49 protein-coding genes and 2 pseudogenes (1 of these 51 running past the window's edge) are annotated in these 57,671 nt (G+C 72.2%); 13 read left to right on the top strand and 38 right to left on the bottom strand.

The window, feature by feature from the left end; all coding sequences use genetic code 11:
- The coding region (locus tag CITRI_RS0103635; protein WP_029139019.1) for an alpha/beta fold hydrolase at positions 1-455 on the top strand (455 nt) is incomplete at its 5' end.
- A gap of 20 nt (positions 456-475) precedes the next feature.
- On the opposite strand, the gene CITRI_RS0103640 is transcribed toward CITRI_RS0103635, so the two are convergent.
- From CITRI_RS0103640 to pyrR, 13 genes are all read right to left on the bottom strand, one after another.
- Complete coding sequence (locus CITRI_RS0103640; RefSeq protein WP_010143252.1) at positions 476-2,743, bottom strand: primosomal protein N'; 2,268 nt, start codon at positions 2,741-2,743, stop codon at positions 476-478.
- Positions 2,740-3,990 (bottom strand): methionine adenosyltransferase, encoded by a 1,251-nt coding sequence (gene metK, locus CITRI_RS0103645; RefSeq protein ID WP_050813583.1) that lies wholly within the window; start codon positions 3,988-3,990, stop codon positions 2,740-2,742. The genes CITRI_RS0103640 and metK overlap by 4 nt, the downstream gene beginning before the upstream one ends.
- Positions 3,991-4,065: 75 nt before the next feature.
- Positions 4,066-5,289, bottom strand: coding sequence for a bifunctional phosphopantothenoylcysteine decarboxylase/phosphopantothenate--cysteine ligase CoaBC (gene coaBC / locus CITRI_RS0103650; protein WP_010143254.1), 1,224 nt, complete (start codon positions 5,287-5,289; stop codon positions 4,066-4,068).
- A 7-nt stretch (positions 5,290-5,296) separates the two neighbouring features.
- Positions 5,297-5,794: a DNA-directed RNA polymerase subunit omega gene (gene rpoZ, locus CITRI_RS20475; protein WP_010143255.1), complete on the bottom strand. Its 498-nt coding sequence runs from the start codon at positions 5,792-5,794 to the stop codon at positions 5,297-5,299.
- A 76-nt stretch (positions 5,795-5,870) separates the two neighbouring features.
- The gene (gmk, locus tag CITRI_RS0103660) at positions 5,871-6,473 is read right to left on the bottom strand and encodes a guanylate kinase (RefSeq protein ID WP_050813584.1); all 603 of its coding nucleotides are present in this window, start codon (positions 6,471-6,473) and stop codon (positions 5,871-5,873) included.
- A 140-nt stretch (positions 6,474-6,613) separates the two neighbouring features.
- Positions 6,614-6,928 (bottom strand): integration host factor, actinobacterial type, encoded by a 315-nt coding sequence (gene mihF, locus CITRI_RS0103665; RefSeq protein WP_010143257.1) that lies wholly within the window; start codon positions 6,926-6,928, stop codon positions 6,614-6,616.
- Between the two features lie 202 nt (positions 6,929-7,130).
- Positions 7,131-8,051 carry an orotidine-5'-phosphate decarboxylase gene (pyrF, locus tag CITRI_RS0103670; RefSeq protein ID WP_010143259.1) on the bottom strand — a complete coding sequence of 307 codons (921 nt, stop codon included), beginning with the start codon at positions 8,049-8,051 and terminating at the stop codon, positions 7,131-7,133.
- The gene (carB, locus tag CITRI_RS0103675; protein ID WP_010143261.1) at positions 8,048-11,359 is read right to left on the bottom strand and encodes a carbamoyl-phosphate synthase large subunit; all 3,312 of its coding nucleotides are present in this window, start codon (positions 11,357-11,359) and stop codon (positions 8,048-8,050) included. The genes pyrF and carB overlap by 4 nt, the downstream gene beginning before the upstream one ends.
- A 6-nt stretch (positions 11,360-11,365) precedes the next feature.
- Positions 11,366-12,562: a glutamine-hydrolyzing carbamoyl-phosphate synthase small subunit gene (gene carA / locus CITRI_RS0103680; RefSeq protein ID WP_010143263.1), complete on the bottom strand. Its 1,197-nt coding sequence runs from the start codon at positions 12,560-12,562 to the stop codon at positions 11,366-11,368.
- Positions 12,563-12,606: 44 nt separating this feature from the next.
- Positions 12,607-13,143 carry a hypothetical protein gene (locus tag CITRI_RS0103685; RefSeq protein ID WP_010143264.1) on the bottom strand — a complete coding sequence of 179 codons (537 nt, stop codon included), beginning with the start codon at positions 13,141-13,143 and terminating at the stop codon, positions 12,607-12,609.
- 18 nt (positions 13,144-13,161) lie between these two features.
- Positions 13,162-14,508, bottom strand: a complete 1,347-nt coding sequence (locus CITRI_RS0103690) for a dihydroorotase (protein WP_010143265.1) — start codon at positions 14,506-14,508, stop codon at positions 13,162-13,164.
- Positions 14,505-15,518: an aspartate carbamoyltransferase catalytic subunit gene (locus CITRI_RS0103695; RefSeq protein ID WP_010143266.1), complete on the bottom strand. Its 1,014-nt coding sequence runs from the start codon at positions 15,516-15,518 to the stop codon at positions 14,505-14,507. The genes CITRI_RS0103690 and CITRI_RS0103695 overlap by 4 nt, the downstream gene beginning before the upstream one ends.
- A complete protein-coding gene (gene pyrR / locus CITRI_RS0103700) occupies positions 15,515-16,132 on the bottom strand; it encodes a bifunctional pyr operon transcriptional regulator/uracil phosphoribosyltransferase PyrR (protein WP_010143267.1) in 618 nt (205 codons plus the stop codon). Before pyrR ends, CITRI_RS0103695 begins: the two co-directional genes overlap by 4 nt.
- A 151-nt stretch (positions 16,133-16,283) precedes the next feature.
- Here pyrR and CITRI_RS19580 point away from each other — a divergent pair, with 151 nt between their 5' ends.
- Positions 16,284-16,724 (top strand): hypothetical protein, encoded by a 441-nt coding sequence (locus CITRI_RS19580; RefSeq protein WP_157998897.1) that lies wholly within the window; start codon positions 16,284-16,286, stop codon positions 16,722-16,724.
- The gene (locus tag CITRI_RS16180) at positions 16,607-17,506 is read left to right on the top strand and encodes a PrsW family intramembrane metalloprotease (protein ID WP_157998898.1); all 900 of its coding nucleotides are present in this window, start codon (positions 16,607-16,609) and stop codon (positions 17,504-17,506) included. Before CITRI_RS19580 ends, CITRI_RS16180 begins: the two co-directional genes overlap by 118 nt.
- Here CITRI_RS16180 and nusB read toward each other — a convergent pair.
- From nusB to CITRI_RS0103770, 13 genes and pseudogenes are all read right to left on the bottom strand, one after another.
- On the bottom strand, positions 17,484-17,894 hold the full coding sequence (gene nusB / locus CITRI_RS0103710) for a transcription antitermination factor NusB (RefSeq protein WP_010143269.1): 411 nt from the start codon (positions 17,892-17,894) through the stop codon (positions 17,484-17,486). The genes CITRI_RS16180 and nusB overlap by 23 nt on opposite strands.
- A 7-nt stretch (positions 17,895-17,901) precedes the next feature.
- Entirely contained in the window at positions 17,902-18,465 is a 564-nt protein-coding gene (gene efp, locus CITRI_RS0103715; protein ID WP_010143271.1) for an elongation factor P, read from the bottom strand.
- A 66-nt stretch (positions 18,466-18,531) separates the two neighbouring features.
- On the bottom strand, positions 18,532-19,683 hold the full coding sequence (gene aroB / locus CITRI_RS0103720; protein ID WP_010143273.1) for a 3-dehydroquinate synthase: 1,152 nt from the start codon (positions 19,681-19,683) through the stop codon (positions 18,532-18,534).
- Positions 19,680-20,192, bottom strand: a complete 513-nt coding sequence (locus CITRI_RS16185; protein WP_010143274.1) for a shikimate kinase — start codon at positions 20,190-20,192, stop codon at positions 19,680-19,682. Before CITRI_RS16185 ends, aroB begins: the two co-directional genes overlap by 4 nt.
- 68 nt (positions 20,193-20,260) lie before the next feature.
- Positions 20,261-21,501: pseudogene (aroC, locus tag CITRI_RS16190) on the bottom strand (chorismate synthase).
- Between the two features lie 49 nt (positions 21,502-21,550).
- Positions 21,551-22,480, bottom strand: coding sequence for a shikimate dehydrogenase (locus CITRI_RS0103735; protein ID WP_010143276.1), 930 nt, complete (start codon positions 22,478-22,480; stop codon positions 21,551-21,553).
- Positions 22,473-23,881 (bottom strand): annotated as a pseudogene (mltG, locus tag CITRI_RS20100) (endolytic transglycosylase MltG). Before mltG ends, CITRI_RS0103735 begins: the two are co-directional and overlap by 8 nt.
- The gene (gene ruvX / locus CITRI_RS0103745; RefSeq protein WP_010143278.1) at positions 23,832-24,389 is read right to left on the bottom strand and encodes a Holliday junction resolvase RuvX; all 558 of its coding nucleotides are present in this window, start codon (positions 24,387-24,389) and stop codon (positions 23,832-23,834) included. Before ruvX ends, mltG begins: the two are co-directional and overlap by 50 nt.
- Positions 24,386-27,112, bottom strand: coding sequence for an alanine--tRNA ligase (alaS, locus tag CITRI_RS0103750; RefSeq protein WP_010143279.1), 2,727 nt, complete (start codon positions 27,110-27,112; stop codon positions 24,386-24,388). Before alaS ends, ruvX begins: the two co-directional genes overlap by 4 nt.
- Entirely contained in the window at positions 27,109-27,504 is a 396-nt protein-coding gene (locus CITRI_RS0103755) for a hypothetical protein (RefSeq protein WP_010143280.1), read from the bottom strand. The genes alaS and CITRI_RS0103755 overlap by 4 nt, the downstream gene beginning before the upstream one ends.
- Before the next feature lie 161 nt (positions 27,505-27,665).
- Positions 27,666-28,292 (bottom strand): 30S ribosomal protein S4, encoded by a 627-nt coding sequence (rpsD, locus tag CITRI_RS0103760; protein ID WP_010143281.1) that lies wholly within the window; start codon positions 28,290-28,292, stop codon positions 27,666-27,668.
- A 346-nt stretch (positions 28,293-28,638) separates the two neighbouring features.
- A complete protein-coding gene (locus CITRI_RS0103765; RefSeq protein WP_010143282.1) occupies positions 28,639-29,148 on the bottom strand; it encodes a general stress protein in 510 nt (169 codons plus the stop codon).
- 127 nt (positions 29,149-29,275) lie between these two features.
- On the bottom strand, positions 29,276-30,718 hold the full coding sequence (locus CITRI_RS0103770) for a replication-associated recombination protein A (protein WP_010143283.1): 1,443 nt from the start codon (positions 30,716-30,718) through the stop codon (positions 29,276-29,278).
- Positions 30,719-30,749: 31 nt separating this feature from the next.
- Between CITRI_RS0103770 and dtd the strand changes: the two genes are divergently transcribed.
- On the top strand, positions 30,750-31,202 hold the full coding sequence (gene dtd / locus CITRI_RS0103775; RefSeq protein WP_010143284.1) for a D-aminoacyl-tRNA deacylase: 453 nt from the start codon (positions 30,750-30,752) through the stop codon (positions 31,200-31,202).
- Between the two features lie 34 nt (positions 31,203-31,236).
- Here the strand turns inward: dtd and CITRI_RS0103780 are convergent, their stop codons facing one another.
- A complete protein-coding gene (locus CITRI_RS0103780; RefSeq protein ID WP_141565937.1) occupies positions 31,237-31,461 on the bottom strand; it encodes a hypothetical protein in 225 nt (74 codons plus the stop codon).
- Positions 31,458-33,290, bottom strand: a complete 1,833-nt coding sequence (gene aspS, locus CITRI_RS0103785) for an aspartate--tRNA ligase (protein WP_010143286.1) — start codon at positions 33,288-33,290, stop codon at positions 31,458-31,460. The genes CITRI_RS0103780 and aspS overlap by 4 nt, the downstream gene beginning before the upstream one ends.
- Before the next feature lie 168 nt (positions 33,291-33,458).
- On the opposite strand from aspS, the gene CITRI_RS0103790 reads away from it, so the two are divergent.
- A complete protein-coding gene (locus tag CITRI_RS0103790; RefSeq protein ID WP_010143287.1) occupies positions 33,459-34,763 on the top strand; it encodes an APC family permease in 1,305 nt (434 codons plus the stop codon).
- On the opposite strand, the gene hisS is transcribed toward CITRI_RS0103790, so the two are convergent.
- Complete coding sequence (gene hisS / locus CITRI_RS0103795) at positions 34,750-36,102, bottom strand: histidine--tRNA ligase (RefSeq protein ID WP_010143288.1); 1,353 nt, start codon at positions 36,100-36,102, stop codon at positions 34,750-34,752. The genes CITRI_RS0103790 and hisS overlap by 14 nt on opposite strands.
- 257 nt (positions 36,103-36,359) lie before the next feature.
- On the opposite strand from hisS, the gene CITRI_RS0103800 reads away from it, so the two are divergent.
- Positions 36,360-38,048 carry a DUF349 domain-containing protein gene (locus CITRI_RS0103800; protein ID WP_010143289.1) on the top strand — a complete coding sequence of 563 codons (1,689 nt, stop codon included), beginning with the start codon at positions 36,360-36,362 and terminating at the stop codon, positions 38,046-38,048.
- Positions 38,049-38,142: 94 nt separating this feature from the next.
- Positions 38,143-38,838 carry a hypothetical protein gene (locus CITRI_RS18310; protein WP_050813579.1) on the top strand — a complete coding sequence of 232 codons (696 nt, stop codon included), beginning with the start codon at positions 38,143-38,145 and terminating at the stop codon, positions 38,836-38,838.
- Here CITRI_RS18310 and CITRI_RS0103810 read toward each other — a convergent pair.
- The 8 genes from CITRI_RS0103810 to CITRI_RS0103845 form a co-directional block, all read right to left on the bottom strand.
- The gene (locus CITRI_RS0103810) at positions 38,793-41,204 is read right to left on the bottom strand and encodes a bifunctional (p)ppGpp synthetase/guanosine-3',5'-bis(diphosphate) 3'-pyrophosphohydrolase (RefSeq protein WP_010143293.1); all 2,412 of its coding nucleotides are present in this window, start codon (positions 41,202-41,204) and stop codon (positions 38,793-38,795) included. The two genes, CITRI_RS18310 and CITRI_RS0103810, sit on opposite strands and share 46 nt — an antisense overlap.
- Positions 41,205-41,315: 111 nt before the next feature.
- Positions 41,316-42,332 carry a protein translocase subunit SecF gene (gene secF / locus CITRI_RS0103815; protein ID WP_010143294.1) on the bottom strand — a complete coding sequence of 339 codons (1,017 nt, stop codon included), beginning with the start codon at positions 42,330-42,332 and terminating at the stop codon, positions 41,316-41,318.
- The gene (secD, locus tag CITRI_RS0103820) at positions 42,329-44,095 is read right to left on the bottom strand and encodes a protein translocase subunit SecD (RefSeq protein ID WP_010143295.1); all 1,767 of its coding nucleotides are present in this window, start codon (positions 44,093-44,095) and stop codon (positions 42,329-42,331) included. Before secD ends, secF begins: the two co-directional genes overlap by 4 nt.
- Positions 44,096-44,160: 65 nt before the next feature.
- The gene (gene yajC / locus CITRI_RS16205) at positions 44,161-44,667 is read right to left on the bottom strand and encodes a preprotein translocase subunit YajC (protein WP_010143296.1); all 507 of its coding nucleotides are present in this window, start codon (positions 44,665-44,667) and stop codon (positions 44,161-44,163) included.
- Between the two features lie 88 nt (positions 44,668-44,755).
- Positions 44,756-45,856, bottom strand: coding sequence for a Holliday junction branch migration DNA helicase RuvB (gene ruvB, locus CITRI_RS16210; RefSeq protein ID WP_083843291.1), 1,101 nt, complete (start codon positions 45,854-45,856; stop codon positions 44,756-44,758).
- Between the two features lie 67 nt (positions 45,857-45,923).
- Complete coding sequence (ruvA, locus tag CITRI_RS0103835) at positions 45,924-46,565, bottom strand: Holliday junction branch migration protein RuvA (RefSeq protein ID WP_010143298.1); 642 nt, start codon at positions 46,563-46,565, stop codon at positions 45,924-45,926.
- A 90-nt stretch (positions 46,566-46,655) separates the two neighbouring features.
- Positions 46,656-47,360: a crossover junction endodeoxyribonuclease RuvC gene (gene ruvC / locus CITRI_RS0103840; protein ID WP_010143299.1), complete on the bottom strand. Its 705-nt coding sequence runs from the start codon at positions 47,358-47,360 to the stop codon at positions 46,656-46,658.
- Positions 47,361-47,367: 7 nt separating this feature from the next.
- The gene (locus CITRI_RS0103845) at positions 47,368-48,123 is read right to left on the bottom strand and encodes a YebC/PmpR family DNA-binding transcriptional regulator (protein ID WP_010143300.1); all 756 of its coding nucleotides are present in this window, start codon (positions 48,121-48,123) and stop codon (positions 47,368-47,370) included.
- A 162-nt stretch (positions 48,124-48,285) separates the two neighbouring features.
- On the opposite strand from CITRI_RS0103845, the gene CITRI_RS0103850 reads away from it, so the two are divergent.
- A complete protein-coding gene (locus CITRI_RS0103850; protein WP_029139024.1) occupies positions 48,286-50,331 on the top strand; it encodes a M3 family metallopeptidase in 2,046 nt (681 codons plus the stop codon).
- Positions 50,332-50,358: 27 nt separating this feature from the next.
- Here the strand turns inward: CITRI_RS0103850 and CITRI_RS0103855 are convergent, their stop codons facing one another.
- On the bottom strand, positions 50,359-51,768 hold the full coding sequence (locus CITRI_RS0103855; protein ID WP_010143302.1) for a S9 family peptidase: 1,410 nt from the start codon (positions 51,766-51,768) through the stop codon (positions 50,359-50,361).
- Positions 51,769-51,872: 104 nt separating this feature from the next.
- On the opposite strand from CITRI_RS0103855, the gene msrB reads away from it, so the two are divergent.
- The 5 genes from msrB to CITRI_RS0103880 form a co-directional block, all read left to right on the top strand.
- On the top strand, positions 51,873-52,367 hold the full coding sequence (msrB, locus tag CITRI_RS0103860) for a peptide-methionine (R)-S-oxide reductase MsrB (RefSeq protein ID WP_010143303.1): 495 nt from the start codon (positions 51,873-51,875) through the stop codon (positions 52,365-52,367).
- Positions 52,364-53,434, top strand: coding sequence for a low specificity L-threonine aldolase (locus tag CITRI_RS0103865; RefSeq protein ID WP_010143304.1), 1,071 nt, complete (start codon positions 52,364-52,366; stop codon positions 53,432-53,434). Before msrB ends, CITRI_RS0103865 begins: the two co-directional genes overlap by 4 nt.
- 57 nt (positions 53,435-53,491) lie before the next feature.
- A complete protein-coding gene (locus CITRI_RS0103870) occupies positions 53,492-54,094 on the top strand; it encodes a DUF3000 domain-containing protein (protein WP_010143305.1) in 603 nt (200 codons plus the stop codon).
- 124 nt (positions 54,095-54,218) lie between these two features.
- Positions 54,219-55,376 (top strand): ribonuclease D, encoded by a 1,158-nt coding sequence (locus CITRI_RS0103875; protein ID WP_010143306.1) that lies wholly within the window; start codon positions 54,219-54,221, stop codon positions 55,374-55,376.
- Positions 55,377-55,500: 124 nt separating this feature from the next.
- Positions 55,501-57,671 carry the 5' portion of a 3-hydroxyacyl-CoA dehydrogenase NAD-binding domain-containing protein gene (locus tag CITRI_RS0103880; protein WP_010143308.1) on the top strand. It continues 49 nt past the right edge of the window, so the window shows 2,171 of its 2,220 coding nt (coding positions 1-2,171); the start codon lies at positions 55,501-55,503; its stop codon lies beyond the right edge, outside the window.

The raw sequence follows: 57,671 nt of genomic DNA on the forward strand, positions 1-57,671 counted from the left end.
CCCTGGCGCGTCTGGCCCAGGGCTACTACGCGGCGTCCGCTGCCCTGCCCGAGTCGTTAGGCATGGCCCTGCTGTCCTCCCCGGTGGTCGTCTGGTTCACGGGAACGGTGATGGCCAAGACGCAGGACCGTCATACGCTCGCGTACCTCCACGACCAGCATCAGAGGTACTTCTCCGCGTTCGACCACCGCCGCGTGCTGGTCGAGTCGTATCGAGCCTCGATCAGGGGAACGGTCCTGGACGTCGCCGACCGCTTGGCGTTGCCCGTCCTCCTCGTGGCGGGCGCCCAGGACGAGCTGGGCTCCGTGGCGGGCCAGGAACGCCTGGCCCGTCGGATCCGCGAGGTCTCTCCCCGGGTCCGCCTGGAGGTGTTCGACGGCGTCGGGCACCTCATCCACTATGAACGGGCCCCGGAGACGGCCGGGGTGATGCGCGACTTCCTGCGGACCGACTGATCACCACTGCACGGGAGGGGTTACGGCAGGTCCACCGGGTCGATCCGCAACCGCACCGGCTCGGTCAACCGCCGGGCGCTGGCCGCCGCCCGCGCGGCGCGCAACGACTCGACGACCCGCCGGGCCGCGGAATAGGGGAAGAACAGCAGTGCCCGGTGCCGGACCGGACCGGCAGATCCGTCCGCGTGCCCGAATCCCGCGTCGTCGCCCACCGGGACCGGTCCCACCCAGGGCAGGGGGGACGGCCCACCGAGGGGGCCCACGAGGTCCATGAACGCGGCCACGGCGTCGGCCGGTCCGGACACCTCGGCCATCCGCACGGCCGGTGGCAGCCCGAGCTCACGGCGCTCGGCCAGTTGGCGCGAGGCATACCCGGCGGCGTCCATGCGCACCAGGGCTCCCACCACGTCCTCCTGCGACGCGGTGACCACGGCCACGCCCCCGTCCTGGCGCGGCCGGACCAGGGCGGCCGCCGCGAACCACCGCGACAGCACCTGCCCCGGGGTGCGCAGCCCCTCGCGTTGGAGCTGGTTGTCACCGTCGAGCAGCAGCGCCGCCGCATAACCGCCCTCGGCCACGGGTTCCGCGCCGATGGTGGCGACCACCAGCGCCGGGGTCCCGTCCACGGTCGAGAGGATGTGGTCCCCGGAGGAGGACAGGATCGGCGTGTCCGGGAAGGCCCGTCCGAGCTCGTCGGCGGTGCGATCCACGCCCCGGGAACCGGCCCGCAGGCGGTGACTGCCGCACTCGGGGCACTTGTACTGTCGCTCGCGCCGCCCACACCACCGGCACGCGGTCTCGTTGCGGGCGGAGGCGGTCCGGTCCGGGTACCCCAGCGGGCCCGTGCAGTGCCGGCAGCGGGCGGGTGTCCCGCAGTCCTGGCAGCTCAGGGCGGGAATGAACCCGCTGCGGCCGACCTGCACGAGCACGGGGCCGGGCTCGGCGTGCCGGCCCTCCAGTCCCTCCCGTGCGGCCTTCCAGGCGGCCTGCGGCAGTCGTGCGCGCGCCAGCACCGGATCGCGCTCCGACTCCCAGGAGTCCGCGGTGGCCACGACCCGCGGCGTCGCGGCGTGCACCGTCTGGCGGTCCACGCCCAGCTCCCCCAGCCACCCGGACTCGACCAGCCGCTGGACCTCGGGGGTGCGCGACGTGGAGGCCAACAGCAGTCCGGCACCGGCCAGCTCGGAACGCAGCAGGGCCACCTCCCGGACGTGCTGGTACGGCGCTCGCGGTTCGGCGTGCAGGGCATCGTCGTCGTTCCAGACGGCCACCAGGCCGAGGTCCGGCACGGGTGCCCAGATCGCGGACCGCGTGCCCACCGCGATCCGCCGCTGGCCGCGCCGCAACTGCAGGAAGGCCCGGTAGCGGGGGGTGGGGCCGTCGTCGGCGGTCAGCCGCGCGTACGCGCCGGCGCCCACGCGACGGTCCAGTGCCCGGCAGAGCCGGTCCAGGTCGCGCTGGTCCGGAACCACAATGACGGCGGCCCGGCCGGCCTCGGCGGTCCGCGCGGCCGCGTCGGCCAGCAGGGTGGCGGAGTCCCAGCTGCCGTGGGCGCTCGGCACGGTCACCGCCGCCCGGGGCCCCTCTCCCGCCGTGACCTGCCGGAAGAACGAGGTGGCGCCGTCCAGGCGGGTCCAGTCGAAGCGGCTGCCGGCATCGGGCCGGAACCCGGGCTCGGCGGCAGCCGGCACGGTCGAGACGTGGTCCGGGGTGGGGCCCGGGGCGGGTGCCTCGACAACCGGCCCGACGGGCGATCCGGCCTCCGGACCGCTCCCGGTGCCGTCCGCACCGGTGTCCTCAACCGCGGCACCCGGGTGGTCGGGCCCTGCTGTCCCCAAGGCCTCCGGGGCCTCGGCCTCGGCGTCCATCTGCTTCTCCACCCGGGCCACGCGGGGCGGCACGGCCACGCGGAGGACGTCCGCCACGTTCCCGGCGTACCGCGCGGCGACGGCGCGGGCCAGGTCCAGGACCTCCGGCGCGAGGACCTGCTCGCGGGAGACCACCGAGCGCAGGGGCAGCAGCTTGGCCCCGGTCGAGGGCTCGGAACCCCGCGCGACGAGCCAGCCCAGCACGTCCTGGTGGCCGAAGGGCACCCGCACCCGCACGCCCGGCCGGGCCTCGCCGTCGAGCGCATGGGGCACCAGGTAGTCGAACTCCCGGTCCAGGTGGGGAACCCCGGAGTCCAGCAGGACCCGGGCCACGGGGTCGTCCGGCCAGCCCCCGGCGACCTCGGGCAGACCGGTCACCGGTGCGGGCACCGGGATGTGGAAGAGGGGCTCCTCGGTCACCAGCCGACGGCGGCGCGCAGGGCGTCGACGCGGTCCAGCCGCTCCCAGGTGAAGTCCGGGTCCTCACGGCCGAAGTGACCGTGGGCGGCGGTCTTCCGGTAGATCGGCCGCAGCAGGTTCAGGTCCCGGATGATGGCCAGCGGACGCAGGTCGAACACCTCGTTGACCGCCTTGATGATGGCGGCCTCGTCGACCTTCGCGGTGCCGAAGGTGTCCACGTACAGGCCCACGGGGCGGGCCTTGCCGATGGCGTAGGCGACCTGGAACTCGGCGCGGTCCGCCAGCCCGGCGGCGACCACGTTCTTCGCCACCCAGCGCATCGCGTAGGCCGCGGAGCGGTCCACCTTGGACGGGTCCTTGCCGGAGAAGGCACCGCCACCGTGGCGGGCCATGCCGCCGTAGGTGTCCACGATGATCTTGCGGCCGGTCAGGCCGGCATCGCCGACCGGTCCGCCGATGACGAAGGGACCGCCGGGGTTGATGATGACCTGCGCCCCGGAGTAGTCGAGGCCGGACTGGTCCAGGACCGGGCGGATGACGAGACGCTCCACGTCTGCCCTGACCTGCTCCTGCGTGACGTCCGGCAGGTGCTGGGTGGAGACCACCACGGTCTCGATGGTCTTGGGCAGGCCGTCCTCGCCGTAGCCGACGGTGACCTGCGTCTTGCCGTCCGGCAGCAGGTACGGCATGGGCGACTCGTCCATGGTGCGGACCATGGTCAGCCGCTCGGAGAGGCGGTGCGCCAGGAAGATCGGGGTTGGCATGTAGGTGGGGGTCTCGTTGGAGGCGTAGCCGAACATGATGCCCTGGTCGCCGGCTCCCTGCAGGTCCACGGCGTCCACGGAGCCGCCGCGGGCCTCGAGGGAGGTGGACACGCCCGCGTGGATGTCCGAGGACTGCTGGCCGATTGAGATGTTCACGCCGCAGCGTGCGCCGTCGAAGCCGTTGGCGGAGGAGTCGTAGCCGATCCCGAGGATGGTCTCGCGCACGATCTGCGGGATCTCCACGTAGGCGGAGGTGTTCACCTCGCCGGCCACCTGCACCAGTCCCGTGGTCGTCAGGGTCTCCACGGCGACCTTCGCGGTGGGGTCCTGGGCGATGATCGCGTCCAGGATAGCGTCCGAGATCTGGTCACAGATCTTGTCCGGGTGGCCGCTGGTCACGGACTCGGAGGTGAACAGGCGCAGTCCACCTCCCCCGACGCCCGCGTAGGACTCGAAGCCGGCGGCCTCACGGGGCTGGGCCATGTCTGCGGTGTTGTCTGCGTCAGTCACCCGACCATCCTAGCCACGGACGCGGACACCGGTGGCCGGGCGTCGCCGTCAGCCCCGGAGCAGCCCGGCCAGCTGGTCCACCACGGCCGCCGCGACGTCCGCCTTGGACCCGGCCGCCTCGACCGGGTCGCGGCCGTCGGCGAAGAGCATGGTGACCTCGTTGACGTCCTGGCCGAAGCCGAGGTCCCGGCCGACCTGGTTCACCACGAGCATCTCGCACCCCTTGCGGGCCAGCTTCGCGGCGCCGTGTTCCAGCACGGAGTGCTCGGCGTCACCGGTCTCGGCGCCGAAGCCGACGATGACACCGGGCATGGGCCGGCCCTCGGCCCGCGCCCGGACGGTTCCGGCGAGGATGTCGGGGGTCCGCTCGAGGTGGATCACGGGGCTGGAGCCGTCCTCGGACTTCTTGATCTTGGCGTCCGCGTACTCGGTGGGCCGGAAGTCGGCGACGGCGGCGGCCATGATGAGCGCGTCGGCATCCGCACACTGCTCCATGACCGCGTCGTGCAGTTCCTGGGTGGACTCCACGCGCGTCACGGCGGTGCCGGCGGGGGGTTCCACGGACATGGCGCCGCCGATGAAGCGGACGGTGGCGCCGGCGGCCGCGGCGGCCTGAGCCAGGGCCACGCCCTGCTTGCCGGAGGAGCGGTTCCCGAGGTAGCGGACCGGGTCCAGCGCCTCCCGGGTGCCGCCGGCGGTCACGACGACGGTGCGCCCGGCCAGCGGACCGGCCTCCGGGGACGCGGTGGGCCGGGCCAGCCGCTGGGCCTCGGCCCAGATGCGCTCGGGTTCCGGGAAGCGCCCGGGACCGGTGTCCTGGCCGGTGAGTCGGCCCGAGTCCGGGTCCATGACGGTGATGCCGCGGGAGCGCAGGGTCGCGACGTTGGCGACGGTCGCCGGGTTCTGCCACATCTCGGTGTGCATGGCCGGAACGACCAGGACCGGGCACGTGGCGGTGAGCAGGACGTTGCCCAGCAGGTCCGGGGCGAGCCCGGCGGCGGCGCGCGCCATGGCGTCCGCGGTGGCCGGTGCCACGACGACCAGCTCGGCCTCGCGGCCCAGCCGGACGTGGTTGACGGTCTCCACGGCCTCGAAGGTGTCCGTGCGCACCGGACGTCCGGAGAGCGCCTCCCACGTGGCCTTGCCCACGAAGCCCAGGGCCGCCGGGGTGGGCACCACGTCCACGGTGTGGCCGGCCTCGGTCATCAGGCGCAGCAGCAGCGCGGACTTGTACGCGGCGATCCCGCCGGTGACTCCCAGGACGATCCTCATCGGGCGATCAGGACTGGTGGTCGGCCTCGTCGTCGGTGCCCTCGGTGGGGGTGCCGTCCAGGTCGGTGCTGATGGCCTCCTCGGCGACCGGGGACTCGTCGGTGGCGATACCCGGGTCGGTGGTCGCGTCCGCCACCTCGGTGTCGGTCAGGAAGCCCTCGCCGGAGAAGCCGGCGTCGGAGAAGTCGGCGTCCGCGGAACCGGGCAGGTCGAAGGCGCCGAAGTCACCGGACTCCTCGGCAGCGATCTGCTCCTCGGTCATCGGAGTGGCCTCGAGCAGGTCCGACTCGATCTCGCGCAGGGAGATGGACAGCGGCTTCTCGTTGAGCTTGGTGTCGACCAGCGGGCCGACGTACTCGAACAGGCCCTCGTGGAGCTGCGAGTAGTAGGCATTGATCTGGCGCGCGCGCTTGGCGGCGAAGAGCACCAGGGCGTACTTCGAGTCAACCTTCTCCAGCAGGGTGTCGATGGGTGGGTTGACGATGCCTTCGTACTGTTCGGTCACAGGATCTCCACTGTTGTCTGTCGGTTGTCCGCTGCTGTAGCCGCGGCTCAGTCTGTGTGGCTGCCTCGATCGCGTCTCAGGGGCGGTCGTCCGGGTCCAGTCCCATGATGCGGACCAGCTCCTGGGCGGCCCGTTCCACGGTGTCGTTGACCACGACGGCGTCGAACTCCGGCTCGGCAGCGAGTTCCATTCTAGCCGTTTCCAGCCGACGCCGCTGTTCGGCCGGAGTTTCCGTGCCGCGGCCCACCAGCCGGTGGACCAGTTCTCCCCAGTTCGGCGGGGACAGGAAGACGAATGTGGCCTCCGGCAGCCGCTCACGCACCTGCCGGGCGCCCTGCAGGTCGATCTCCAGCAGCACGTGCTGACCGTCGGCCAGCGCCCGCTGGACGGTGTCCCGCCGGGTGCCGTAGCGGTTGACCCCGTGGACCACCGCCCACTCGAGCATCTGGTCCTGCTCTACCAGTTCGTCGAAGCGCTCCGGGGAGACGAAGAAGTAGTGCCGGCCGTCCTCCTCCCCCGGCCGCGGGGGCCGGGTGGTGGCGGAGACGGAGAGCCACACTTGCGGATAGTGCTCCCGGATGAACTGGGAGACGGTGCCCTTCCCGACAGCGGTCGGTCCGGCGAGCACGGTGATGCCCGGCCGGTGTCCGGCGGGGGCCGCGCCGTGCTCCGGACGCAGGCTGACCGGCCTCGCACCCGGCACGGGCGGGGGCTCGATGTCCTCCAGCCCGGCGGGCACGCCAGGGCCGGCAGAGCCAGCCGAGCCGACGGAACTGCCGATGGTCGGCTCGGTCACGGGACCTCCTGGTCGGTAGGGGACTACCGGCCAATATAGGCGATCAGCGCCTCACGTTGCCTCCGGCCCAGTCCGCGCAGCCGCCGGTTCGGTGAGATCCCGCACGTCTCCATGATCTTCGCCGCCCGCACCTCACCGACGCCCTGCAGCGTCTGCAGCAGGTCCACGGTGCGCATCCGGCCGATCGCGTCGTCCACGTCGGCCGTCTCGAAGACCGACTGCAGGGTGGTCTTCCCCGCACGGAACGATTCCTTGAGATCCGCGCGAGCGGTCCGTGCCTGCAGAGCCTTGCTCCTGGCGGCTTCCCGTTCTTCGGACGTCAGTTCCTTGAGGGCCATGGTGAACCACCTCGGGCTAGATCCGCACGCCACGGCAGTGGTGCCGTGACTTGGAGAAAAGCTACCAACCCCACGCGGCCAGGGGCAGGTCTGGACGCGGTCCCGCGCCGAAACTTTATCCAACGGTGATCGGAGGCCCTTGCGGCCACCGACTACCCTCTGGTAGGTGACGGCCCGGTCACGGTCGGCGTGTCGATCCAGATCAGCCCGCCAGTTCGTCCCGTGCGGACTCCAGGGCACCGCGCAGTCCCGCCACCGAGGGCCCCTGCCGCAGGATGGCGCGGCTGGAGGTGGCCAGCACGCCCGGCCACGCCTGGGCGAACCCGTCGCGCATCCCCGCCCCGGAGGCCCCCTGGGCCCCGAAACCCGGCGCCAGCAGGGCGCCGCGCACCCCGGCCAGGTCGATGCCCAGCTCCGCTGCCTGACCGGCGACGGTCGCCCCGACCACGAGTCCGACCGGGCCGAACGCCGGGCGTGCTCCGGCCGCGCCGCCCTGCGGGCCGGGGACCCGGGCCAGCTCTCGCGCGTTGTCCGCGGCGGCCGCCTCGGCGATGACCCGGGCGACCGCGCCGTCCGGTCCAGTGGCGTGCTGCACCGAGGCGCCCTCCGGGTTGGACGTCAGGGCCAGGACGAAGACGCCGCGCCCGGTGGCCGCGGCCAGCTCGATGGCCGGGGCCAGCGACCCGTAGCCGAGGTACGGGCTGAGCGTGACGGCATCGGCGGCCAGCGCCGAGGAGTCCGAGAGCCAGGCATGGGCGTACCCGGCCATCGTCGAGCCGATGTCACCCCGCTTGGCGTCGGCGATCGTCAGCACCCCCGCCCGGCGTGCGGCGGACAGGAGCCGTTCCAGCACGGCCAGCCCGGCGGAACCGTGCCGTTCATAGAGGGCGACCTGTGGCTTGAGGGCGGCAACGAGGGGTTGCGCACCGGTTCCCGTGGCGGCCTCCAGTGCCGTCTGGGAGAACCGCTCCAGGGCCACCGGCGTGTCCGGCAGGTCCCAGTCGGAGAGCAGCTGCGGGTGCGGGTCGATCCCCAGGCACAGCGGCCCGGCGGCGTCCATGGCCTCCGCCAGCCGGGCACCGAAGGGTGCCCGGCCGGCAGGGGAGGCCGCGGGGTCGCTCACGCCCCGGTTCCCGCGCGGCCGATGGCGGCGGCCAGCCGCGCGTCGTGCTCCTGCAGGGAGGTGACGTCCCACGCGTACTCGCGCTGGGCCTCGATCGCCTGGATGGCGGCGCCGAACTCGGCCAGCGTGGTGATCATCGGCACGCCGATGGAGGTCGCCGCGGCCCGGATCTCGTACCCGTCCCCGCGCGAGTCCCCGCCCGAGGGCGTGTTCAGGACCAGGGCGATCTGGCCGGCGCCGAGCAGTTCCAGCACGGTGCCCTCCCCCTCGGCGGAGCGGGCGTCGGCGATCTTGCGGACCACGTCCGCCTGCACGCCGTTGCGCCGCAGCACCTCGGCGGTGCCGCCGGTGGAGACGATCGTGAAACCGAGGTCGATCAGCCGCTTGGCCGGCATGACGATCCCGCGCTTGTCCCGGTTGGCCACCGAGAGGAACACCTTGCCGGAGGTCGGCAACGGGTTGTTGGCGGCGGACTGGCTCTTGGCGAAGGCCGTGTCGAAGTACTTGTCGATGCCCATCACCTCGCCGGTGGACCGCATCTCGGGGCCGAGCAGCGAGTCCACGACGCGGCCCTCGGGGGTCCGGAACCGGGCGAACGGAAGCACGGCCTCTTTGACCGCCACGGGGGCGTCCAGCGGGAGCGAGGAGCCATCGTGGCTGGCGGGCAGCATGCCCTCGGCACGCAGGTCGGCGATCGTGCGACCGGTGCCGATCAGTGCCGCGGCCTTGGCCAGCTGCACGCCGGTGGCCTTGGACACGAACGGCACGGTCCGGGAGGCCCGCGGGTTGGCCTCGATCACGTACAGCACGTCCGAGGCCAGCGCGAACTGGATGTTGATCAGTCCGCGCACGCCCACGCCGGCCGCGATGCCGCGGGTGGCCTCGCGGACCCGGTCCAGGGTGTCCGGGCCGAGGTTGATGGGCGGCAGCACGCAGGCGGAGTCGCCCGAGTGGATCCCGGCCTCCTCGATGTGCTCCATGATGCCGCCGATGAACAGGTCGGTGCCGTCGTAGAGGGCGTCCACGTCGATCTCGGTCGCGTCCTCGAGGAACCGGTCCACCAGCACCGGGTGGTCCACGGTGATCTCGGTGGCGTTCTCGATGTACCGGGACAGCGAGGGCTCGTCGTAGACGATCTCCATGCCGCGGCCGCCGAGCACGTAGGAGGGACGCACCAGGACGGGGTAGCCGATCTCGTCGGCCACCTTCTTGGCGTCGGCGAAGGACACCGCGGTCCCGTTCTTGGGGGACACCAGTCCGGCCTCGTCCAGGACCCGGGCGAACTCGCCGCGGTGCTCGGCCAGGTCGATGGCCTCGGGCGAGGTGCCGAGGATCGGCACGCCGGCGTCCGCGAGCTGCTGGGCCAGCTTGAGCGGGGTCTGGCCGCCGAGCTGGACGAACACCCCGAGCACTCCCCCGCTGCGCTCCTCGGCGGCGATGACCTCCAGGACGTCCTCGAGGGTCAGCGGCTCGAAGTACAGCCGGTCGGAGATGTCGTAGTCCGTGGAGACGGTCTCCGGGTTGCAGTTGACCATCACGGTCTCGTGCCCGGCGGCGCGCAGGGCCAGCGTGGCGTGGACGCACGAGTAGTCGAACTCGATGCCCTGGCCGATCCGGTTCGGGCCCGAACCCAGGATGATGACCGAGGGCTTGTCGTGCGCGGTGACCTCGTCCTCGAGGTCGTAGCTGGAATAGCGGTACGGGGTGTAGGCCTCGAACTCCGCGGCGCAGGTGTCCACCGTCTTGTACACGGGGCGCACGCCGAGGGCGTGGCGGACGCCCCGGACGACCGAGGGGTCCATGTGCCGCAGCTGGCCGATCTGGGCGTCCGAGAAGCCGTGGCGCTTGGCCAGCCGCAGGACTGGCTCGCTCAGCTCGGGTGCGGCGGCCACCTCGGCCGCCACCTCGTTGATGAGCACCAGCTGGTCCAGGAACCACGGGTCGATCGCGGTGGCCTCGAAGAGCTGCTCGACGGTGGCGCCGCCCAGCAGGGCCCGCTGCACCTGGGCCAGCCGGTCCGTCGTCGGGACCTTGGACTGCTCGATCAGGGCGGGGACCTCGTCCACGGCCGGACGCACGAAGGACAGTTCGGCGCCCTTCTGCTCCAGGGAGCGCAGGGCCTTCTGCAGCGCCTCGGTGAAGTTGCGGCCGATGGCCATGGCCTCGCCGACCGACTTCATGGTGGTGGTCAGCGTCGGGTCGGCGGCGGGGAACTTCTCGAACGCGAAGCGCGGGACCTTCACCACCACGTAGTCCAGGACCGGCTCGAAGGACGCCGGGGTCTTCCGGGTGATGTCGTTGGGGATCTCGTCGAGCGTGTAACCCAGGGAGAGCTTGGTGGCGATCTTGGCGATGGCGAAGCCGGTGGCCTTGGAGGCCAGCGCCGAGGACCGGGAGACGCGCGGGTTCATCTCGATGACGACGATCCGCCCGGTGGACGGTTCCACCGCGAACTGGATGTTGCAGCCGCCGGTGTCCACGCCGACCTCGCGGATGACGGCGATCGCGATGTCCCGCAGCCGCTGGTACTCGCGGTCCGTCAGGGTCATGGCCGGGGCCACGGTGATGGAGTCGCCGGTGTGCACGCCCACCGGGTCGAAGTTCTCGATGGAGCAGACGACCACGACGTTGTCGTTGCGGTCCCGCATCATCTCCAGCTCGTACTCCTTCCAGCCGAGGATGGACTCCTCGAGCAGGACCTCGGAGGTCGGGCTGTACTGGATGCCGGCGCCGGCGATGCGGCGCAGGTCCTCCTCGTCGTAGGCCATGCCGGAACCCAGGCCGCCCATCGTGAACGAGGGGCGGACCACCATCGGGTAGCCGAGCGTCTCGGCGGCGGCGAAGGCCTCGTCCATGGAGTGGACGATCACGGAGCGGGCCGACTCGGCACCGCAGCGCTCCACCACGCCCTTGAACTTCTCGCGGTCCTCGCCGAGCTCGATCGCCTCGATGTTGGCGCCGATGAGCTCCACGCCGTACCGCTCCAGCACGCCGTTGGCATCCAGGGCGATCGCCGTGTTCAGGGCGGTCTGGCCACCGAGGGTCGGCAGGATGGCGTCCGGACGCTCGACGGCGATGATCTTCTCGACCACCTCGGGGGTGATGGGCTCCACGTAGGTGGCGTCGGCCAGCTCGGGGTCGGTCATGATCGTGGCCGGGTTGGAGTTGACCAGCACGACGCGCAGGCCCTCCTCCTTCAGGACGCGGATGGCCTGGGTGCCGGAGTAGTCGAACTCGGCGGCCTGGCCGATGACGATCGGGCCGGAACCGATGACCAGGACGGACTGCAGATCGGTGCGCTTGGGCATCTGGGTTCAGGCTCCTTCAGCGGGATTGGTGGTCTGGGGGGCGCCGGCGGCGGAGTGCTCGGTCATCATGGTGATGAACTCGTCGAACAGGTCGATCGAGTCGTTGGGGCCGGCGGCGGACTCGGGATGGAACTGGACGGAGAAGGCCGGGCGGTCCAGCAGGCGCAGGCCCTCCACGACCTGGTCGTTGAGCGACCAGTGCGAGACCTCCACCCGGCCGTAGGCGGACTCGGGTGCCTGGACCGGCTCCCCCAGGGGTGCGTCCACGGCGAAGCCGTGGTTCTGGGAGGTGATCTCCACCCGGCCGGTGGACTTGTGCATCACCGGCTGGTTGGGCCCGCGGTGGCCGAAGGGCAGCTTGTAGGTCCCGAAGCCGAGGGCCCGGCCGAAGACCTGGTTGCCGAAGCAGATGCCGAAGAACGGGATCCCGGCGTCCAGGACCTGGCGCAGCAGGGCCACCTGCTCGTCCGCGGTGGCCGGGTCGCCCGGACCATTGGACAGGAACACGCCGTCGGGGTCCAGGGCGGTGATGTCCTCGAACGTCGCGGTGGCCGGCAGCACGTGCAAACGGACGCCCCGGGAGGCCAGGTGGCGCGGGGTGGCGGCCTTGAGCCCCAGGTCGATCGCGGCGATCTCGTGCAGGGGCTCACCCTGCCAGCCGTGGTCGGCGGGCTCCACCACGTAGGGGGCGTCCGTGGTGACCTGCTCGGCCAGCCGGGCACCGGCCATCGGCGGCTGGGCCTGGACCTCGGCGATGAGTTCGCCCTCGGGGCGCCGGGCGGCCTCGCCGGAGAAGATCCCGGCCTTCATGGACCCCTCGCTGCGCAGGTGGCGGGTGATCGCCCGGGTGTCCACGCCCTGGATCCCGACGACGCCGCGGGCCACCAGCTCCTCGTCGAGGCTGCGACGGGCACGCCAGTTGGACGGGCGGCGTGCCGCGTCCCGCACCACGTAGCCGGCGGCGAAGATGTCACGGGACTCGGCGTCCTCGTCGTTCACGCCGGTGTTGCCGATGTGGGGCGCGGTCTGCACGATGATCTGCCGCGCGTAGGAGGGGTCGGTCAGGGTCTCCTGGTAACCGGTCATGCCGGTGGTGAAGACCGCCTCGCCGAGGGTGGTGCCGGTGGCACCGTAGGCCTGGCCGCGGTGGACGGTGCCGTCGCCCAGGACGAGAACGGCCGGTTCAGGGTTCAACAGGCTCACGGAAGGTACTCCATCTGCTGGTGGGGGTGAGGGGAAGTCGTGGTTCAGGCGGCGGCGCGGGTGCCGCCGTCGTGGTGGGGGACGATGTGCTCGATCGCGGACCGCAGCGGGTCACGGTCCCGGGCGGCCCGGGTGCGGAACCCGGTAGTGACCTCCTGGCCGCCCAGCAGCCAGGTCATGACGACCAGCCCGCCGGACTCGACGAACTTGCCGCTCATGCCGGAGTCCAGGCCGACCTCGAGCAGGTCCGCGGCGGGGATGAGGAAGTTGGCGCTGCCCTCGCGCAGCACGACCACCCCCTCGGGGTGGACCTCGAGCCGGGCGTTGGTGCGCAGGCCCAGCCCGTGCACGGCGATGCGGTCCAGGTAGTCGCGGCCGCGGACGGTGTTCACGTACATGCCCTCCGCGCCCGCCGACGGCGACGCCTCGAGCAGGTGCGCGGGCACCGGCGCCGGGGCGGGGATGTCCTGCTGGCGTCGCTTCCGGTTGCGCCAGCCCCACCACATCAGGACACCGATGGCGATCACCACGATCACCGTCAGGATCGCGATGAGGGTGTACTCGGCGCTGTAGTCGTTCACGTCTGGGAGGGTCCTTCTCTAGTGGGTGCGGGGCGTGGCCAGGGCGCGGTCACGCACCACCGGGTGCCCGTGGTTGAACACGTCGGTGACCTGGCCGGGCAGTTCCATGCCGCGGTACGGGCTGTTCCTCGAGCGCGTGGCGTGGGTGGCGGGATCCACCGTGCGCCTGACGTTCGGGTCGTAGACGGTCACGTTGGCCGGGGCCCCGGTCTCGAAGACACCGGCGGCGGAGATCCGGCCCTGGTCCGTGAGCCGGGCGATCCGCGCCGGTGTGGAGCTGAGGATCCGGGACACGCCCGCCCAGTCCATCAGTCCGGTGTCCACGAGGGCGTGCTGGACCACGGGCAGGGCCGTCTCCAGCCCGGTCATGCCCATCGCCGCCACCGTCCACTCGCACTCCTTGGTCTCGGCGGTGTGCGGGGCGTGGTCGGTGCCGACCGTGTCGATCGTCCCGTCCGCCAGGCCCTCGCGCAGGGCCATCACGTCCGCCTCGCGGCGCAGCGGCGGGTTCACCTTGAAGACCGGGTCATAGCTGCGCACCAGCTCCTCGGTGAGCAGCAGGTGGTGCGGGGTGGCCTCGGCGGTGACCTCGATCCCGCGCTCCTTGGCCCAGCGGATGATCTCCACGGAACCGGCGGTAGAGACGTGGCACACGTGCAGCCGCGAGCCGACGTGCTGGGCCAGCAGCACGTCCCGCGCGATGATGGCCTCCTCGGCGACGGCCGGCCAGCCGGACAGCCCGAGAACCGAGGACAGCTCGCCCTCGTTCATCTGCGCGCCCTCGGTCAGCCGGGGTTCCTGCGCGTGCTGGGCCACGACGCCGTCGAACGCCTTGACGTACTCCAGCGCCCGGCGCATCAGCACGGGGTCGGCGACGCACATCCCGTCGTCGGAGAAGACGCGCACCTCGGCCCGGGAGGCGGCCATGGCACCGAGCTCGGCGAGGCGCTCCCCCGCCAGGCCCACGGTGACGGCGCCCACCGGGTGCACGTCGCACCAGCCGGCCTCCCGGCCCAGCTGCCAGACCTGCTCGACGACGCCCGCGGAGTCTGCGACCGGCGTCGAGTTCGCCATGGCGTGCACCGAGGTGAAGCCGCCCATGGCGGCGGCCCGGGTCCCGGTCTCCACCGTCTCGGCGTCCTCCCGGCCCGGTTCACGCAGGTGGGTGTGCAGGTCGACCAGTCCCGGCAGGACGATCCGCCCGGAGGCGTCCACGGTCTCGAGCGGGCCGTCGCCCGCCTCGGCGCGGGAGCGCGCCTCAGGCCCGACCGCGGCCAGCAGTCCGTCCTCGATGAGCATGTCGGAGGTGGTGCCGTCCGGCAGGGTGCCGCCGGAGATCAGGTATCGGGGTGCGGTGGGGCTCACGCTTCAGGCCTCCTGGCGGCGCTGGGGACGAGGTCGGGGGTGCCGGCGGTCTCGGTGCCGGACAGGACGAGGTACAGCACGGCCATGCGCACGGAGACGCCGTTGGCGACCTGCTCCAGCGCCGTGTTCCGCACGGAGTCGGCCGCCGCGGCGGAGATCTCCAGCCCGCGGTTCATGGGGCCGGGATGCATGATGACGGCGTCGTCGGCGCCGGCGGACTCGAGCAGGGCGAGCCGGTCGTCGGTCAGTCCCCAGGACCGGGTGTACTCCGCGGCGGAGGGGAAGAAGGCCTCGTGCATGCGCTCGGACTGCACCCGCAGCATCATCACGGCGTCGGGGCCGGAGGCGATGGCCTCGTCCAGGGAGTAGGTCACCTGGCAGGGCCACTGCTCCACGCCCACGGGCATGAGCGTGGGCGGCGCCGCGAGGGTGACCTCGGCCCCCAGGGTGGTCAGCAGCCACAGGTTGGAGCGGGCCACGCGCGAGTGCAGGATGTCTCCCACGATCACGACCTTCATCCCGGACAGGTCGGTCCCGCGCGGTGCGGTGCCGTGGCGGCGGGCCAGGTGACGGCGCAGGGTCAGCGCGTCCAGCAGTGCCTGGGTGGGGTGCTCGTGCGTGCCGTCGCCGGCGTTGACCACGGAGGAGGTGATCCAGCCGGAGCCGGCCAGCTGGGCGGCGGCCCCGGAGCCCCAGTGGCGCATGACGATCGCGTCCGCGCCGATGGCCTCCAGGGTCTGCACCGTGTCCTTGAGGGACTCTCCCTTGGACACGGAGGTGCCCTTCCCGGTGAAGTTGATGACGTCCGCGCTCAACCGCTTGGCGGCCGCCTCGAACGAGATCCGGGTGCGGGTGGAGTCCTCGAGGAAGAGGTTGACCACGGTGCGGCCGCGCAGGGCCGGCAGCTTCTTGACCTCGCGGCCGGAGACGGCGGACATCTCCTCGGCGGTGTCGAGGATGCGCAGCGCGTCGCCCAGCGAGAGGTCCTGGGTGGAGAGCAGGTGCTTCACCGGGCGTCCTTCCCCACGGCCGTGGCGGGGTCGGCGATGTCCATGATCGCGACGGCGTCCTCGGTGACCTCGCCGGTGCCCGCGGGACCGTCGATCTCCAGGAGCCGGACCTGGACGCGCTCGGCGGTGGAGGTCGGCAGGTTCTTGCCCACGAAGTCGGCCCGGATGGGCAGCTCACGGTGGCCGCGGTCCACCAGGACCGCCAGCCGCACGGCGGCGGGCCGGCCGACGTCGTTCAGGGCGTCCAGGGCCGCCCGGATGGTGCGCCCGGAGTACAGGACGTCGTCCACGAGGACGACGACGGCGCCGTCGATCCCGGAGGCCGGGAGCCGCGTGGGGGCGGGGGTGCGGGAGGTGGAGCGACGCAGGTCGTCGCGGTACAGGGTGACGTCGAGCTGGCCCGTGGCGGCGGCCGCGTCGAAGCCGGGCTCGATCCGCTCCAGCTTCGCGGCGATGCGCTCGGCGAGCGGCACGCCCCGGCGGGGGATGCCCAGCACGACGATCCCGTCCGGGCCTCGGTTGGCCTCGAGGATCTCGTGGGCGATCCGGGTCAGTGCCCGGTCGATGTCCGCAGCGGACAGGACGGTCCTCGCATCGCGGGGTACAGCCTGCACACATGCCTCCTTCCCCGCCTCACAGGACGGAACTTAAAGGAAACGCAACCCCGGTAGGGGTGTGTCTGGTCCGGCGTCAACCCTACCACCGGGACCCGTCGCCACGGGGCAGAGACGGGACGTGACGGACCGGGATGACAGGATGGGAGGCATGTCACAGCAGGTCGGCGGCCCCGGGCCGCAACCGCCCGCGCCCACCCCCTACGCGACCGCGCCCACACCCCGTCAGCTCGAGCGGGGCCGGCGTCGCTCCACCGCCGCCGTGACCGTCCTGCTGGTGCTCACCGCCGCCGTCGCGGTCCTGGTGGCGCGGTTCCTCGCCTCGGCCCTGGGTCCGGACACCCTGTTCGTGGTCGGGCTGCTCGCCCTCGTCCCCCTGGCGATCGTGCTGGTCGGGCTGTGGTGGATCGACCGGTGGGATCCGGAACCGCGGGGCTGGCTGGCCTTCGCCCTGCTGTGGGGGCCGGGGTGTCCGTGTTCGGCACCCTCGTGCTCGGGGAGGCGTTCACGGCAGCCTTCGGCGGGTTGTCCGCCCTGGACGCCGGCACCTTCGGCGCGGTGGTCCAGGCCCCGGTCGTGGAGGAGGTCATGAAGGGGGCCGGGCTGATCGTCGTCTTCCTGGCGGCGCGGTCGCACTTCGACGGGCCCGTGGACGGGGTCGTCTACGCCGGGATGGTCGCCGCCGGCTTCGCCTTCACCGAGAACATCCTCTACTTCGGCGCCGCCTACGGCGAGGTGGGGTGGGGTCCGGAACTGGCCGTCACCTTCGTGCTGCGGGGGCTGTTCTCGCCCTTCGCCCACGTGCTGTTCACCGTCTGGATCGGGTTCTTCCTGGGCGTCGCCGCCCACCGGATGGGTCCCGGGTCCCACGCCGCCCCGGCCCGCTGGGCGGGATGGTTCCTGCTGGGCCTGGTCCCGGCCGTCCTCGGGCACGTCCTGTGGAACGGCGGCCTCGCGCTGCTCTTCGACGACTTCTTCTCGTTCTACGTGCTGCTGCAGGTGCCGCTGTTCCTCGCCGCGATCGCGGCCGTGCTGCTGTTGATGCGCGGTGAGCGGCGCCTGGCCCACGAGAAGCTGGCCCACTACGAGCGGACCGGATGGCTGCTGCCCCAGGAGACGGTCATGTTCGGCACCCGGGCTGGCCGGCTCCAGTCCCGGCGCTGGGCCCGCCGTGCCGGCGCCGGTGACCAGCTGGTGCGGCTCGAACGCACGGCGCGCCGGCTGGCCGCCGTGCGGCACCGGCTCGACCGGGGACACGACGTGGAGCGCAACGCCGCCGAGGAGTCCCGGCTGCTGCGGGCCACGGTCCGCCAGCGCCAGGAGCTGCTGGCAGCGGTCGGGTCGGCCGGGGTCAGTCCAGCAGGGTCGGCTTGAGCTGCTGGATGCGGCCGAGCAGACCGTTGACGAACTCCGGGGAGGCGTCGGTCGAGAGCTCCTTGGCCATGGTGACGGACTCGGCCACGGCCACGCCGTCCGGGACGTCGTCGTTGAACAGCAGCTCCCAGGCGCCGATGCGCAGGATCGAACGGTCCACCGCGGGCATCCGGTCCAGGGTCCAGCCCTGGGCGTAGGAGGAGAGGATCTCGTCGATCCGCTCCTGCTCGGCGATGACGCCGTGGATGATCTCGACCGTGTACGGGTTGATCACCTGCTCCGTCGACGTCCGGCGGGAGGTGATGCCCTCATCCGGCGTGGTCCCCCGCTGCTCGGCCTCGAACAGGATCTCCAGGGCGCGCCTGCGGGCGCGGCCTCGTGCACTCACCGGCGGATCAGTCGTTCACGCGGCCGAGGTAGTCACCGGTGCGGGTGTCCACCTTGACCTTGGTGCCCTGGTCCACGAACAGCGGGACCTGGATCTCGTAACCGGTCTCCACCGTGGCCGGCTTGGTGCCGGCGGAGGAACGGTCCCCCTGCAGGCCCGGCTCGGTGTAGGTGATCTCCAGGACCACCGACGGCGGCATGTCCAGGTACAGCGGGGTGCCCTCGTTCATGGCGATGGTCACCTTCTGGTTCTCCAGCATGAAGTGCGCGGCGTCCCCGACCACGGCCGGGGAGACCGTGATCTGGTCGTAGGTGTCCAGGTCCATGAACACGAAGTCCTCGCCGTCCTGGTACAGGTACTCGTAGTCCGAACGGTCCACGGTGGCGGTCTCGACCTTGGCCCCGGCGTTGAAGGTCTTGTCCACGAGCTTGCCCGTGGTGATGTTCTTCATCTTCGTGCGCACGAAGGCGCCGCCCTTGCCCGGCTTCACGTGCTGGAACTCGATCACGTTCCACAGGTGGCCGTCCATCTTCAGGACGGTGCCGTTCTTGATGTCATTGCTGGTTGCCACAGTCTTCTCCGTCTGTTGCCTCGTTCGAAGTCCAGTCGACCATTCTAGGCGATGACCGGGGTCCGGTTATTCGGCGATCTCCTGGTAGGTGGCGAACAGCAGCGAGGCATCCGGGACGTCGTAGGTCGTCGGGCGGGCGAGGCCGTCCAGCAGGACGAAGCGCAGCTGGTCGCCGCGGTTCTTCTTGTCCCGGCGGATGCCGTCCAGCAGCGTCTCCCAGCGCCCGGCCGCGTACGTGGTGGGCAGGCCCAGGGACTCCAGGATGCTGCGGTGCCGGTCGGCGGTGGCGTCGTCCAGCCGGCCGACGGAGCGGGCGAGCTCGGCCGCGAAGACCATGCCGACGGAGACGGCCGCCCCGTGGCGCCACTGGTAGCGCTCGGCCAGTTCGATCGCGTGGCCCAGGGTGTGCCCGTAGTTGAGCATCTCCCGTAACCCCGCCTCGCGCAGGTCCTGGGAGACCACCTCGGCCTTGACGCTGATGGAGCGCTCGATCAGCTCCCGCAGCTGGGGCGAGTGCGGGTTCTGGGCCTGCTGGGGCGAGGACTCGATGACGTCCAGGATCGTCGGGTCGGCGATGAACCCGCACTTGACCACCTCGGCGAGCCCGGAGACGAGTTCGTTCGGCGGCAGGGTCAGCAGGGTGTCGAGGTCGGCCAGGACACCGGCCGGCGGGTGGAACGCGCCGACCAGGTTCTTGCCCTCGGCGGTGTTGATCCCGGTCTTCCCGCCCACGGCGGCGTCCACCATGCCCAGCAGGGTGGTGGGGATGTGCACGACCCGCACGCCGCGCAGCCAGGTGGCGGCCACGAACCCGGCGACGTCGGTCACCGAGCCGCCGCCCACCGCGACGATCGCGTCCGAGCGGGTGAAGTCGTTCTGGCCCAGCACCTGCCAGCAGAACGCGGCGACCTGGATGTGCTTGCCCTCCTCGGCGTCCGGGATCTCCGCGGTCAGGGCGGTGTAACCGGCCGTCTCCAGGTCCGCCTTGACCACGTCGCCCGTGGCCCGCAGCGCGCGCGGGTGGATGACCAGGACGCGGCGCACGCCGGCGCCCAGCATCTCCGGCAACCGGGCCAGCAGCCCCTTGCCCACGACGACGTCGTACCCGCCGGAGGCCGAGGCCCCGGATCCACCCGAGACGGGGATGACGGTGGCGTCATCGGCGGCCGGAGTGGGAGTCCCGGGCGTATCGGCCTGCGGCACGTTCGGTTCGGTCATGGATGGACAGCTCCTGGGGTGGGGGAAACGGTTTCGGCCTCGCGCACGAGGCGGATGATGGTCTGGGCCAGCTCGTCGGCCGACCGGTCGGTGGTGTCCACCGTCCAGTCCGACACCTCACGGTACAGTGCCTCGCGCTCGGACAGGATGCGCCGCCACGTGCGACCGGGGTCACCCGCCAGCACCGGGCGGCCCTCACCGCCGCCGACCCGGCGCAGCGCGACGGCCTCGTCGACCGTCAGGTAGACCACGTGCGACCCGGCCAGCCGGGACCGGGTCAGGGCGCTGAGCACGGCGCCTCCGCCGAGCGAGAGCACGCAGGGCTCGGCGCGGCTGATCGCCTGGCCGATCACGTCCTCCTCGGCCTGCCGGAAGGCCGGCTCGCCGTGGCGTGCGAAGTAGTCCGGGATGGGTCCGTGGGCGGACTCGAAGAGCTCGTCAGCGTCCAGCCGGTCCAGGCCGAGGGCACGGGCCAGGACGGTGCCGACCGTCGACTTCCCGGATCCCATGGGCCCGACCAGCACGATGCGCTGACGGGGGAACCGGTCCGGGGCGCCAGTCGGGACTGGTCCGGGCGTCACTGCAGCGGATCGCCCATCGGTGCCTCGGCAGCGGAGACCCCGGTGGACTCCGGTGCGGGCAGGGGCTCGAGGGCCGCCACGAAGTTGTCCAGGTTCCGCCGGGTCTCGGCGACCGAGTCCCCGCCGAACTTCTCCAGGACGGCCTGGGCGAGGACGAGGGCGACCATGGCCTCCGCGACGACGCCCGCGGCCGGGACGGCGCAGACGTCCGAGCGCTGGTGATGGGCCCGGGTGTCCTGTCCGGTGGCGGTGTCCACGGTCTTCAGGGCGCGGGGCACGGTGGCGATCGGCTTCATGCCGGCGCGGACGCGGACCACTCCCCCGGTGCTCATGCCGCCCTCGATGCCCCCGGCGCGGTTCGAGGTGCGCAGCGGGTGGCCGTCCTGGCCCCGGATGATCTCGTCATGGGCGGCGGTGCCGCGGCGGGCGGCCGTGGTGAAGCCGTCCCCGACCTCCACGCCCTTGATGGCCTGGATGCCCATGAGGGCGGCGGACAACCGCGAGTCCAGCCGACGGTCCCAGTGGACGTGGCTGCCCAGCCCCACGGGCACACCGTAGGCCAGGACCTCGACGACGCCGCCGAGGGTCTCGCCCTCCTTGTGGGCGGCGTCCACCTCGGCCACCATCGCGTCGGAGGTCAGTTGGTCGAAGCAGCGCAGCGGGTCGGCGTCCAGCGCCACCACGTCGTCCGGGCCCGGCAGTGCCGAGTCCTCCGGCACCGAGACGGTGCCGACCGCCGTGGTGTGCGAGACGGTCCGGATGCCCAGTTGCGCCAGGAAGGAGCCGGCCACCGTGCCCAGGGCCACGCGGGCGGCGGTCTCGCGGGCCGAGGCCCGCTCGAGCAGCGGGCGGGCCTCGTCGAAGCCGTACTTCTGCATGCCCGCGAGGTCGGCGTGACCGGGCCGCGGGCGGGTGAGGGCGGCGTTGCGCGCCAGGCCCTCCAGTTCCTCGGCGTCCACGGGATCGGCCGACATGACCTTCTCCCACTTGGGCCACTCGGTGTTGCCGATCTCGATCGCCACGGGCGAACCGAGCGTGGAGCCGTGGCGGACGCCGCCGAGCAGCGTCACCTGGTCCTGCTCGAACTTCATCCGGGCCCCCGGCCGTAGCCGAGCCGGCGGCGCGCGAGGGCCTCCTGGACCATGACGGTCGTCAGGGGGATGCCCGCGGGCAGCCCTTCGATGATTCCAACGAGTGCGGGCCCATGTGATTCGCCCGCTGTCAACCAGCGCACCATGGACTTGATTCTCTCACGCACCGCCGGGCCCGCCGGACGGTGTGACGGATCAGGACCCGGCCGGCGGCGCGGGCTCGCGCGCGGGCAGGCCGATCGCCGCGGCCATCGCACCGGTGACGGCGGCCCAGTCGGGTTCGGCGGTGCCCGTCCGGACGCGGGCCGTGAAGAGGCGGACCTGCTCGACGGCCTGGTACAGCAGCATCTCCAGCCCGCTGACCACGTCCCCGCCCTGACCGGACCATGCCGAGGCCAGGGCCGAGGGCCAGGGGTCGTAGGCGGCGTCCAGCAGGGGCGGCAGTCCCCGCGTGCCGGCGGGGCCGGTGGCGGCCAACGCCGCCGCGGTCGGGTCGGCGGCTCGGGGCGGCAGCGTGGAGACGACCGCGCGGAACCCGGGCGTCGAGGCCGGGAAGTCCGCCAGCGTGCGCACCGCGGCGTCGAGGCCGAAGGCGCGCGCCAGCGTCACCTGCCCCACCGCCCGGTCCGGGTTCCGCACGAAGACCTCGATCCCGTCCAGACCCAACTGCGCGGCGGCGGCGATGGCCGCCGCGGCCGTTCCCCCACCGCCCAGGATGCCCATCCGGCCACCGGTGGCACCCCGGTCGAAGCCGGCGGCGACGAGGGCCCGGACGATGCCGTCCACATCCGTGTTGTGACCGGACAATGAGCCGTCGGTCCCTCGGACGACCGTGTTGAGCACGCCGAGCCGTTCCACGCGGGGCGAGACCGAGTCCATGAGCCCGACCATCGGGGCCTTCAGGGGCATCGTCACGGACAGGCCGAGCCAGTCCGCCCCCGACGCGGCAGCGGCGCCGAGCCCGGCCACGAACCCGGACAGCTGTTCCGGCGTGACGTCGTGGGCGCGGTAGTCGATGTCGAGGCCCAGGACGCGATAGGCCGCCGCGTGCAGGTCGGGGGACTTCGAGTGGGCGATGGGATGCCCGAGCACGCCCGCGTGCCAGCGGTGCACCGGTTCAGCCACAGATCTCCTTGTTCTCGGCACAGTAGTCGCGGTACTCCTGCTGGTACGTCCGGTGGGTGGCGTAGTCCCGGGCGAACTTCGTCTCACCGGTCTCGATGTTCGTGGTCACCCAGTAGTAGAACTCGTTGTCCTCCGGGCTGGACGCGGCATCGATCGCCTCCGTGGACGGCGCGCCGATCGGTCCGGGGGAAGGCCGCGGTGGGCGTAGGTGTTGTACTCGTTCGAGGCGTCCTCCTTCTCCTCCTGGGTGAACTGGAGCTGGCGCTGGCCCAGTCCGTAGATCACGGTCGCGTCGATCTGCAGCCTGCCGTCGGTCTCCGGGTTGTCCGGGTGCAGGCGGTTCTCGATGATCCCGGCCACCGTGGCGTAGTCCTTCGGCAGCGCCTCCGCCTCCAGGATCGATGCGATGGTGAGCGTGCGGAGCTGCTCGGCCTCGTCGGTCACGCCGTCCGCCTCCAGGGTGGCGAAGGTCGGTTCGGTCAGCAGGGTGAGGATCTCGGCCGGTTCGGCCTCGATGTCGAAGCGGTACTCCCCCGGTGCCAGGTAGCCCTCGAGGCTGGGCGCCGTCTCCGGCAGCCCGAAGTCCGTGGGATCCTCCGCCGCGGCCTCGAGGTCTTCCACCGGGATGCCCGTGGAGGTGGAGATCGCCTCGAAGGCCTCGTTCAGTCGCATGCCCCGGTTGATGGCCACGTAGTGGACCTGGCCCACGCCCTCCCGCTGCAGGATGGCGGCGGCGTCCGAGGCCTTCATCTGCGACCGCAGCGGATAGTCGCCGGGCTGGATGGAGTTCTCCGAGCGCGACTGGTTGACCGCCTCGATGAACGCCTCCCGGCTGGCCACGATGTCCTGGTCCTCCAGTCGCGTGCCGATCGCCAGGGCGCCCTCACCCTGGTTCACCGTGAAGACGACCTCCTCACCGCCGGGGCCGGGATAGTCCTTGGCGGCCGGTGAGGGAAGCAGTCCCCGGACCCCCAGGGACAGGCCGACCACCAGCAGCACGAACACGCCGAAGGCCGAGACCAGGGCGATGTTGCGCCGGCGGCGGCGCTTGCGCCGGGCCTCCCTCTTGGCCTGCTGGGAGGCGTCCTTGGCGCGGTCCGGGTTGATGGTCACCGTCTGGTAGCCCTGCCGGCTGGAGGGCCGGACGATGACGGGGGTCGCCGGCGCGCCGTGGACCTCGCCACGCTGCTCCGGGTACTGGCGGCGGTCCTCGTCCAGGTCCTGGCCGTCCTGGCCGGGCTCGGGGCTGTCCCCGCTCTCGGAGCCCTGCGCCCTGGCCTCGGGGTCACTCCCCGCCGCGGGCTCGTTCCCGGGCTGGGCGTCCGCGGACGCGCCGGTGCCCTCGGGGTCTTCAGGAGTCAGGTTGGTCACGCGTGACGTCCTCTCCTTCGTTCGGATCACCGGCAGGGATGGGGACGGGACGACCCGCGTCCCGCTGGAGTGATTGTTGCATAGTCAAGGCCTGCTCAAGGATCTGCACCGCGGCGACCTGGTCCACGACCTCACGATGCTGCCGGCTGTTCCGGCCGGCCTCGTGCAGCTGCCGGTGGGCGGTCACCGTGCTCAGCCGTTCATCGACCAGGCGGACCCCGGCGCGGCTGCCGGCCCGGAACAGCTCCGCAGCCAGCTTTCCGGCGTAGTCCACGGCGTCCTGGGTGGAGGCAGTGGGGTGCCCCTGCAGGTTGACCGGATGGCCCACGTAGACCGTGACCGCGTCACGGTCCAGGGCCTCCCGGACGATCATGCGCCGGTCGGACCCCTTCCGCGCGTCGCGCCTGAGGGTCTTCACCGGCGTGGCCATGATGCCGTCCGGGTCGGAGGCGGCCAGCCCGACGCGCGCGCGCCCGACGTCGACCCCGAGCCGGACGCCGCGCGGGAGCGCGGGCGGTGGCAGCGGTGCCTCGCTCACGCGCCCGCGGTCGGGACGGTCGCGACGATGGACTGCCGCACGGCCTCGAGGGCCTCGAGGATCCGGGTGGTGTCCTGGCCACCGCCCTGGGCGACGTCGTCCTTGCCACCGCCGCCGCCGCCGAGCACGGAGCAGGCGGTCTTCACCAGGGCGCCGGCCTTCAGGCCGGACCCGCGCGCCGCCTGGCTGGTGGCCACGACCACGAGCGGGCGGCCCTTGGCCACGCCGGCCAGGACCGCGACGACGGCGGTTCCGGCGGCGTTGCCGCTCGCGTTCTCGAGGCGGGAGCGCAGGTCCAGCGCCAGCGTCCGCAGCTCGTCGCCCGAACCGACCTGGCCGGCGTCGTGGGCCAGCACCTTCACGCCCGAGATGTCCACGGCCTTGTCGAGCAGGCGACCGGCCTCGGCCTGCAGTTGCGCGGCCCGCAGGGCGGCCAGTTCCTTCTCGATCTCCTTGAGCCGGCCCAGGGTGGCGGCCACGCGGTCCCTCACCTGGTCGGCCGGGACCTTGAGCATGCCGGTCAGCTCGTTGACGAGGGTCCGCTCGGTGGCCAGGTGGCGGAACGCGTCGAGGCCGACGAGGGCCTCCACGCGGCGGTTGCCGGAACCGACGGACTGCTCGCCGAGCAGGGCCAGGGAGCCGATCTCCGCGGTGGCGCCCACGTGGGTGCCGCCGCAGAGCTCGCGCGACCAGGCGCCGTTGACCTCGACCACGCGCACGCGGTCCCCGTACTTCTCGCCGAACAGGCTCATCGCCCCGAGCTCGCGCGCCTCGGACAGGGACATCTCCTGGGTGAGCACCGGGTAGTTGTCCCGGATGGCCACGTTGGAGACATCCTCGACCTCGGTGCGGGCCATCTCGGACATCGCCTCACCCCAGCGGAAGTCGAAGCGCAGGTAGCCCTCCTTGTTGAAGGACCCGGACTGGGTGGCCTCGGGGCCGAGGACCTGGTGCAGCGCGGCGTGCACGATGTGCGTGCCGGTGTGCGCCTTCTGGGCGTCCAGGCGGCGCTGCAGGTCGATGGCCCCGACGGCGGTGGCGCCCGCGGGCACCTCGCCCTGCCGCACCTTGACCCGGTGGACGCTCAGCCCCCTCAGCGGGGCCTGGACGTCGAGGACCTCCAGGACGAACCCGTCCCCGGTGATCAGGCCGGTGTCCGCGGCCTGGCCGCCGGACTCCGCGTAGAACGGCGTGGCGTCCAGGACCAGTTCGAGCTCCTGGCCCGCGGCCGCCGAGGTGACCTGCCGGCCCCCGGCGAGCAGTCCGCGGATCCGGGACTCGGTGGTGTGCTCGGTGTACCCGGTGAAGACGGTGTCTCCCTCGGCGACCAGCTCGCGGTAGGCGGAGGCGTCGACGTGGCCGGACTTCTTGGACTTGGCGTCCTGCCGGGCACGGTCGCGCTGCTCGGCCATCAGGCTCCGGAAGCCCTCCTCGTCCACGCTGACCCCGGCCTCGGCGGCCATCTCGAGGGTCAGGTCGATCGGGAAGCCGTAGGTGTCGTGCAGCTCGAAGGCGTCGGCGCCGGAGATGCCCGGGCGTTCGGGGTCCTGGACCCGGGCCGAGGCCACGGCACCGTCCATGCGGGCGGTGCCGGCGGTGATGGTCCGCAGGAAGGCCTTCTCCTCGTTGTAGGCGATCCGCGAGATGCGCTCGAAGTCGCGACCGATCTCGGGGTAGGTGCCCACCATGGCGTCCCGGGACACGGGCAGCAGCTCGGGCAGCACCGGGTCGGTGACGCCCATCAGCCGCATCGCGCGCACGGCGCGGCGGATCAGGCGGCGCAGCACGTAGCCGCCGGCCTCGTTGCCCGGGACCACGCCGTCGGTGATGAGCATCAGTGCGGAGCGCACGTGGTCGGCGATCATGCGCAGCCGGACGTCGTCGGCGTAGTGCGGGTCCCGGGGGTCCTCGGTGGAGGTGTACTCACGGCCGGCCAGCTCGGCGGCGCGGTCCAGGACGGGACGGACCTGGTCCGTCTCGTACATGTTCTCCACGCCCTGCAGGATCATCGCCAGGCGCTCCAGGCCCAGCCCGGTGTCGATGTTCCGGTTCGCCAGTTCCCCGGCGACGTCGAAGTCCTCCTTCGTGCGCACCGTGGAGAGCTGGTACTGCATGAAGACCAGGTTCCAGATCTCCATGTAGCGGTTGTCGTCCGCGGCGGGACCGCCCTCGACCCCGTACTCGGGCCCGCGGTCGTAGAAGATCTCGGAGCAGGGACCGCCGGGCCCGGGCTGGCCGGTGTTCCAGTAGTTGTCGGCCTTGCCCATGCGCTGGATGCGGCCGGCGGGCACGCCCACCTCATCCCGCCAGATCCGCTCGGCCTCGTCGTCCTCCTCGTAGACGGTGATCCAGAGCCGCTCCGGGTCCAGGCCGTAGCCGCCCTCCTCGCGGGAACTGGTGAGCAGCTCCCAGGCGAAGGGGATGGCCTGCTCCTTGAAGTAGTCGCCGAAGGAGAAGTTGCCGCACATCTGGAAGAAGGTGCCGTGCCGGACCGTCTTGCCGACCTCCTCGATGTCCGCGGTGCGGATGCACTTCTGGACGGTGGTCGCGCGCGGGTACGGCGGGGTCTCCTGCCCGAGGAAGTAGGGGATGAAGGGGACCATGCCGGCGATCGTGAAGAGCAACGACGGGTCCGGGGAGACCAGGGAGGCCGAGGGGACGACGGTGTGGTCCTTCTTCTCGAAGAACTCCAGCCAGCGGCTGGCGATTTCCTGGGACTTCATGACTGCTTCCGTGAGTCGGGGCGGGTGGACCGGCCGGCGGTGCCGGACGCGGAGGTGGCGGGGGCGGCGGTGGCGGTGCCGGGGATGGTCTCGTGGGCTGCGGCGGGGGCATCCCCGGCCGTGGTCCGCGGCGCGGCACCGGCCAGCGTGGAGGAGACGGTCTTCCAGGCCGGCACCTCCTCGCGCAGCTGATAGACGAAGGACCGGGCGCTGGCGGCCAGTGCGGTGGCCGCGGCCTGGCCGGCGTTGCGGCCGATGTTCTCCGGGTTCAGGGTGTTCCGGAGCGTCTCCTCGGCCTTGAGGGCGGCGGCATCGCGGCCCTTGCTGTAGGCGGTGTGGCCGAGCCATCCGGCCGCGGCGCCGACGCCCAGCAGCAGTACGCGCTTGATCACGACAGGTCCTTTCCGGAGGGGTGACTGGTCTACCTTACCGGTGGCGGGAGTCGGACGCTGAAACCGGCACGGGCGGACGGCTGCGGCACCGCGTGCACCCCCGTTAACGCCGAGGACCCGGCCTCCCCTCGGGGAGGACCGGGTCCTGCGTCACGTGCGGATCAGCGCGCGTAGTACTCGACCACGAGGTTCTCCTCGCAGGTCACGGGGACCTCGGAGCGCTTGGGGCGGCGGACCAGCTTGGCCTGCAGCTTGTCGATCTCGACGTCCAGGTAACCCGGGACGGTCGGCAGGACCTCCTGGTGTGCACCGGTGGCGGAGATCTGGAACGGGACCATCTTCTCGGAGCGGGAGTGCACGTGGATCAGCTGGCCCTCCTTCACGCGGAAGGACGGACGGTCCACGCGGGCGCCGTTGACCATGATGTGGCGGTGCACGACCATCTGGCGGGCCTGGGCGATGGTGCGGGCGAAGCCGGCACGCAGCACCAGGGCGTCCAGGCGCATCTCGAGCAGCTCGACCAGGTTCTCACCGGTCAGGCCCTCGGTGCGCTTGGCCTCTTCGAAGTAACGGCGCATCTGCGCCTCGCGGATGTTGTACTGGGCGCGCAGGCGCTGCTTTTCCTTCAGGCGGACCGAGTAGTCGGAGTCGGCCTTGCGACGGGCACGGCCGTGCTGGCCGGGGCCGTACGGACGGCGCTCCATGTACTTCTCGGCCTTGGGGGTCAGGGCGATGCCGAGGGCGCGCGAGTGGCGCACGGTACGGCGCGAACGGAGGTTGGAAGCCACGAGGGACCTTTCTTGTCAGGCGGCACGGTTCTGGTGTGATCTCCGGTCCTGGCACAGGTGGGGACTCCCACGGTGTGACAAGTTGCAGACCGGAACCTGGCCTCCGTCGCGTCCTGCGGAGAGCTGAGGGGCATGCCGCTGCCCGTCATCGCTGCAGCGCCGCACGTCGGCGGTCCGCGGAAGCGGACCGGCCGGGACGGGACCTGCGGTGACTGCGGCCACGAGGACCGGTCCACCACGGGGAATACTGGCGGCGCTTGCCAGACAGCGGACTACTCTACCAGCCCCCGGGAGCCGTCCGCACCGGGCGGCCGGGCGGCCGGGCGCCCCTCAGTTCGGGCGCCCCTCAGCCCCGGGGTGTCTCGGGCATCGGCCGGCCCTCGGCCACCTGGGCGGCCTGGGCGACGTGCGAGGCCTCCACCAGCACGTCGTAGGACTCGGCCTCCATCACCTGGACCGAGGAGAAGTCGCGCTTGCCGCGGGTCGCGGCGTGGCCGATGGCCCCGAAGATCGCCCCCCAGACGGCACCGAAGCCCACGGCCAGCAGGATCATCAGCAGGCCGGACTCCGGGGCGAAGATCACGAACAGGATGCCGATCATCAGCCCGAACCACAGGCCGCCGAGGGCGCCCTGGCCGGCGGCCCGGGCAGTGGTCAGCCTCCCCGTGATCTGCTCGACCGAGCGCAGCCCGGTGCCCACGATCCGCGTCCTCTCCACCGGGAAGCCGCCGTCCGACAACCGGTCCACGAGTTCCTGGGCCTGTTCGTACGTGGTCACGGTCTTGAGGATGCGGTAGTCGACCTCCGTGGTGTTGGGCACCAGGCGGGACGCGGGGTTGTTGGCGGGAGTGGTCATGGGACGGCCTCCGGTTTCCCCGGGCCGCTGGGAGCGCTGTCCCGGACCCGGACGGTGCGGACAGGAACGACTCCATCCTAGGTCTGTCCGGGCCCCCGGGGCGCGGGTGCGTCCGCCGGGAGCGGTGTCAGCCCTCGGCGCCCTGCTCGTCGGGCTTGCGCGCAGGCGGCGGCGTGCCGCGGATGATGGACCGTAGGCCCTGCACCCGGTCCCCCAGGTTCCGCTCCACCCCGTTGCGGGTGGGCCGGTAGTAGTCCTTGCCCCGCAACGGGTCCGGGGCGTACTGCTGGCGCGCCACCCCGTGCGGAGCGTCGTGGGAGTAGACGTACCCCCTCCCGTGGCCGAGACCGGCCGCACCCGGGTAGTGGGCGTCGCGCAGGTGCGCGGGCACCTCGCCGGACAGTCCGGCGCGGACGTCGGCCACGGCCTCGTTGATGGCGGTGTAGGAGGCGTTCGACTTCGGGGCGGTGGCCAGGTGCACCACCGCCTCGGCGAGCACGAGCCGGCCCTCGGGCATGCCGATGAGCTGGACGGCCTGCGCCGCGGCGACCGCGGTCTGCAGCGCGGTGGGGTCGGCCATGCCGACGTCCTCCGAGGCCGAGATGATCAGCCGGCGGGCGATGAACCGGGGGTCCTCTCCCGCCTCGAGCATGCGGGCCAGGTAGTGTAGGGAGGCGTCCACGTCCGAGCCGCGGATGGACTTGATGAAGGCGCTGATGACGTCGTAGTGCTGGTCACCGGCCTTGTCATAGCGCAGCACCGCGCGGTCCATGGCCTGCGCGGCGTCCTCCACGGTGATCGTGGGCGTGCCGTCCTCCGCCCCGCGGTCCAGCGCGACGCCGGCACTGGCCTCCAGCGTGGTCAGCGCGCGCCGGGCATCGCCCTGGGCCATCCGCACCAGGTACTCCCGGGCCTCGTCGGCCAGTTCCACCGTGCCGTTCAGGCCGCGCTCGTCCGCGACCGCCCGGTCCAGCAGGTCGCCGATGTCCGCGTCCGTCAGGGGCTTGAGGGTCAGCAGCAGCGACCGGGACAGCAGCGGCGCCACGACCGAGAAGGAGGGGTTCTCCGTGGTCGCGGCCACGAGCACCACCCAGCGGTTCTCCACGCCCGGCAGCAACGCGTCCTGCTGGGCCTTGTTGAAGCGGTGGATCTCGTCCAGGAACAGCACGGTGGTCCGGCCGTAGAGGTCGCGGTCGTCCAGGGCGCGGTCCATGACCGCCCGGACGTCCTTGACGCCGGAGTTGATGGCCGACAGTTCCACGAAGGTGCGTCCGGGGCCTCGGGCGATCACGTGTGCCAGGGTGGTCTTGCCGGTTCCCGGGGGCCCGTACAGGATCAACGACGACGGCCCGGCGCCCGAGCCGCGGCCGCCACCGGCGCCCTCGGCCAGCTTGCGCAACGGCGACCCGGTGTGGAGCAGGTGCTGCTGGCCGACCACCTCGTCCACGGACCGCGGCCGCATCCGCACCGCCAGCGGGGCACCCGGGCGCGCCCGGACGGCCTCGGAGGCGCCGTCGTCGGGCTCCTCGGCGTCATCGGAACCGCTGAGGGCACTGAACAGATCACTCACCGCTCCAGCCTAGATGAGCCACCATGGAGGCATGAGAGCACTGCTGCAGCGCACCACGTCCGCCTGTGTCACGGTCGACGGCGAGGTGGTCGGCCGGCTGGATCGACCGGGGCTGGTGGTCCTGCTGGGCGTGTCCGTGGAGGACACGGAGGCGGAGGCCTGCCAACTGGCGGCCAAGGTCGCGGGACTGCGCGTGCTCGACGACGAGCAGTCGCTGCTGAGCGCCGGGGCCGGGGCCCTGGTGGTCAGCCAGTTCACGCTCTACGGGGACGTCCGCAGGGGACGCCGGCCGTCCTGGACCCGGTCGGCACCCGCCGAAGGCGCCGAGCCGCTCTACGAGCGGTTCACGGCGGAGCTGGCCGGGCAGGGGATCCACGTCGAGCGCGGTGTCTTCGGGGCGATGATGGAGCTGTCCCTGGTCAACTCCGGGCCCTTCACGGTGTGGGTGGACACCGACGACCTGACGGGGCCGCGACGGGGCTAGCGCGCCCGGGCGGGCCGGGCGCGCCGGCACCCGATCAGCGCCGGCGCGCCGCCCAGATCCGCACGGAGACCACCGCGGCGGTGACTCCCCCGGCCCCCGCGACGAGCCAGCGCAGCAGCATGGGCCACTCGGTCGTGAGGTCGATCAGCATGCTCAGGCCGAACGTCACCACGAGCAGCGGCAGCAGGCGCACCGCCGTGGGCGGGACCACCCGCGGATCGGGGTCCGCGGGGCCCGTGCCGGTCGGCGGCTGCATCACGCTCGGGCGCCGTCCGCGGCCGGTCCGGCGTCGGCCGGCTGCTTCGGCTCGGGCTTCGCGTCCACGCCGGCCTCCTTGCGCTGCTGCGGGGTGATGGGTGCGGGGGCTGCGGTCAGCGGGTCGTAGCCGTTGCCGGTCTTCGGGAAGGCGATCACCTCGCGGATCGAGTCCGCCCCGGCCAGCAGGGTCACGATGCGGTCCCAGCCGAAGGCGATGCCGCCGTGCGGGGGCGCGCCGTACTTGAAGCCCTCGAGCAGGAACCCGAACTTGGACTGGGCGGACTCCTTGTCCAGGCCCATCAGGTGGAACACCCGCTTCTGGACCTCGGCCTGGTGGATACGGATGGACCCGCCCCCGACCTCGTGGCCGTTCACCACGATGTCGTAGGCGTAGGAGAGCGCATTCTCGGGGTCCGTGTCGAAGGTGTCGAGGAACTCCGGCTTCGGCGAGGTGAAGGCGTGGTGCACGGCGGTCCAGGCACCCGATCCCACGGCCACGTCACCGGAGGCCACCGCGTCGGCGGCCGGCTCGAACATGGGGGCGTCCACGATCCAGGCGAAGGCCCAGTCGGCCTCGGCCGCGGGGACGTCCGGCCCGGCGTCCTTGACCAGGCCGACGCGGTGGCCGATCTCCACGCGGGCCGCACCGAGCAGGGCGCGCGAGGGCTTGGCCTCGCCCGCGGCGAAGAAGACGCAGTCCCCGGGCTGCGCGCCGACGGCCCCGGCCAGTCCGGCCTTCTCCGTCTCGGAGATGTTCTTGGAGACCGGGCCGGTCAGGGAGCCGTCCTCCTGCACGAGCACGTAGGCCAGTCCCCGGGCGCCGCGCTGCTTCGCCCACTCCTGCCAGGCGTCCAGGGTCCGGCGCGGCTGCGAGGCCCCGCCGGGCATGACCACGGCGCCCACGTAGGGGGCCTGGAAGACGCGGAACGGGGTGTCCGCGAAGTACTCGGTGAGGTCGGTCAGCTCCAGGCCGAAGCGCAGGTCGGGCTTGTCCGAGCCGTACTTCTCCATGGCCTCCCGGTAGGTCATCCGGCGGATGGGGGTGGGGACGTCCACGCCGACCAGCGACCACACGGCCTTCAGGATCCGCTCGCCGAGGGAGATGATGTCGTCCTGCTCCACGAACGAGGCCTCGATGTCCAGCTGGGTGAACTCGGGCTGGCGGTCCGCCCGGAAGTCCTCGTCCCGGTAGCAGCGGGCGATCTGGAAGTACTTCTCGATGCCGCCGACCTGCAGCAGCTGCTTGAACAGCTGCGGGGACTGGGGCAGGGCGTACCAGGAGCCCGGCGCGAGGCGGGCCGGCACCAGGAAGTCCCGGGCGCCCTCCGGGGTGGAACGGGTCAGGGTGGGGGTCTCGACCTCGATGAAGCCCTCGTCGTGCAGCAGGTTGCGGGCGGTGCGGTTCACCTCGGAACGCAGGCGCATGATGCGGGCCGGCTCCGGGCGGCGCAGGTCCAGGTAGCGGTGGCGCAGCCGGGCCTCCTCGCCGACCTCGACGTGCTCGTCCACCTGGAAGGGCAGCGGGGCGGCGGTGTTGAGCACGGTCACGGTGTCCGTGATGAGCTCGACCTCGCCCGAGGGCAGGTGCGGGTTCTCGTTGCCCTCCGGCCGGCGCTCCACCGTGCCGGTGACCTGGAGGACGAACTCGTTGCGCAGCGGGTCGAAATCCTTCTCGTCCCGGACCACGACCTGGGCGAACCCGGACGCGTCCCGCAGGTCCACGAAGGCGACCCCTCCGTGGTCCCGGCGACGGGCCACCCAACCGGTGACGGTGACGTTCTGTCCGATGAGCGAGGCGTTGAGCTCGCCCAGCTGGTGGGTGCGCAGCACGAGGGTCCTTCCGGTCCCGGTTCACCGGGATGTTGGTCTGGTGTCGATCTGGTGTGATAGGTCTTCAGCCGTCAGCACCGCGCGGGCTCGATACGTCCCGCCGCCGTCCGGCTCCGGGGATGATTCTAGTCCGTGGCCCGGGACAGATTCCCCGACGGAGGACACGCCATGCCCCAGACCCACCCCGCCGCCGGTCCCCCGGCCGCCCTGCAGCGCCGCCTGGGCCTGCCCGGCGCGATCGTCATCGGCGTCGGGTCGATGGTCGGCGCGGGCGTGTTCACCTCCCTCGGCCTGGCGGCCTCCACCGCGGGGCCGCTCCTGGTGCTCGCCCTGGTCCTGGCCGGTGCCACCGCGTGGATCAACGCCACGGCCATGGCCCAGCTCGCGGCCGTCCACCCGACCTCCGGCGGGGCCTACGTGTACGGGCGGCGCCAGCTGGGCGAGTGGGCCGGCTTCGTGGCCGGCTGGGGCTTCGTCACCGGCAAGTCCGCCTCCATCGCCGCGATGGCGTACACCCTCGCCCTCTACCTGGTCCCGACGGCGTCCGGGGCCTCGGACCGGACGGCCCGCTGGGTGGCGATCGCCGCCGTCGTGGTGATCACCGGCATCACCCTGCTGGGCATCACCCGCACGGTGCAGGCGACCGTGGTGATCGTGACCCCGGTGCTGGCCCTGCTCGCCGTGGTGATCGTGACCGGCTTCGTGGGCGTCACGCCCGGCCCCGTCCCGGCTACCGGCGGGGGCGCGTCCGGTGCGGCGATGGACCCCACCCCGCTGGGGGTGCTGCAGGGCGCCGGGCTGCTGTTCTTCGCCTTCGCCGGCTACGCGCGCATCGCGACGATGGGCGAGGAGGTGCGCGATCCCCGCCGCACCATCCCCCGGGCCGTCTTCGGTGCGCTGGCGTTCACGCTCGTGCTCTACCTCCTGCTGGCCGTGAGCCTGCAGGCCGTCCTCGGTGTCCAGGGGCTGGGCCAGACCCCCACCGCGGTGCGCGACGCCGTCGAGGTCGTGTTCGGGCCGGACTGGGTGTGGCTGGCCGTGGCCGGTGCGGCGCTGGCCTGCCTGGGCTCGATGCTGAACCTGGTGGCCGGGATCTCCCGGACGGGCCTGGCGATGGCCCGGGAGCGCGACCTGCCGCCGCCGCTGGCGCGGATCTCGGCACGGACGTCCGTGCCGTGGGTCGCCCAGCTCACGGCGGCGGCGGTGGTCGTCGTGATGCTGCTCACCGCGGACGTGCTGACCGTCGTGGGCTACTCGTCCTTCGGCGTGCTGGTGTACTACGCCGTGGCGAACGTCTCCGCCCTCACGCTCACCGAACGGGTGGTGCCGGGCCCCCGGTGGCTGAACCTGCTCGGCGCGGCGGCCTGCCTGCTCCTGGCCTTCATGCTGCCGGTCCAGTCGGTGCTGGTCATGCTCGCGGTCTTCGCCGTGGGCCTGGCCGGCCGGGCCGTGGTGGGGCTCAGGCGCCGGTGACCCGGGGACGCAGGTCCTCCTGCGGCGGCATCCATGATCCCGGGTCGGCCGGGACCTGTTCACCGGAGCGGATGTCCTTGACCTCGTGGACGGTCCGGCCGTCCTCGGTGCGGGTGAACCAGACGAAGGGGATGCCCCGGCGGTCGGCGTACTTGATCTGCTTGCCGAACTTCTCCGCGGAGACCGCCACCTCGGTCGCGATGCCGCGGGAGCGCAGTGCGCGGGCGGTGTCCTGCGCGGCCGACCAGTCGTCGTCGTGGGTCAGGGCGACGTACACGGCGGTGGGCACGGAGCGAGAGGCCGAGGCCATCTGGGTGGAGAACATGCGCATCAGCAGCCGGGTCACGCCGATCGAGAGTCCCACGCCCGGGAAGGTGCGGTTGCCCTTGGCGGCCAGCGCGTCGTAGCGCCCGCCGGAGCAGATGGAGCCGAGCTGTTCGTGGCCGGTCAGCACGGTCTCGTAGACGGTGCCGGTGTAGTAGTCCAGGCCGCGGGCGATCGAGAGGTCGGCGACGGCGCGGCCCGGGACCCGGCGGTGCAGTTCGCCGACGACGGCGGCCAGTTCCTCGAGTCCCTCGTCCAGCAGGTCGTGGGTCACCCCGAGGGCGCGGACCTGCTCCACGAAGGAGGTGTCCTCGGTGCGGATGGCGGCCAGGGACAGGGCCTGGGCCGCCTGGTCGGCGGTGGCGCCCAGTTCGGACTGCAGCAGGCGCGAGACCTCGTCGGGACCGATCTTCTCGAGCTTGTCGATGTTGCGCAGCACGCCGGCGGTGTCCGTCAGCCCCAGGCCACGGTAGAAGCCCTCGGCGAGCTTGCGGTTGTTGACCCGGATGGTGAAGTCACCGATCGGCAACTCGGCCAGGGCCTCGGCCATCACGAGCGCCACGTCCACGTCGTAGCGGAACGGCAGCGTGCCGTCGCCGACGACGTCGATGTCCGCCTGGGTGAACTCCCGGGCGCGGCCCTCCTGGGGGCGTTCACCGCGCCAGACCTTCTGGATCTGGTACCGGCGGAACGGGAAGGACAGGTGGCCGGCGTTCTCCACGACGTAACGGGCGAACGGCACCGTGAGGTCGAAGTGCAGGGCCAGCCGGTTGAGGTCCTCCGCCCCGTCGGGGCGTTCGGCCGGATCGCCCTGCAGCCGGGAGACCGCGTAGACCTCCTTGTCGATCTCGCCCTTGCGCAACAGCTGTCCCAGGGTCTCCACGGCCCGCGTCTCGATCGAGGAGAAGCCGTGCAGCTCGAACGTGGTCCGCAGGGTGTCCAGGACATGCTGCTCAACGATCCGCTCAGCGGGGAGCCACTCATGGAAACCGGACAGGGAAGCCTTGCGGGACATGGACGACCTTTGCGTTGGGGCGGGTGCGGTGACGTGCCGGCGCGACTCCGGTCAGGCGGATGCCGCGGGTGTTCGGCATCCCATTCTAGGTCCAGCCGGTACGCTGGACGTGATCGTGTCCAGACGTCCCTGCGGCCGCCAGCCGGTGCAGGGCACCAACAGGGAGTTCCAGCGGTGACGACCAGTCAGCAACCCGACGACCAGCAGACCACCCCCCGCCGGCGGAGCAGTCCGCGGAGCAGGCTCCCCAGGAGGCCGTGCACCAGCCCACGGACCCGTCCGTGGAACAGGCCCCCGGCCAGGCCGCACCGGCGACCGCGCAGGAGGCCGCGACCGAGGCTCCCGCAGGTGCGCCCGGGCCGTCACCCGCCGGGTCCCTGGCGGAGAGCGAGACGGAGGCCGTCCTGGCGTCCGTGGGCGCGGTGGAGGCGTCGGACGTCCCCCATGAGGCCCCGGCCGGTCAGACGGCCCCGGGAGAGCCCGCTGCCGATGAGCCGGCGCCGCAGGCCGCCGCCGCGCCGACCTCGGACACGCCCACGCCGCGGGGTGGACGGCCCGGTGCACCGAAGCCGGCCGGCAAGCCCAAGCCCTCCGGCAAGCCCAAGCCGGCGGCCGGCCCCGGTCGCCCGGCGGCGCCCGGACGCACTCCCACCGCCCCGGCGACCCCCCTGCCGGCTCCGGACTACTCCACCCCGGTGGAGGAGGCGGCGAAGTTCGCCACCGTCAGCGACGACGGCCACGTCACCCTGATCGACGGCGAGGAACGGCACCCGGTGGGGCAGTTCCCGGACGGCACCGCCGAGGAGGCGATCGCCTACTTCGCGCGGAAGTATGACGAGGTGGTCTCCCAGCTGATGCTGCTGGAGCAGCGGGTCGCCGCCGGCGCCCCGGCCGGTGAGATCCAGAAGACCCTGGGCCACCTGCGCCAGACCATCGCCGAGCGCGGCATGGTCGGGGACATGCCCGCCCTGCGCGCCCGTGTGGAGGCCCTGCAGACGCGCCTGGACGACCTCAAGGTCGCGGAGCGGATCGCCCTCGAGAAGGCCCAGGCCGAGCAGCTCTCCACGCGGGAGGCCATCGTGGCGGAGGCCGAGGCCCTCGCGGCCAAGGACCCCGCCCAGGTGCAGTGGAAGCAGACGAGCGCCCGGATGGCCGAGCTGTTCGAGGACTGGAAGGCCGCCCAGAAGGCCGGTCCCCGGCTCGGCAAGGCCGTGGAGGACGGGCTGTGGAAGCGGTTCCGCACGGCCCGGACCACCCTGGACAAGCACCGCCGGGCCTTCTTCTCCCAGCTGGATGCGACCAATGCCCAGGCCAAGTCGGTCAAGGAGAAGCTGATCGCGCGCGCCGAGGCGCTGTCCACGTCCACCGATTGGGGAGCGACGGCCGGCGCCTACCGCGACCTGATGGACGAGTGGAAGGCCGCACCCCGGGCCTCCCGCAAGGAGGACGACGCCCTTTGGGCGCGCTTCCGGGCGGCCCAGGACGTCTTCTTCAACGCCCGCAAGGCCACCAACGACGAGATCGACCGTGAGTACGGCGAGAACCTCAAGCTCAAGGAGCAGATCCTCGCCGAGGGCCAGAAGCTGCTCCCCGTCAAGGACGTCAAGGCGGCACGCAGGGCCCTGAACGAGCTGCGCGGCCGGTGGGAGGACGCCGGACGGGTGCCCCGCAAGGACGTGACCCGCATGGAGTCGGCGTTCCGCAAGCTCGAGGAGGGCCTGAAGTCCGCCGAGGACGAGCACTGGCGCAAGACCAACCCCGAGACGAAGGCCCGGACCAACTCCGCGCTGAGCCAGCTCGAGGACAAGGTCGCCGAGCTCGAGGACGACCTCGCCAAGGCCCAGGCGAAGGGTGATGCCCGCGCCATCAAGAAGGCCCAGGACGCCTTGGACGCGCGGCGGATGTGGCTGCAGACGCTGCAGCAGTCGGCGCAGGGCCTGCGCTGACCCTCTCCTCCACCACCCCCTGCCGGGGGTGAGTTGTCCACAGTGAGGGCCCGGCCTGGTGCCGGGCCCTCACTCGTGCTGCCAGTCTGGTGGGGTGGTGACGACGACGGCGCGGCAGGGGCCCCGGGAGCAGTTCCTGGTCCCGGGGCTGCCCTTCTCGGCCGCCGAGCTGCGCGGCATGGAGCTGTCCGGCCTCCTCGTCCATGTCATGGGGGACCTCTACCTGCCCGCGGACGCAGGCCCCGCGGTACACGGTGGCGGGGACGGCGTCCGGACGCGCGCCGCGGCGGTGCTCCGGCTGGCCGAACCGGTCCTGACCGGGGCCTGGGTGGCCATCGGGAGGACGGCGGCCTGGGTCCATGCCGGGGGTCCGGCACCCGGAGTCCTGGAGGCCTCGGTGGACCGGTACCACCGCCGTCCGCTGCACCCCGGTGCCGTGGGGCTGCGCCTGGAGCAGTCCGGGCTCGCCCCGGCCCCGGCGGGCGGCGACGCCGCGCACCGCGCGGAGGTCATGCCGGTCCACGGCCTGTGGTGCACCACGGTGGAGCGGACGGTCGAGGACCTGCTGCGCACCGGTCCGACGGGGCCGGAACGGGCCGCCGCGGCCCTGCTGCTGCACCGCTGCGACCCCGTCCGGTTGAGCGAGCGGTTCCAGGCCCGCCGGGGGCGGCCCGGGATGAGCGCCGCCCGGGCCGCGCTGCGGGAACTGCTCGGCCGGGACCGGACGCGCGCCTCCGGCGGGGGTCAGGCCCCGGTCGAGGACCGGCCCGCGGTCCGGTACACGTCGTAGACGCCGTCGATGCGGCGCACGGAGGACAGCACGTGGCTCAAGAACTTCGGATCGCCCATCTCGAAGACGAACTTGCTGATCGCGACCCGGCTGCGCGAGGTGTTCACCGAGGCCGAGAGGATGTTGACGTGGTGCTCGGCCAGCACCCGCGTGACGTCCGAGAGCAGCGACTTGCGGTCCAGGGCCTCCACCATGATCTCGACGAGGAACACCGAGGCCTGGGTGGGTGCCCAGGAGACGTCCACGATCCGGTCCGGCTCGCTGCGCAACTGGTTGATGTTGCTGCAGTCGGCCCGGTGCACCGAGACGCCGGAACCGCGGGTGACGAAGCCGATGATCTCGTCCGGGGGCACCGGCGTGCAGCACCGGGCCAGCTTGGCCATCACGTCTCCGGAGCCCTGGACCATGACGCCGGAGTCCGGGTGCCGGGTCGGGGCCGCGATCGTGGTGATGGGCGCGGTGTCGAGCGACTCCACGTCCTCGGGGGCCGCGATGAGCTTCTGCAGGTGCTCGACGACGTTCTGGACGGAGACGTGCGAGTCGCCGATCGAGGCGTAGAGCGTGGAGATGTCCGGCAGGTTCATCTCCCCGGCCACCCGAGAGAGCGACTCCGCGCTCATCAGCTGGTGCAGCGGCAGGTTCATCTTGCGCAGCTGACGGGTCAGCTGCTCCTTGCCCTTCTCGATGGCCTCCTCGCGGCGTTCCTTCGAGAACCAGTGGCGGATCTTGTTCCGTGCCCGCGGGCTGCGCACGAAGCCCAGCCAGTCCTGGCTGGGGCCGGCGCCCTCGGTCCGGGAGGTGAAGATCTCCACCCAGTCGCCGTGGTGCAGTTCGGAGTTCAGGGGCACCAGCTTGCCGTTGACGCGCGCGCCGATGGCCCGGTGGCCGACCTCGGTGTGCACGGCGTAGGCGAAGTCGACCGGGGTAGAACCGGCCGGCAGGGCCATCACCTCGCCCTTGGGCGTGAAGACGAACACCTCGGCGGCGTCGATCTCCGCGCGCAGGGACTCCAGGAACTCGTTCGGGTCCGTGGTGTCCTTCTGCCAGTCCATGACCGAACGCAGCCAGCCGGGGGTCTGGTCCCCGGTGGCGGCGGAGGGGGTGGACGCCTGGTCCTTGTACTTCCAGTGCGCGGCCACGCCGTACTCGGCGCGCCGGTGCATCTCGTGGGTCCTCAACTGGATCTCCACCGGCTTGCCGCCGGGACCGATCACCGTGGTGTGCAGCGACTGGTACATGTTCAGCTTGGGCATCGCGATGTAGTCCTTGAAGCGGCCCGGCAGCGGGCTCCACTTCGAGTGCAGGACGCCCAGGGCGCCGTAGCAGTCCCGGACGGAGTCCACGAGCACGCGCACGCCCATCAGGTCGTGGATCTCGTCGAAGTCCTTCCCGCGCACGATCATCTTCTGGTAGATCGAGTAGAAGTGCTTGGGCCGGCCGGTGACGACCGCGCGGATCCTGGCCTCCTTCAGGTCCCGCTCGATCTGGCCGCGCAGGGCCGCCAGGTTCTTCTCCCGTTCAGGGGTGCGCTCCCCCACCAGCCGGACGATCTCGGCGTAGACCTTGGGGTACAGCGCGGCGAAGGAGAGGTCCTCCAGCTCCCACTTGATGGTGTTCATGCCGAGCCGGTGGGCCAGCGGCGCGTAGATCTCCAGGGTCTCCTTGGCCTTGCGCGCACTGGACTCCGGCGCGACGTACCGCCAGGTCCGGGCGTTGTGCAGCCGGTCGGCCAGCTTGATGACCAGCACCCGCACGTCGTCGGCCATGGCCAGGACCATCTTGCGGACGGTCTCGGCCTGCGCCGCGTCGCCGAACTTGACCTTGTCCAGCTTCGTGACGCCGTCCACCAGGTGGGCGACCTCGTCCCCGAAGTCCCGGCGCAACTGTTCCAGGGAGTAGCTGGTGTCCTCCACCGTGTCGTGCAGCAGGGCCCCCGCCAGGGTCGTGCCCGTCATGCCCAGTTCGGCCAGGATGGTGGCCACGGCCACGGGGTGGGTGATGTACGGGTCGCCGCTCTTGCGCCGCTGGCCGGCATGCGCCTTGTCGGCCACCTCGAAGGCCCGGATGATCAGGTCCAGGTCCTCCTTGGGATGCCGGACCTTGAGCGTACGGATCAGCGGTTCGAGGATCGGCGAGTAGTCGTTCGCCATCCGCCCGGTGAGCCGGGCGAGCCTGCTCCGGGGCCGCCGGGAGACGATCGCCGCCGGGGAGGGGCCGGGCGGGGCGGGCTCGAGCTCGGCGGGCGTGACGTCGGCCGGCTGGGAGGTCGGCGTGGCAGAGGTGTAGGACGCCGTGCCGGAACGCCTCTCGGCGGGCGCCGGCCCGCCGTCGTGCGCCGTGCCGGGCGGGGCGGAGTCTGCACTCACAACTGCCTGCCTTCCCGCGACAAGCGCCGCCTCGCTGCGCGTGCCGCACTGTACGGTCTCGCGTCCCGTCGTGCGGGATACTCCAGTCTAGTCCGTCCGGCTCCGACGACGTCAGGCCGGGACGGTGTCCGTTCCCACCGGGGCGCCCTCGCCGGCGGCACGGCGTTCGAGGACCCGCGCGTCGTTCGCGGCGATCCGGTCCTCTCCGCGGCGCAGCAGGGCGTAGAGCGGGGCCTGGATGAAGATCGTGGCCAGCGTGCCGACGATGATCCCGACGAAGATCGCCAGGGCGATGTCCCGCAGGGTGCCCGCACCCAGGAGGAAGGCCCCGATGAACAGGATGGACCCGACGGGCAGGATGCCCACCACGGAGGTGTTGATCGATCGCACCAGGGTCTGGTTGATCGCGAGGTTGACGTTCTCGCCGAAGGTCCGGGTGGTCTCCTCGAGATTGTGCTCGGTGTTCTCCCTGATCTTGTCGAAGACCACGACCGTGTCATAGAGCGCGTAGCTGAGGATGGTGAGGAAGCCGATGATGGCGCTGGGGGTCACCTCGAAGCCGGTCGCCCCGTAGATGCCCGCCGTCAGGGCCACGACGTAGAACAGGCCGATCACCGCGGCCAGGGACATCTTCCAGGTTCGGAAGTAGATCGCCATGAGCACCGTGACCAGGACGAGGAACACGATCAACCCGATCACCATCTGCTGGGACACGGCCTCACCCCAGGTGGGGCCGATGTAGGTCGAGGTCACCCGGTCCTCACCCACCCCGTAGGCCTGCTGCAGGTTCTGCCCCACCGCCAGGGTCTGGTCGTCGTCCAGCTCGTCCGTCTGGATCCGCATGGTGCCCGGGGCGATGTTCGTGACCGTCGCCTCGGCCTCCGGGACCGCCTCGCTCACGGCGCGCTCACCGGCGGCGACGTCCGTGGACTGCACGCTCGAGACGGTGAACTCCGACCCCCCGCGGAAGTCGATGCCGAGGTTGAACCCGCCCCGGGCCAGGGTCAGGCCCCCGGCGACCACGAGCAGGACCAGGGCGGTGGCGAACCAGAGCTTCCACTTGCCGACGAACGGGTAGGACGTCTTGCCGGTGTAGAGGCGGTTGCCCCACTGTGCCAGTGCACTCACTTCTGTTCCTCCGTCCGGTCGGCCGGGGTGGTGGCCCCGGCCGCCTGCGAGCCGACGCCGGACATCTGTTCGGCGCGCCGGCGCTCGGCGATCGTCTGCCGGCGGTCCGCCTCCCTGGCGGACTTCCGGGCCTTCTTCGAGGACGTGGCCTCGGGGCTCGGCCGGAACTGCCGAACCTTGCCAGCGCCCTGGTAGAGCGGCTCCCGGCCCAGCAGCGAGGGATCCAGGCCGGACATCCGGTGCCCGCCGCCGAAGAACCGGGTGTGGGCCAGCAACTGCATGACGGGGTGGGTGAACATGAACACCACGACCAGGTCGGCGATCGCGGTCAGGCCGAGGGTGAAGGCGAACCCGCGTACGTTGCCCACGGCCACGAAGTACAGCACCACGGCGGCGAGCAGGTTCACGGCCTTGGAGGCGGTGATCGTGCGCTTGGCGCGGGACCAGCCGTACTCGACGGCCTCCGGCAGCGACCGGCCGGCCCGCAACTCGTCCTTGATGCGCTCGAAGTACACGATGAACGAGTCCGCGGTCAGGCCGATGGCCACGATCAGGCCCGCGATGCCCGCCAGGGAGAGCCGGTAGTTGTCCGACCAGCCCAGCAGGACGATGGCCAGGTAGGTGAGCAGTCCCGTCACCACGAGCGAGGCGATGGTCACGAGGCCGAGCACGCGGTACTGGAAGAACGAGTACGCGGCGACCAGTGCCAGGCCGATGAGCCCGGCGATCAGGCCCAGCCGCAGCTGGTCCTCGCCCAGGGTCGCGGAGATCTGCTGTTCGGACTCGATGGTGAAGCTGATCGGCAGGGCACCGTACTTGAGCTGTTCGGCCAGGGCGGCGGCGGACTGCTCGGTGAAGTTGCCGGTGATCTGCGCCCGCCCGTCGGTGATGACCGCGTTGGACTGGGGCGCGGAGACCACCGTGCCGTCCAGGACGATGGCGAACTGCTTGCGCGGATCGCCCTCCTGGAACGGCGTCAGCCGCTGGGTGACCTCGCGGAAGGCGTCGGCGCCCTCGCCGTTGAAGGACAGGTTGACCGCCCACTGGTTGGTGGACACCCCGGTGGCCGTGTTGACGAGTCCGAAGTCGGCACCGGCGATGTCGGTGCCCTTGACCTCCACGGGGCCGAGCAGGTACTTCACGCCCGGCTGGCCGGACTCCTCGTCACCGGGCTGGCAGGCGATGGACGGTCCGTCGGCCGGGAACTCCTTGCGGTCCGGGTTGTTCATCTGCGCCGCGCAGTCGTAGGCCTCGAACTCGGCGGCGAGTTCCGGGGTGACCCAGTTCGGGTCGGATCCGTTCTGCGGTTCGGCGCTCGGTTCGGGGAAGTCCTTCACCGGGGTGCGCTGGTCCGCGGGGACCGGCTCGAAGGGACCCATGGTGATGACGGGCCGGAACTCCATGTTCGCCGAGGCCTGGATCAGGGCGCGGGTCTCCGCCTCGGGCACGCCGGGCAGGGACACCACGACGTTGCTGCCGCCCTGGGTCGCGATCTCCGCCTCGGCCACGCCGGAACCGTCCACTCGCTGGCGGATGATCTCCACGGCCTGGTCGAGCTGTTCCTGGGTGACCTGTTGGCCCCCGGCCACCTCGGGGGCCAGCACCATCTGGGTGCCGCCCTCCAGGTCGAGTGCCAGCTTGGGGGCCCATTGCGCCTGCTGGGTGGCGATACCGACGCCGAGGATCGCCGTGAGGACGACGATCAGGCCGGTGAGCCACCAGAGCGTGCGCCGGGCGCGTCCTCGGGGGGTCTTGTCTGCCATGGGAGATTGACGGCTTTCAGTTCACGGTGGGAAGGACGGTGCTCGTCGGCGGCGGGGCCGTCAGATCAGGGACGGTTGCCCTCGGGCCGCTGGTCGTCCGGTCCGGTGCCGTCGGTGTCCTCGGGACGGCGCGGGGTCTCGTCCAGGGCGGCCGGGGAGTCCGGGACGGAGTTCCCTGTGGCCTCCTCGCGGTAGGTCGGCGCCTCGTAGGGCGCGGCCTCGGCCGGCGCCGCGGCGGCCGGCTCGACGGCCTTGCCGATGGCCTGCAGGTGCACGGTGGCGGTGGTGCCCGGGGAGAGCTCGATGACGGCCTTGTTCTCCTCGGTGTCCACCGAGACGATCGTGCCGAACAGGCCCATGGTGGTCATGACCTCGACGCCCGGGGCCAGGCTGCTGCGCAGTTCCTGCTGCTGCTGCTGGGCCTTCTTGCTACGGCGGAACATGCTGAAGATCAGGAAGCCGAAGATCAGCAGCATGATCAGCAGGAAGGGGTCGAACGGCAGGCCGGGGTTCTGCCCGGCTCCGCCTTCGGCGACGATCGAGGCGGTGGTCAGGTCAGTCAACAGGGTCACGTCGGGACACCACATTCCAGGGTCGGGGGCACAGGGCAACTTCACCAGTCTACGGTGTGTCCCGCCTCCGGCCGCCCCGGGAGGCCCCTCAGGCGTCGAAGAGCGTGTCGGCCCGCCGCGCGTCGACCGTCCCGGCCGGCGCACCGTCCACGGGGCTCGCCGTCCCGGACCCGGCCACGGTCCAGAAGGCCGCCCCCGGCGCCTCGGGCGGGGGCGTCAGGCCCAGGTGCTCCCAGGCCGCGGGCATGGCGATCCGGCCGCGCGGGGTCCGTCCCAGCAGTCCCTCGCGGACCAGGAAGGGCTCGGCCACGGTCTCGACCGTCTCGGTCTCCTCCCCCACGGCGATCGCCAGGGTGGACAGTCCCACGGGACCGCCGCCGAACTTGGTGCACAGCGCGGTCAGGACCGACCGGTCGAGCCGGTCCAGCCCCATGGTGTCGACCTCGTACATGTCCAGCGCCGCGGAGGCGGCCCGCGCGTCCACCTGCTCGAGGCCGCCGACCAGGGCCCAGTCCCGGACCCGTCGCAGCAGCCGGTTGGCGATGCGCGGGGTGCCGCGGGAGCGCGAGGCGATCTGGGTGAAGCCGGCCGAGTTGACCTTCATGTCCAGGAGCAGCGCCGAGCGCCGCAGCACCAGTTCCAGCTCCTCGGTGCTGTAGAACTCCAGGTGCCCGGTGAACCCGAACCGGTCCCGCAGCGGTCCAGGCAGCAGGCCGGCACGGGTGGTGGCGCCCACCAGCGTGAACGGGGGGATCTCCAGGGGGATGGAGGTCGCACCGGCGCCCTTGCCCACCACGATGTCCACCCGGAAGTCCTCCATGGCCATGTACAGCATCTCCTCGGCAGGCCGGGACATGCGGTGGATCTCGTCGAGGAACAGCACCTCGCCCTCGGTGAGGGAGGACAGGATCGCCGCGAGGTCGCCAGCGTGCTGGATGGCCGGCCCCGAGGAGATCCGCAGCGGCGCGTTCATCTCGGCGGCGATGATCATGGCCAGCGTGGTCTTGCCCAGGCCGGGCGGGCCGGAGAGCAGGACGTGGTCGGCGGAGCGGCCGCGCATCCGGGCGGCCTCCAGCACGAGCGAGAGCTGGCGGCGGACCCGGTGCTGGCCGACGAAGTCGTCGAGGTTCTTCGGGCGCAGCGCCGCCTCGAGCTCACGCTCCTCGCCGTCGGCGCCGCCGCCGACCATCCGGGCCGGGCCGTCCTGCCCCGGCTGGGGGCTGACTAGTTCCGTCATGTCCTGCCTCCTGCGTTCCTCACGAGCGTCCCGACCGCGCGGACTGGCCCTGGCCCAGGTGCCGCAGGGTGGCCCGCAGCACCGTGGCCACGTCCGCGGACTCCTCGAGCTCCGGCTCGTGCCGCAGCGTGTCCTTCACGGCCTTGTCGGCGTCCTTCTCCGTCCAGCCCAGGCCGGTGAGTGCCTCGAGCACCGGGTCCAGCCAGGGCGTGTCCGTCGAGGGACCGTCCTCGTCCGGGCCACCGGCCACCGGGGCCCCGGTGGGGACGAGCTTGTCCGCCAGTTCCAGCACGATCCGGCGGGCACCCTTCGGCCCGATGCCCGGGACCCGGGTGAACGTCTTGTCGTCCCCGGAGGAGGCGGCGACGCGCACGGTCTCGGGGTCGTGCACCGCGAGCACGGCCATCGCCAGCCGGGGGCCCACGCCGGAGACGCCGATGAGCACCTCGAAGACCTCCTTCTCGTCCGGGGTGGCGAACCCGTAGAGGGTCATGGAGTCCTCGCGCACCACCAGGGTGGTGAGCACCCGGCCGGTGTCCCCGACGTGCAGGTGGGAGATCGTCTGGGGCGTGGCCGAGAACTGCATGCCGAAGCCGGCCACGTTGATCACGGCGTGGTTCAGTCCCACGGTTTCCACCGTGCCGGACAGGGACGAGATCATGCGGGCCTCACTCCAGGGTCGGGGTCGGACGACAGCGGCGCATCGGGCGCTGTTCGAAGATATCTACGAACAGCCTAGCCTGTCTGCCCCTCAGACCCGGGACCCGCTCCCCCAGCCGGTGGAACCGCGGGACCGGCGCTCGGCCTCGAGCCAGGCCCGCTGGGCCGCCGTCGCGCCGCGACCGCCCGCACCGGGCCTTCCGGCCGAGCCCGGGAAGCGGGAGTCCTTGCGGGGGCTGGTGAGGTTCCCGGTCTCGAGTCCCCGGCCCATCAGGCCACCGCGCCAGGCGTGCGTGATGGCCAGGGCCAGCGCGTCGGCGGCGTCGGCCGGCCTCGGCGGTGCGTCCAGCCGCAGGATCCGGGTCACCATGGCCGCGATCTGGTCCTTGCCGGCATCACCGTGGCCGGTGACCGCCGCCTTCACCTCCGAGGGCGTGTGCAGGGCCACCGGCAGTCCCCGTCGCGCGGCGGCGGCGATGACCACCCCGGAGGCCTGGGCCGTGCCCATCACCGTGGGGGTGTTGTTCTGCGCGAACATGCGTTCCACGGCCACGTGGTCCGGGGCGTGCCGGTCCAGCCACTCGTTGATCGCCTCGTCGATGGCCAGCAGCCGCTTGTCCAGCGTGGTGTCCGCCCCGGTCCCGACGACGGTCACCCCCACGAGCGTGGCGGTGCGGTTCGGGGCCACGTCCACGACGGCGATGCCGCACCGGGTCAGCCCCGGGTCGACGCCGAGCACGCGCAGCGGGCGCGCGGCCGGCCGGGCCGCGCCGACCGGTCCCGGACCCCCAGCCACGATCCGGTCAGTCCTCGTCGAGCTGGGCGAGGACCTCGGGGGCGATGTCGACGTTGGAGTAGACGCCCTGCACGTCGTCGAGGTCCTCGAGGGCCTCCTCGAGGTGCAGGAAGGTCTTGGCGCCCTTGGCGTCGAGGTCGACCTTCATGGTGGCGACGAACTCCATCTCGTCGGTGTCGTACTCGATCCCGGCCCCGTCCAGCGCCGCGGTCACGGCGGACATGTCCGAGGGGTCGCACAGGACCTCGAAGGAGTCACCGGACTTCACGACCTCCTCGGCGCCGGCGTCGAGGACGGCCATGAGGACCTCGTCCTCGGTGGTCCCCTCGGCCGGCAGGCGGACGACTCCGGTGCGGTTGAACAGGAACGCCACGGAGCCGGCGTCGGCCATGGTGCCGCCGTTGCGGGTCACCGCGGTGCGGACGTCGGCGGCGGCGCGGTTCTTGTTGTCCGTCAGGCACTCGACCATCAGTGCCGAGCCCTGGGGGCCGCGCACCTCGTAGATGATCTCGGTGTAGTCGATGACCTCGCCGGTGAGCCCGGCGCCGCGCTTGATGGCGCGGTCGATGTTGTCATTGGGGACCGACTGCTTCTTGGCCTTGGTCACGGCCAGTTCGAGGGCGGGGTTGCCGTCCAGGTCCGGGCCGCCGACGCGGGCCGCGACCTCGATGCCCTTGACGTACTTGGCGAAGGCCTTCGCCCGACGCGCGTCGATCACGGCCTTCTTGTGCTTGGTGGTCGCCCACTTGGAATGCCCTGCCACGTGTTCTCCTCCCCTGCCCGGCCGCGCGCGGCACGACCGGGATCGGCTGTTGGTGACGTCCGGCGGTACCGGCTGAAGTCTGCTGACGAGTCTAGCGGGACGCCGCCGCGGCGCAGCGAGCACCCTGTCCGCGGATCGGTGGATGTGAAACAGTTGCTGACCATGACGACCGACACCCTCCCCGCCGCCGGCACCGATGCCAACCCGTTGCTGACGCCGTCCGCGCTCCCCTACGGCCTGCCGGACTTCGGCGCCATCCAGGACCACCACTTCCTGCCGGCGTTCCGGGCGGGCATGGCCGCGCACCGGGCCGAGCTGGAGGCCATCGCCACGGACCCGGGTCCCGTCACCTTCGAGAACACCGTCCTGGCGTTCGAGCGCTCCGGCCGGGCGCTGCGCCGGGTGTCCATGGTCTTCCACCACCTGGTGGCCGCCGACGGCACGGACACCCGCCACCGGATCGACGAGGAGATCAGTCCGGAGCTGTCGGCCCACCAGGACGCGACCTACCTCGACGAGCGTCTCTACCGCCGGCTGGCCGGCGTGGACCTGGAGGCGTTGACCGGCGAGGACCACCGGCTCGCCACGGAGACCCTCCGGGCCTTCCGCCTGCGCGGCGCGGACCTGGACGCGGCCGCCAAGCGGCGCCTGGCCGCCATCAACGAGCGCCTGGCCGTGCTCTCCGCCCAGTACGGGCGCCGCATGGTGGAGGGGAACACGGCCGCGGCCGTCTGGTTCGCCTCGGCGGCGGAGCTGGCCGGGCTCACGGAGCAGGACCTCGCCGCGGCCGCGGAGGCGGCCCAGGCCGCGGGGCACGACGGCGGCTACCTCCTCACGCTGTCCATGTTCACCTCCCAGCCCTGGCTCGAGACCCTCGAGGTCCGGGAGTCGCGCCGGCGGGTCCACGAGGCCGCCTGGCACCGGGGCAGCACCGACGACGAGCACTCCACGCTGGCGCTGGCCGTGGAACAGGCGGCCCTGCGCGCCGAGAAGGCCGGGGTGCTGGGACACTCCAGCTGGGCCGCGTACGCCCTGCAGGACCGGACGGCCCCGGACCTGGCGGCGGTCCGGGACCTGCTGGGACGGATCATCCCGGCCGCCACCGCGAATGCCCGCCGGGAGCGGGCGGAGGTCGAGACCGCGGCCGGACACCCGGTGGAGCCCTGGGACTGGCCCTTCCACGCGGCCCGGATCGAGCGGGAGAGGTTCCGCGTGGACGCCTCCGGGCTGCGCGCGTACCTCGAACTGGACCGGGTCCTGGCCCACGGCGTCTTCGCCGCCGCCACCGCCCTCTACGGGCTGACCTTCCGCGAGCGCCCGGAGCTGCCGGGATACCGTCCGGACGTGCGCGTGTGGGAGGTGGTGGACGCCGACGGCGCCGGGCTGGGCCTGTTCGTGGGGGACTTCTTCACCCGGCCGACCAAGTCCGGCGGGGCCTGGATGGACTCCCTCCGCGAGGCCTCGACGCTGTTCGGCGAACGGCCCGTGGTCACCAACACCCTGAACATCCCGGCCCCGGCCGAGGGTGAACCGGCGCTGTTGACCGTGGACCAGGTGACCACCCTGTTCCACGAGTTCGGGCACGCGCTGCACGGGCTGTTGTCCACGGCCCGCTATGCCTCCCTGTCCGGGACGGCGGTGCCGCGGGACTTCGTGGAGTTCCCGTCCCAGGTCAATGAGATGTGGATGTACTGGCCGGAGGTCGTCACCGCGTACGCGCGCCATGTGGACACCGGTGAGGCGATCGACCCCGAGGTGCTGGCGGCCATCGAGGCGTCCTCGCTCTGGGGTGAGGGGTTCCGCACCACGGAGTACCTGGGGGCGACCATGCTGGACCTGGCCTGGCACTCCCTGGCACCGGGGACGGTGGTGCAGGATCCGCTCGCCTTCGAGCACGAGGCGCTCGAGGCCGCCGGGCTGGATCCCGCCCTGGTCCCGCCGCGCTATCGCACGGGGTACTTCAAGCACATCTTCGCGGGCGGCTACGCGGCGGGGTACTACTCCTACATCTGGTCCGAGGTCCTGGACGCGGACACCGTGGAGTGGTTCCGGTCCCGGGGCGGGCTGACGCGCGAGAACGGCGAGCGCTTCCGCGCCGAACTGCTCTCCCGCGGCAACACGCGGGACCCGTTGGAGTCCTACCGGGCCTTCCGCGGTCGCGACGCGGACCCGGAGCACCTGCTGCGGCGCCGCGGGCTGCTGGGCTGAGCCGCCCGGCGGTTCCGCGCCGGCGGTTCAGGCCCCGGCGGCGACGAGCTGGGACAGGCCGGGCCTGGGGGAGGTGAGCACCGCGTGCAGCCACACGCGCACCGCGCGGTCCCACTTCTCCGGGTCGACGTTCCACTCCCGGGTGTGCCGGGCCAGCGTGAACCGCACGAAGCTCACCATCTGCGGATTCTTCGCGGCCAGGTCCATCGAGGGTCCCACGGGGACGAAGTCGTCGTCCTCCGAGTGCAGGATCAGCGTGGGCACCCGCACCTGGTCGGCCCGGGCCACCCAGTTCATGGCCTTCAGGTCCACGGGGGCCGCCAGCCCGGTGGCCCAGCGGCCGGCCCGGTTGCTCATGAGCCACTGCCCGAGGCGCCCGGAGGCATCGGGCAACCGGTTCAGCCGCGCCTGGTGGGCCAGCACGTCGATCCAGTTGATGACGGGGCCGTCCAGCACCATGGCGGCCACGGAGGAGGCCAGTTCGGAGCGGTCGGCCAGTTGCAGGCACACGGCGGCCCCCATGGACCAGCCGAACAGCACCACCTCGCGGGCGCCGTGCTCCAGCGCGTACGCGACGGCGGCCTCGACGTCGCGCCACTCCGTGGTCCCCAGGCCGTAGCGCCCGTCCCCGGCCGCCGGGGCGTCCCCGTCGTTGCGGTAGGAGATCAGCAGGGAGGTCATGCCCAGGGCCCGGGCGGAGCCGATCGCGCGGATCCCCTCGGTGCGCTTGGCGCCCCGGCCGTGGACCATGATCGCCCAGATGCCCTCCCCCGGCAGCACACGCGCGGGGCTGCCCGCCACCGGGCCCTGCTCGGGACCGGGGTGCGCCGTGGCCGTGCCGGTCCGGCGCACGAGGCCACCCGCCGCCGGCACCAGCCAGGCCGGGGCGGAGCCGTTCTCCACGGCGATCCGCACGTCCAGCGCCTCGTAGCCCAGCGTCCGCGGATCGGGGTAGATGAACCCGGCCCACCGGCCCCGGACGGCCTTAGACAGGTCACCGGAGTACACCTCCTCGACCTCGCGCTGGACGGTGCCGTCGCGCGGGTCGAACGAGGACACCGCCCCGATGCGCGCCACGCCGGCGCCGCCGTCGAACACCAGGGAGTACGTCCCCGGCACGGTGGTCTCCTCGTTGACCGGGAGGATGATCTCGAGGCCGGACTCCCCCTGGACGACGGCGAGGATCTCGAGGTCCTCGGCCGGCGTCTTCACCGGCGTCACGACGGTCCGGGCGAACAGTCCGGCGAGCCCGGAGATGGTGCCGGCGGCCACCGAACCGGTCACCACGCCGGCCACGGCAGCCACCGAGGACCAGCGCATCACCGGCTCCGCCTTCCCGATGCCCTTGCGCAGGCTCCGGCCGCGGCCGCGCAACCTGCCGGACAGGCCGGCCAGCCCGGACGGGGAGGGACGCGGGGAGGTGGTGCGTGGGCTCATGTGCTCCATTGTGTCCGCCGGGCGGACCGGTGTGCCAACCGGATGGGTCGCCGACCGGGTCGCCGGGGGCGGGCCCGGGAAACAACCGGCCGGTCCGTGGTGTTATGGGGACCATGAGCGATCCGCATCCCACCCCCGACCGCCCCGACTCCGTCCCCGCCTCGCCCGCCGCCCCCGGTCCCACCGGTGATCCGGCGGCGCGGGATCGTCCGGACGCGGAGTGGCGCGAGCGCCTGAGCCCGGCCGAGTTCCAGGTCCTGCGCCAGGCCGGGACCGAGCGCCCGTTCACCGGTGAGTACTGGGACACCGAGACCGAGGGCGTCTACGCCTGCCGCGCGTGCGGCTCGGAGCTGTTCCGCTCGGACACCAAGTTCGACGCCCACTGCGGCTGGCCCTCCTTCTTCGCCCCGCTGGCCGAGGACCGGGTGGAGTACATCCGCGACTCCACCCTGGGCATGGAGCGCATCGAGGTGCGCTGCGCCAACTGCGGCTCGCACATGGGGCACGTGTTCCAGGGCGAGGGCTTCGGCACGCCCACCGACCTGCGCTACTGCATGAACTCGGTGTCCCTGACCCTGCAGCCCAAGGCCGGCGCGTGAGCGGACCCGCCCCGCGCGGCTTCGCCTCGGACAACTACGCCGGCGTCCACCCCGAGGTGCTCGCGGCCATCGCCGAGGCCAACACCGGCCACGAGAGCGCCTACGGTGACGACTCCTGGACGGCCCGGTTGCAGGAGGCGGTCCGCGGGCAATTCGGTGAGCGGGCCGAGGGGTTCCCGGTCTTCAACGGCACCGCGGCGAACGTGGTCGCGCTGCAGTCGCTGCTGCCCCCCTGGGGCGCGGTGATCTGCGCCGAGAGCGCCCACATCCACCAGGACGAGGGCGGGGCCCCCGAACGCGTGGCCCGCACCAAGCTCTACACCGTGCCGACCCCGGACGGGAAGCTCACCCCCGCACTGGTCGACACCCAGGCCCACGGCCTCGGCTTCGTCCACCGTGCCCAGCCCGCCGTGGTCGAGATCGCCCAGGTCACCGAGCTGGGCACGGTCTACACCCCGGACGAGGTCCGGGCCCTGGCCGACCACGCGCACGGCCTGGGCATGGCGCTCTACGTGGACGGTGCCCGACTGGCCAACGCGGCCGCCGCGCTGGGCACCTCGCTGCGCTCGTTCACCACCGACGCCGGGGTGGACATCGTCTCCTTCGGCGGCACCAAGAACGGGGCCCTGGGGGCCGAGGCCATCGTGCTGCTGAACCCGGACGCCGTGCAGGCCGGGCCGCAGGGGGCCGGGAAGACGGTGGAGTACCTGCGCAAGTCCTCGATGCAGCTGGCCTCGAAGATGCGCTTCGTCTCGGCCCAGCTGGTCGCCCTGCTGACGGACGAGCTGTGGCTGCGCTCGGCCCGGCACGCCAACGCGATGGCGGCACGGCTGGCCGAGGGGGTCCGCGCCCTCGACGGCGTCACCCTCACCCAGGAGCCGGCCGCCAACCAGGTGCTGGCCGTGCTGGACCCGGCGGTCGCCGAGGCCGTGCGCTCCCGGTACGCGTTCTACGACTGGGACCGCTCCCGGAACGAGGTGCGCTGGATGACCTCCTGGGACACGACCGCCGACGACGTGGACGGTTTCACCGCCGCCCTGTCCTCCGCACTGGCCGCCGCGCGGTGAGCCTCACCACGGCGCGTCGCCCGCACATCCCTCAGGCAGGGCTTTAACGTTGAGACCGTGACTGCCCTAGGCCACCATCCCGCAGAGTCGCGGCGCCTTCCCACGGAGTTCCGCGAGGCGCTCGCGGGCCTGCGCCGCGCCCGGCACCGGCAGGAGGTCACCCTGGACGAGATCCCGGTCCCCGGCCGGCTGGCGCCGTATGCCGTGGCCCTGGCCGCCGAGGTCCACGAGTCCTCGGACCTGGGCCCGTCCGAACTGGCCACCGGACGGTTCATCCTGCTCCACGACCCGGCCGGCTCCGAGGTCTGGCAGGGCACGTTCCGGGTGGTGACCTACATCCGCGCCTCGCTCGAGCTGGACCTGGGCAGTGATCCGATGCTCGGCGCCGTGGCATGGACCTGGCTCGTCGAGGCACTGGAGACCCACCACGCCCGCTACACCGAGGCCGGTGGCACGGCCACGCGCGTACTCTCGGAGAGCTTCGGCGGACTGGCCACGCGGCCGGACACCACCGACATCGAGCTGCGGGCATCATGGACCCCCGAGGGTCCGGACACCACCGAACACCTGGAGGCCTGGGCTGACATGGTCTGCGCCTTCGCCGGCCTGCCCCCGGTCCCGGACGGGGTCACGCCCCTGCCGCGCATCAGGAGGAACTGACATCACCGCAGAGACCAGCCGCATCCCGGAGACGACCGAGCCCGAGGCACAGACCGAGGCTGCGGCCGCGGTCCCCCGGCTCATCACGGAGCCGGCGGGAGGAATCCCCTTCGTCACCGAGACCGTGCAGGAACTCGAGCGGTGCGCCCGCCTGCTGGCGGCCGGCACCGGTCCGGTGGCCGTCGACGCCGAGCGGGCCTCCGGGTTCCGCTACGGCCAACGCGCCTTCCTCGTCCAGATCAAGCGCGAGGGTGCCGGCATCTGGCTCATCGACCCGGAGGCGTTCGACGACCTCGCGGTCATCCAGGAGTCCCTGACCGGCGTGGAGTGGATCCTGCACGCCGCCACCCAGGACCTGCCCTGCCTCTCGGAACTGGGGATGTGGCCCGACCGGCTGTTCGACACGGAACTTGCGGGCCGGATCCTCGGGCTGCCCCGGGTGGGCCTGGCCTCCGTGCTAGAGCAACTGCTCGGGGTCACGCTGGCCAAGGAACACTCCGCCGCCGACTGGTCCAAGCGGCCACTTCCCGAGGACTGGCTGCGGTACGCGGCGCTCGACGTCGAGCTGCTCGTGGAACTGCGCGCCGCCATGGTGGGCATGCTCGAGGCCTCCGGCAAGCTCGACTGGGCCGAGGAGGAGTTCGAGGCCATCCGCACCACTCCCCTGCCGGGGCCCCGCACGGACCCGTGGCGCCGGACCTCCGGGATGCACAAGCTGCGCCGGCCCCAGCAACTGGCGGTGGTCCGGGAGCTCTGGGAGGCCCGGGAGGCACTGGCCCGGAACCGGGACACCGCCCCGGGACGGCTGATCCCAGACTCGGCGATCGTCTCCGCGGCCGCGGCCCAGCCCTCCACGGTCCCCGCGCTGCTGAAGACCCCCGGCTTCCACGGCCGGGCCGCCGCCAAGGAGGCGCCGCGCTGGCTCCGGGCCATCCAGGCCGGGCAGGCGGCGGCACGGACCCCCGACCGGTTGCCGGCACTGCACGTGCCCAACGAGGGCCCGCCCCCGCCGCGCGTGTGGAGGGACCGCAACCCGCTGGCCGACCGCAGGCTCAAGACGGCCAAGGAGTGGGTGGGCAACAAGGCCGAGGAGCTGAACCTGCCCACCGAGAACCTGCTGACCCCGGACACGTTGCGCCGGGTGTGCTGGACCCCGCCCGAGGCGATCGACCTGGACTCGGTCTCGGCCGCGCTGACGGATCTCGGCGCCCGCCGGTGGCAGGTGCAGATCACGGCGCCGATCATCACCGTCGCACTGCTGGATCCCGATCCGGCCGCGTGAGCGGGGCGGCCAGCGAACGGCGGCCGTGGCCGCCCACGGCCGACGCACCCTTGCCCCTGTAGTTACCGATCGGTAACCTGGGCGGTGCCCACACCGTCCGCCCGCCCCCGATCCCAGGAGCAGCATGCCCGCCTCGCCCGCCCCCTCGTCCGAGACCACCGCACCCGACCGCTTCGAGGCCTTCCGGGGCCTCGCGGCCCGCTTCCCGGACGAGGTCGTCACCCGGGCCGAGGTCAGGGACCTCGTGCTGCCGGGCGGGGCCGGGACCCTGGCCCTGATCACGCTCGACAACCATGCCGGCCCGCGGCGTCCCACCACCCTGGGCCCGAACACGCTGATCGGCCTCGGTGAGGTCCTCATCGAGCAGGCCGCGCGGGCCCGCGGCGGGGAGATCGCCGCACTCGCGGTCACCGGCAAGCCCGGGTTCCTCGTGGCCGGCGCGGACCTCGGCTCCATCACGGAACTCACCGAGCCCACCGACGGTGCACTGCTGGCCCGGCTGGGCCACGAGGTCTATGACCTGCTCACCGAGTTCCCCGTACCCTCCTTCGCGTTCATCAACGGACTCGCGCTGGGTGGCGGGCTGGAGCTGGCGCTGGCCGCGCAGTACCGTACGGTGTCCTCCGCCGCGACGGGGCTGGGACTGCCCGAGGCGTTCATCGGCCTGGTCCCCGGTTGGGGCGGGGTGTGGAAGACCCCCCGGATCACCGGGCCGAAGGACGCGGTGACGCTGATGCTCGCCAACCCGCTGCACAACAACCGCTCGATCGACGGGCGCACGGCGTACTCGATCGGCCTGGCGGACGCCCTGTTCGACCCCTCCGAGGACCCCGCGGACCCCACCGGGTTCCTCGACGCCTCGCTGGCGTGGGCCGCCGGCGTGGTGACCGGGGACGCCGACACCCTCGCGGCCCTGGAGTCCCAGCGGGACCGGGACCGTTCGGATGCCGCCTGGGACGAGGCCATCGACGAGGGCCGCCGGATCGTCGCCGAGAGGACCGGCGGCCACGTCCCGGCACCGGCCGCGGTCCTGGAGCTCTTCGAGGCCGGCCGGCACCGCAGCCGGGCCGAGTCCGCCGCCGCCGAGTGCGAGGCGCTGGCGCGCCTGACCCTGACCCCGGAGTTCCACCGCACCGTCTACGCCTTCCTGGACGTGGTGCAGAAGCGCTCCAAGCACCCCGCCGGGGCCCCCGACGCCTCCCTCGCCCGACCGGTGCGCAAGGTCGGCGTGGTCGGCGCCGGACTGATGGCCGGCCAGCTGGCCCTGCTGTTCGCCCAGCGCCTGGGCGTGCCGGTGGTGATGACGGACATCGACCAGGCCCGCGTGGATCGCGGCCTGGCGTACGTCCGGTCCCAGGTGCAGAGGCTGGTCTCCCGCGGCAGGCTCTCGGCCGAGACCGGGGCCGAGCTGACCGGGCTCATCACCGGGTCCGTGTCCAAGGACGTCTACGTGGACGCCGACTTCGTGATCGAGGCGGTCTTCGAGGAGATGGGCGTCAAGAAGCAGGTCCTCGCCGAGCTCGAGGCCATCGTCTCGGCCGACTGCATCCTCGCCACCAACACCTCCTCGCTCTCCGTGACCGACATGGCCGCGGACCTGGACCACCCGGAACGGCTCGTCGGGTTCCACTTCTTCAACCCGGTGGCCGCCATGCCGCTGCTGGAGATCGTCCGCGGCCCGGCCACCACGGACGAGGTCCTGGCCACCGCGTTCGCCACGGCCCGGACCCTGGGCAAGACCGCAGTGCTCGTCCAGGACGCCCCGGCGTTCGTGGTGAACCGCGTCCTGCTGCGCATGATGGGCGAGGTGCAGGCATCCTTCGACGAGGGCACCCCTGCGGGCACGGCGGACCACGCCCTCGACTCCCTCGCGCTGCCGATGACGCCCTTCACGTTGCTGGCCATGGTGGGCATCCCGGTCGCCCAGCACGTCACCGAGTCCCTCAACGCCGCCTTCGGGGACGAACGCTTCCCCGTCTCGGCCAACCTGCAGCGCCTCATCGACGCGGGCAAGACCGCCCTCTGGGCCAAGGACCTCACGGGAGACCGGATCGAGGCCGAGTCCGGCGGCGCCTCGGGTGAGGCGATCCCGGCCGGCACGGCGGCGCTGCTGGAACAGGGCGACTCCCCCCAGACCGGCGAGGAGCTGCTCGTGCGCGTCCAGGACGCCCTGGCCGAGGAGATCGGCCTGATGCTCACCGACGGGGTGGTGGCCGATGCCCGGGACATCGACCTGTGCATGATCCTGGGCGCCGGCTGGCCCATGCACCTGGGCGGGATCACCCCCTACCTGGA

The sequence above is a fragment of the Citricoccus sp. CH26A genome, assembly GCF_000224415.1.
Classification (GTDB): domain Bacteria; phylum Actinomycetota; class Actinomycetes; order Actinomycetales; family Micrococcaceae; genus Citricoccus.

What these genes read in the sequence shown, in the direction of transcription:
- metK (WP_050813583.1), bottom strand. Translation starts at nt 3,990, where the DNA reads ATGGCCCAGCCCCGTGAGGCCGCCGGCTTCGAGTCCTACGCGGGCGTC.
- coaBC (WP_010143254.1), bottom strand. Translation starts at nt 5,289, where the DNA reads ATGAGGATCGTCCTGGGAGTCACCGGCGGGATCGCCGCGTACAAGTCC.
- mihF (WP_010143257.1), bottom strand. Translation starts at nt 6,928, where the DNA reads ATGGCCCTCAAGGAACTGACGTCCGAAGAACGGGAAGCCGCCAGGAGC.
- carB (WP_010143261.1), bottom strand. Translation starts at nt 11,359, where the DNA reads ATGCCCAAGCGCACCGATCTGCAGTCCGTCCTGGTCATCGGTTCCGGC.
- CITRI_RS19580 (WP_157998897.1), top strand. Translation starts at nt 16,284, where the DNA reads ATGTCACAGCAGGTCGGCGGCCCCGGGCCGCAACCGCCCGCGCCCACC.
- aroB (WP_010143273.1), bottom strand. Translation starts at nt 19,683, where the DNA reads ATGACCGAACCGAACGTGCCGCAGGCCGATACGCCCGGGACTCCCACT.
- CITRI_RS16185 (WP_010143274.1), bottom strand. Translation starts at nt 20,192, where the DNA reads ATGGGATCCGGGAAGTCGACGGTCGGCACCGTCCTGGCCCGTGCCCTC.
- alaS (WP_010143279.1), bottom strand. Translation starts at nt 27,112, where the DNA reads ATGAAGTCCCAGGAAATCGCCAGCCGCTGGCTGGAGTTCTTCGAGAAG.
- CITRI_RS0103765 (WP_010143282.1), bottom strand. Translation starts at nt 29,148, where the DNA reads ATGACCACTCCCGCCAACAACCCCGCGTCCCGCCTGGTGCCCAACACC.
- dtd (WP_010143284.1), top strand. Translation starts at nt 30,750, where the DNA reads ATGAGAGCACTGCTGCAGCGCACCACGTCCGCCTGTGTCACGGTCGAC.
- CITRI_RS0103790 (WP_010143287.1), top strand. Translation starts at nt 33,459, where the DNA reads ATGCCCCAGACCCACCCCGCCGCCGGTCCCCCGGCCGCCCTGCAGCGC.
- hisS (WP_010143288.1), bottom strand. Translation starts at nt 36,102, where the DNA reads ATGTCCCGCAAGGCTTCCCTGTCCGGTTTCCATGAGTGGCTCCCCGCT.
- secD (WP_010143295.1), bottom strand. Translation starts at nt 44,095, where the DNA reads ATGGCAGACAAGACCCCCCGAGGACGCGCCCGGCGCACGCTCTGGTGG.
- ruvB (WP_083843291.1), bottom strand. Translation starts at nt 45,856, where the DNA reads ATGGTCGGCGGCGGCGCCGACGGCGAGGAGCGTGAGCTCGAGGCGGCG.
- ruvA (WP_010143298.1), bottom strand. Translation starts at nt 46,565, where the DNA reads ATGATCTCGTCCCTGTCCGGCACGGTGGAAACCGTGGGACTGAACCAC.
- CITRI_RS0103850 (WP_029139024.1), top strand. Translation starts at nt 48,286, where the DNA reads ATGACGACCGACACCCTCCCCGCCGCCGGCACCGATGCCAACCCGTTG.
- CITRI_RS0103855 (WP_010143302.1), bottom strand. Translation starts at nt 51,768, where the DNA reads ATGAGCCCACGCACCACCTCCCCGCGTCCCTCCCCGTCCGGGCTGGCC.
- msrB (WP_010143303.1), top strand. Translation starts at nt 51,873, where the DNA reads ATGGGGACCATGAGCGATCCGCATCCCACCCCCGACCGCCCCGACTCC.